This is a genomic window from Amycolatopsis sulphurea, assembly GCF_002564045.1.
Lineage (GTDB): Bacteria > Actinomycetota > Actinomycetes > Mycobacteriales > Pseudonocardiaceae > Amycolatopsis > Amycolatopsis sulphurea.
The window spans coordinates 461,374-514,033 of the sequence record NZ_PDJK01000001.1 but is presented as its reverse complement, the minus strand read 5'-3'; the positions used below and the strand labels follow the sequence as shown (position 1 = coordinate 514,033).

Sequence of the window (52,660 nt, the reverse complement as noted above, 5' to 3'; positions counted from 1 at the left end):
CCGCCACCGGGCGTGGCTGCCCGCGCTGACCGGGGACAAGGACAAAGGATGGTCACCACTCAACACCGAGATGCACTTCCATGACCTGCGCCACACCCACGAGACCTGGCTGATCGAGGACGGAGTGCCACGCATCCTGCGCCTCGTGCGGTTCGGACACAAACGAAAAGACGTCGACGACCTCTACTCCCACATCACCCAACACATGATCGAAACCATGCTCCACGCCCTCCACCAGCGATGGGAGCACGACGGCGGCTGGACCTGGCACGAAAACCCCGCCATAGCGCCAGAAGCAGCATGACCTCTTCGGATCACGGCTTGTGGTCAGGAGACCGTGCTCCCCAGCTGCTCCCACACAACACAGAAGGCCCGCCGACAAAGATCATCGACAGGCCGTCTGAGCTGGGAAAACACGCTGTGGGCGATACTGGGATCGAACCAGTGACCTCTTCGGTGTGAACGAAGCGCTCTCCCCCTGAGCTAATCGCCCCTTGCGGTGTTGTGCAGAACTCTACAACACGACTTTCGGGGGCCTGCAAACGGGTGGCCGCTTCCGACCACAGCGCGTCTACCAGCGAATACGGAGCGAACAACCCCGAGCTAGCCAAGGCCCTGCCAGGGAGGGGCCGCGCGCGGGCCCGCTCGACATCCGTGCGACGGTGCTATCGCACGGCGGCCGAACCGCGCAGTATGTACGTGAGCGCCGACAGCAGGCTGCGCGGCGCGGGCGGCGAAGGAGCAGCGAGGCGACCGGACCTCGAACGGGTGATCTCGAGCGCACTCGCGAAAGATCCGGTGCCCCGGGGCGTCCCACCGCCGTCCTCGGTCGCCCGGGCCGGGAAGGGAGACGAAGGGTAGGACGATGCGCAACGATCACGTGACGCTCCGCTCGACGGCGGTCTTCGACCTGCTGGCGCCGCGCTCGCCGGCGGTTCCGGTCAAGGTTGAGCTGCGCTACGACACGCGGGACCCGTACGCGGTCGTCGCCGCCTTCCGCACCGGACGCGCCGGCTGGGTCGAATGGGTGTACGCCCGCGATCTGCTCGCAGACGGCCTGCTTGCCGACGCGGGCGACGGGGACGTTCGGATCCGGCCTTCGGTGGAGGACCCGGAGTCGGTGCTCATCGAGCTGAACTCGCCGTCCGGGCACGCCATGTTCGAGGCCGCCGCCCAGGAGCTGGCCGACTTCCTCGACCGCACCTACGACGTGGTGCTGCCGGGTAACGAGCACCTGTGGGTCGACGTGGACGACGCCCTCACCCACCTCATCCCGAACGATCGGACCTGATCACGAGCCCGTCACCGGTTGCGGACCCCCCGGTGACGGGGCGGTTTCGGGAGTCCGATATGGTTCTCTCACACCACGGCGACGGGGTGCGGAAAGTCGGCCGACAAGGCAGGCGGAACCGCTTCGGCACCATGGTAGTGCGGACGTAGCGCAGCTGGTAGCGCATCACCTTGCCAAGGTGAGGGTCGCGGGTTCGAATCCCGTCGTCCGCTCGGAAGGCCCTCGGGGCCTGTAACCGGTGGAGTGGCCGAGAGGCGAGGCAACGGCCTGCAAAGCCGTGTACACGGGTTCGAATCCCGTCTCCACCTCGCGCGATTAGCTCAGCGGGAGAGCGCTTCCCTGACACGGAAGAGGTCACTGGTTCAATCCCAGTATCGCGCACCAGGTCAGCCCCCGTCCAAAGTAGACAGGACGGGGGCTGATTTGCGCCTGGCGGACTAACTGAGTGACTATCGCACCGAATCAGCCCCCTCCGGAATCTGGCCGTCGGCGGGTGGGTACCCCGAGAAGATCCGGTCCATCGCCGTGGCGCCCTCCTCAAGGACGGGCCGGAGCTGGTGCCGGTAGATCAGCTCCGTGACCTTGCTGCCGCCCTTGTGCCCGACCAGCCGAGCGATCTCCTCGATCGGCATCTTCGCGTCGGAGAGCAGCGACACGAAGCTGTGCCGCAAGTCCCGCGGCGTCCAGTCCTCCGGCACGAGGCCGGCCGCTTTCGCGACGCTCCGGAACGCGCGTCGGACATTGCCCGCATCCAGCTCGGTGCCGTAGCGGGTTGCGAAGACCAGGTCGGTCTCCTTCCACCTCTCCCCCGCACGGTTCCGCGCCTTGACTTGTGCCGCCTCCACATGCCGCAGCACATCCACACAGCGCTGCGGTATCGCCAGAGTCCGACGGGAACTGTGCGTCTTCGTGTCACCACCGACACGGACCGAACGCCACAACTCGACGTACGGCAGTACCGGAGACTTCGCGGTGAGATCACCGGCAAGGTGGACATGCTCCCATCTCAGCGCGCGCATCTCCTCGGTCCGCGCACCGGTCAGCACCGATACAACGATGTAGGCGCGGATCGTCGCAGACTGCGATTCAAGTGCAGCATTAAGCAACGCCTCAGCCTGAATCAGAGTGAGCGCCTTCGATTTCCGGCCTGCGCGCTTCCCTGACGGGCACTCACAGAGAAAAACCACGTTGCGCTTCACCTTGCCTCGTTTCTGGGCACGCTTGATCGCAGACGCAAGAATTGCCCGCACCCTTTGCAGCGTGGACGTAGCGAGCAACTTCGACTCTAGCTCAAGCCACTCATCTACCTCCTCAGCAGTCAAGTCACGCAGCTTCCGCGCCCCGAGTTGCGGAATGATGTGACCTTCGGCAAGAAGCCGACGGTTCTCCCGAGTCTTCTCCGAACGATCAGTTAGACCATATTTCAACCAATCATCCACCGCATCGGCCACAGTAGAGCCGGTATGCGCTATGAGCACACCGTCCCGGAGGTCGCTCTTCAGGTCGTCTAGCTTGGATTTCGCCTCGGTCTTTGTTCTTGCGCTCGCCGTGCGCGTCTTCCTTCTGCCTGACGGACTTGTCCCGATCGTGACCTCGGCAATCCAACGCTGGCGAGAGTCCGACCAATAGAGCCCGCCGTCTCCGCGACTACGCCGCTTCGCCAAAGAGCGCCTCCGCCTCTTGTTCCAACAAGGTGATGTAGTCCTGAATCGCTGCCACTGATATTCGTCGAGTGCGGCCAACTTTGACCGAACGCAGCCGTGGCTGACCATCCGGCTGAGGTGCACTCATCTGCTGATAGATTTTCGAGCGAGATATACGCAGGATCACCTTTGCCTCATCAACCGAGTACAATTGCTGCTCAATTACCGGGGCGTCACCATTGGAATTCTCCATAAATATTTCACTCCAAAATCCACTAGCCTGGAACTGCACTTCACGAATGGCACACTGCTCAGACATGGTGATTCGTTCGCCAGGGCGACGTATTGCGCTGGCGAGTGTCGTGGAGGTGTCGGGCGGGGCCGCGTTCGTCGCGGGTTTGTCCGCCCCAGATGCCGTCGTTTTCGTTGCGGGTGGCCCATTCCCCGCAGGCGGTGCGAACGGGGCAGGTGCTGCAGATTTGTTTCGCGGTGTGGATGGTGTCGTGGTCGTGTGTGGAGATGGGCCAGAACAGTTCGGGGTCGGCGTTGTGGCAGGCGGGGGTGGCGTCGCCGAAGGCGGCGTGCAGCTCGATCAGGCTGCTGGTCATGGTGGTGAGGTGCCGTGGCGGGTTGGTGGGTCGTCGGGTTCTCACGTGCGTAACTCCTCTTCCCGGGGCCGGGCCGACGTCGCCCGGAATGTCACGGTGGGTAGTGGTCTGGGTGGGGGTTGCTGGCAGGTGGGGGGTGCGGGTTGGCGGGTGTGGTGCGTGGGGGGCGGGAAGTGATCCGCAAACCCGCAAACCCGCAAAGTGGGCCTTGAGCTGGGTGTATGCCTGCGGGTTTATATACGGGCGGGGTGGGAGAAACCCGCAAACCCGCGGGTTTGCGGGTTTGGCGCTGGTCGTGATCGAACAAACCCGCAACCCTGATCTCTCCTGTTTGTGCTGGTAGAGACCTTGGGGGGTGGTCGTTTGCGGGTTTGCGGGTTTGCGGGTTTCTTATGGCGTTCGGTCCTGGGAGGGTGCTCGGGCGACCCAGTAGGTTTTGCAGTTGCGGTGACTGTCGGTTTCGCTGCGTAACACGATGTCGGTGTGCCAGCGGTCTACCTGCCCTGCCAGCCTCCTGCCCAGGCTCCGGGTGGTGAGTGGCTTGCCCGAGGGAGTCGTGGGGAACGTCCCGGCCCAGGGGTCGGTGCCGAAGGTGGGTTCCCCGGAGACCCGTAGTTCCTGGGCGGACATGTGCCGGTCTCCGTGCAGCTCGTCCCAGGCGTGGAAGAACGAGCGCCATTCCGCGTCCTCGTCGTCCAGGCCGCGGGCGGCGTCGGCGTTGCCGAGAAACCCGGTGATGCCGTGGTGTTCGAGGAACCCCCCGAGGTGTTTCGCCCAGGGCGTGAACTGCCGCATCTGCGGTGTGGCCGCCGCGGGTGGGGCGCCGTGGCTGGTCCAGTCGAGCACCAGCATCAGCACGTGCCGCAGCACGGTGGCGCGGTGGGCGGGATCGAGGATCCAGGTGTCGAGGTTGGGGATGGTGAACCCGGTGCGGGCTTCGGGGCGGGGGCAGTTCGGGTCGAGCCGCACCCACACCGACCGGGATGCCATGTCCCCGCCGGTGCGCAGGTTGTTCCCGGTCGCGAGCCATAACCTGTCGTTGGCGAAGGTGGCCGCGGCGTTGGTGCCCAGGCGCCGGTCCGACCAGGTGCGTTCGGTGACCAGCCGGGCCAGGACCGCGGAGTCGACCACCGCGCCCTCGGCGAGGTTGTCGAACACGACCACCCCGACCGAGTCGGCCAGCACGGTGGTGATGCTTTTGCGCAGCTCGTCCTCGGACTCGGTCCAGGTCAGCACCCGCTGCCCGACCAGCAGTCCCACGCATCCGGCGAGGATGGTTTTCCCGGAGCCGGGCATGGAGGCCTCGATCATCCCGAACGGCGAGAGTGCCCGGGTGAACGGCCGGATCAGCGGTGTCACCAGCAGCGCCAGGTAGTTGGCGCGGTCGGCCGGCGAGCGCCACGGGAAGTCGCGCAGGAACCGTTCCAGCAGGAACTCTTTCGCCTCGGCGACCTCGGCCGGGGATGGATGGTCCGGTATCGGCTGCAGGTGGGTGTTGCCCGCGAGGTAGAACCCGGTGGCGGGGTCGTAGCCGGGGGTTTGCAGCAGGGTGCCGTCCGGGCGCAGGACCGGGGTGGAGATGATCCGCCGCAGCACCGGCAGCCCCGACCACGACCGCCGCGCCAGCACCGCGGAGAGGACCGGCCCGGCCGGGGTCACCTCCACGTCCGGTTTCCCGTTGCGGGCCATGACCACTTCGGCGTGTTCGGCCAGGAGGCCGGCCAGGAGGGCGGGCTTCAAGGTGGAGGTGGCGATCGGCAGTGCGACGTCGTCTTCGGCGGTGGCGGGGTCGGCGGCCCCGGAGACTTCTTCCACGATGACGGGTGTCCCTTCGGAGACGTAGGTTTCGGGGATGATGCGGCGCTTGACCGCGTCGGTGAGGACCCGGATCGCCTCGGGGTCCTCACCGATGCGGACCAGGGGGCGCCCGCCGTCGCCGACCGGCCACAGCTGGCGCGTCTGATTCGGTTGGCTGGACATGGAAAACTCCGATCAGGCAGACCGCCCCGGCCCCCGTGATGCACCGTGGCCCACCCCTCGGATGTCCGGGGTGGGCCACGGCTGCGTGGACGGGGTCAGGCGGTGGTGGGTGCGGGGGTGGTGGCGGTGCGTTCCAGGGCGGCGACGGCGGCGGAGACGAGCCACTCGGCGGCCGGCGGGGTGACACCGTTGCCGAGCTGGCGAACGCGCTCGCGTTTGTTCCCGGTGACCACGTAGTCGGGGCGGAACGCCATCGCGGCCTGGATCTCCGGGATCGACAGCATCCGGAACGTGCAGTCCTCCACCGCGGGCGGCGCGGTCTGGTGGACGAGCATGTGGTGGTTGCCCGACGCGCACACCGTCGCGAGGGGCTCCCGGACGTGGCGGGCATCGGAGCCCCCGCCGCGGAGTTCGGCGATGAACGCCAGCCCCGCCGTGTCCACAGTGGTCATGGTCGGCATCGGCGCCCCGGCGCCGCGGGCGACCCCGGTCCCGTAGTAGGGCACGACCAGCGCGGTCTCGTGCCGCGCGGTCTGGGTCCGCAGCGGCACCCCGGCCGGGGCGGCGTGCTTGCCCTCGCGGCCCTCCATCGGCACGATCAGCGCGTTCGCCTCCCGCGTGGTCAGCGTCCGCAACGGCGCCGCGGCCGGGTGGGCGGCGTCGTTCCACGATCCGCCCGCGGTGATGACCTGCGGGACACCCGCGAATTTCCGCAGCCCCGCCTCGATCCGGTCCATCGTCTTGTCCGACAGCGGCCTGGCCCGGTCGCCGATCCGCTCGCCGAGGTTCGACCAGTCGATCACCGCGGCCGCGGGCAGCGTGTAGGGCTCGACGATGTGGTGGCGGCAGCGGGTGTTCGGGCAGCGGTAGAGGTACTGCTGCCGGTACCGCCCGACCGTGCGGCCGGGCTTGAACACCTGCCGCGCCCGCACATCGGTCGCGCAGCCCGGACACCACGCGGCCGGCCGGATGTCGAGATCCGGGCGCGGGTTTCCCTTGCGCCAGAACACCACATACATCCGGTCCCGGGACTGCGGTGCCCGCGGCGCGGTCACCGCCGGGGCATGCATGCTGTTGAGCGACACGATGTGGTGGTCGTAGCCGTAGGAGTCCATCGCCATCAGCCACGCCCGAAACGGCGTCCACTTCACCGCGTCGACGACGTTCTCCACGATCACCGTGTCGTAGGCGTGTACCTCGGCGAACCGGACCACGTCCCACATCGTCGCCCGCGACCGCTCCGCCACATGATCGGGCACGACCTCACCGAACAGCCCCGGCTGGTTCGCACCATCCCTCCGCCGTCCCTTCGCGATGGAATGGTTCGTGCACTCCGGGGACGCCCACAGGATGTTCGTCCGCGCGTAGCGGCGCGGCTCGACCTGCGAGATGTCCGCGCAATCATGGTCGCAGCCGGGGAAGTTCGCCTGATGCGTCTCGATCGCGCGCGGGCTGTGGTTCGCCGCCATCCGCAGCTGCACCCCCGACACCCCGGTCGCGCCGAGCCCGGACCCACCGGCCCCGCAGAACAAGTCCGTCACCGTGTACATCAGGCAGCCACCCCGGTTTCCCGGTGGTAGAGCGCCCAGCAGTCCGCGCAGTCGCACAGCCGGGGCAACGGCCGGCGGTGGCTGCCGGGTTCGGCGAGGACCGGATCGGGCACGGCGGCGCCGATGGGGCGGGTGGCGATCCAGGTCGGGATCACCTCGGGCGGGCCGAACGTGTGCGGACCGGCGGTGCGGCAGCCGTAACTGCATCCCCCGGTGCTGCCGTCCTCGCGGTCGTCGTGGAACAGATCGGGGTGGGTGCAGGTGGTGCAGCGGTGAATGATGATCGCCATGAGGGTTTCCTCCTGCAGGGGTCCTGACCGCGCGACGGTCGCCGCGCGGTAGTCCGAGGTAGGCGGGCACGGGCTGGGCCGGGCACACGGTGTGGTGCCCGGCCCGTCGTTCCTCGCCGGGTGAAATGGCCGGCCGGTGGTGGCCGGTGGGGTCAGCGGTGGCGCAGATCGGGCGGGAGCACACCGAAGTGGAGGGTGTTCCAGCCTTCGGTGTGCAGGCCCGGCAGCGCGGCGGTGACCGCGTGGTGCATCTCCCGCACCCGCGCCTCGGGCACGCGGCGGGCGTACCCGCAATCGGGGCACGGGGTGTTGTCGCGGCGGCCGTTGCGAGCCAGGACGGTCGCCAGGGGCGGGAGCAGCACGACCGCTTCGGTGCGGGCACCGGCCTCGGCGGCCAGGTCCAGCAGCCGCGTGCGGAACCGGCGAAGGTAGCTGGTCACGTCCCACACGACCGTGCCGCCCGCGGCCAGCACCGCCGCCGTGGCAGCGAACCCGTGCTCAACCGCGGCGGCGTTGACGTCCTGGTTGGCCGAGCACCCACACGGCGCGAGCCGGGCGCGGGTCTCGTCCAGCGACACGACCGTCGCGCCAGGCGGGACGTGGCGGTGCCGCCAGGTGGTTTTCCCGGCCCCGGCCGGGCCGATCGTCGCGATCAGCGTCGGGGTCATCGGACCTCCGTGAGGTAGTGGTGGTCGGGGGGCTACCTGAGCAGGTTCCGCCAGGCGGCGGCGCGGCCTTCGGCCCTGGCTGCCGCCTGGAAGTAGGAGCCGGCCTCACGGAACCTGCCCGCGGCTTCCAGCGCGTTGGCTTTGTCGGAGAGCGCGGTGGCGGCCACTGCCTCATCGGCGGCGTTGCGCCGGTACTCGTTCTTCAGCCGTTTGTCCATGCCACGGTGTCCTTCCTCGGTGAGGCCGCGCTGTGGCGGCGGGTTCCAGCGGTGCGGGTGCTGTGAGGCGTGATGCGGCGGGGGTTGTGACGACCGGCGCGCAGGCTGGTCTCGATCACGGCGTAGTCCTTGGCGATCGAGGCGACGTCACCCCACGAGTCGACGGCGGCCCGCAGCTCGGTGCGGGCGACGTCTTCGGCCAGCACGTCCGCGCCGACCAGCTGGCCGAGCGCGTAGGCGGCGCGGGAGAGCGCCTTGTTGCGCCCCTGCTTGTACGGCGTGGCGGCGACCTTGCCACACTCGCCGCGCACCGCCGTCGCGGCGAACGCGCCGGGGACCGCCACGGCCCTGTCCCCGCGCCCGGACCCAGCGGTGACGCAGTGTTCGACGTTGGCCTGCACCAGCCACCCCGGCAGCTCCACCGGGTCGGTGTCGTCGAGCAGCTCATACGCCCCGTCCGCGCGCACCGAGCCGGGCGCGACCGCGTAGCCACCCCATCCGCGGGTGTCGACCGCAGCGGCGAGGTGGCCTTGCGTTGACCGCAACGCACATCCCGCCGGTGCCCGGTAGTACAGGTGCCGGCCACCGCGCGGGGTGGTCACGGTGAACGTGTCCGGCAGCGGCCCGCCCCGCTGCTCGGCCAACACCTGCAGCGCGGTCCAGCCGTCCAGCTCGTCCGGGCCGGGTTTGGCCGGGTCGCAGTCGATGATCAGCAGACCCGCGGGGCCGGGGAACACCCCGACGTTCCACGGTGCCCGGCTCCATGCCGCGGTGATCAGGTCCGGGTCGGTGGTGGCGATCTGTTCCGGGGTCCGGTGCCCGCCCCGGCACTGCCCCGTCCCGGGGCAGCGGTCGCCGCGGTGCCAGTCCGGGAACTTCGCCCCGGGACGCAGCGGCAACACCGGCCACCCCCTCCCTGCCAGCTCCAACGCCCACCGCCCCAGCGCGGCGTCCATGGTGGAGTCCATTGTGGATGGTCCTTTCGGTAGTGGGTGAGCACAGCGGTGACCACGGCGGGATCCAGAGCGCGCAGCGATGTGGGGCAGGGCCACCCCGCGGCAGTACGGGGTGGCCCTGCCCCGGGATGGGTCGGCGTTACCGCCCGGCGGCCAGGTCGAGCAGCGCGGGCAGGCATCCGCAGTCGTCGGGGCCGTCGTGGTGGAAACCGATGCAGCGGGAGTCGGGGCAGCCGCAGGCATCCCCGCCCCACCGTCCATCGGCGTAGTGGTTGCGGCGTGCCCACCAGCCCGGGGTGATCCCGGCCGCCTGCAACTGGGCGCGCGCTGTGCGGTTCAGGCGCAAGGTTGTCCTTTCCGGCTCTTTCGGTTGCCAGACGCGACGCGCCCCGGCCAACGGGGTATGCCAGCCGGGGCGCGTCGCGGGCAGGTGAGGTTTGTTCCGGCGAACGCGGTGCCCGCCGGATCGGTCGGTGTTACTTCCAACCCTCGGGCAGGCCGACGGCGTGCTGGTTGGCTGAGCATCCGCACGGCGCGAGGCGGGCGCGGTTCTCGTCCAGCGATACGACCGTCGCGCCGCGCGGATTCAGACAGTGAGGGGCGGGTTTCAGCGCGGCGGGACCGCGAGCAGATCGAGGAACCGGCTCGCCGCGGCGTCGAGCGCCCCGGCTTTGCGTAGTTCCCGCTTGACTTCGGCGATGGTGGCGCGGCTGTCCTTGCCGTTCTCGATCTGCGTGACGGCCTTGTAGACCAGCGCGCGAGCGGGTTTGAGGGCGAACAGGGTGTCGGCCGTGGTGCGCATCTGTCGTCCGTTCAGGGACTTGGCCATGGGGTGGCCCCTTTCTGTTGTGGTGTGGTGGGTGGTGCAACCCGGCCCCGGGACGCCGTGCGTCCCGGGGCCGGGGGTACAGGTGAGGTGACTGCCGCCGCGGGGGGTCAGCCGCGGTTGAGCTGGTCGGCGATCCGGCGCGCCTCGGACTGGGTGAGAGCGAAGAACCGCCGGTCGCCGGGCTTGTCGATGTCGGCCCAGTCGCCCCGGTCGGTCAGGGCGGCGAGCTGGGCAGACCTGCGGTCGACCACGATGAAACCCGCGCCGAACTTCGCGTAGTCGTAACGGTTGTTCTTCACGTCGCTTGTCTCCTCATCGGTTCGTCCCCACAGCAGCGAGCCCCGGCCAGCGGGGTGCTGGCCGGGGCTCGCTGCGGACTGGTCGGGGGTGTGGTCAGCGGTGGTTGTGCATGCGCCGTGTCAGGACGGCGGCGAAGTCGTGCTCGGTGACGGTGATCTCGGTCTGGCCGACGGTGATCCAGAGTGGTTCGTAGAGCCGCCGCCGGTAGCGGTGGCGGACATCCTGATACGCGGCGTGCCACGCGGCGTGCTCACTGCGGCGGGTCCCGCCGTGGTCGAAGTCCTCGCCTTCCACACGCCACCGCCACGTCCCGGGAAGCTCGGTGGGCTGGAGCCGGTCGGCGGGCATGTCCAGCGCGGCGGCCTGGCCCAGCACCATGCACCGCAGATCCACGTCCTGATCCAGGACCGGGGCGGTGAGCAGCAGCACCGCCCCGACCGCGACCAGGAACACCCGGACCGTGGCGTCGGACCCTTTTTTCATGGCGGGGCCTTGCACCAGCAGGAACCGGGCGTGCTGCCACATCCGCAGCCGCTCGTGCGGTGGCCGGGTGAACGCGGTCGCCAGCAGATCGAACGCGGCGGCCCGCAACCGGGCACCGTCGCGCGGGTCGGCGGTCACCGCGTAGACCGGGTCGCCGCCGGACTCGATCCCCGTGGTGTCCAGGCCCCGCGCCCGGATCCGCTCGACCAGCTGCTCGGCCACCACCCGCGCGGCCGCCCCGCGCACCAACCGGTTACCGCGGATCCGCACACCCGTATGCGGCACCGTGACCATGGTGGTCAGCACATCCGGCTGCCCCGGGTCGGCTCCCTCGGCGTCGAACCGCGCCTGCGCGGCGGCACCGTAGTGCTGCATCAGCACCGACGCCGGCGTCTCCCGCCCACCCCGGTACGTCCGCGACACTGGGTCCCACACCGACCCCTCACGCAGGAACCCGATGACACCGAGCCGGTCGAAGTTCGCGCCACCGGCGGCCAACGTCGTCCGGAACCGGTCCGCATCGTGCGCCAGGCCCCGTGTGCCGGGCAGCCCGGCCGAGGTGACCGCCAGGTCATACCGCCACTGCAGCGCATCCCGGTAGAGACGGCGCAACAGCATCCGCAACGCCCGAGGGCCAGGATCCTGAAGCAACGCGGCAGCGAGGCGGTGCTGCAGCCGCCGCGCGCAGTCGGCCTGCGGGTCCGCGAACCCTTGCACCCGCGCCACGTCCGCAGGGTCGGTGGTGCGCAGGGCCAGGTGCGGGGTCGGGAAACACTCCGCCGTGATCACGTGATGATCTCCTTCGCTCACAACAAAATTCAGCAGAGTCAGCAGGGTCAGCAGGTGCGGAACAGGTCCAGGAGCGCGTGGTACACGGCGCGCTTGCACGGGTCCCGCTCGCTCTTGTCGATCTCGCGCTGGGTCAGCGAGATCAGGTGACGTGGCGGCCCGGCACAATGCCGGGCCGCCACGAACAAGGGGCGGGCGTGTGGATCAGCCCGGGTCGCGGGCACCCCCGCCGCAGACGCGGCGGACGTGCTCCTCCAGCAAGGCCGGGAGGCAGCTCGCGGGTGGAGACCCGCGCGTCAGCCGCAGTGGGTCACCGTGCGGTGCGCCGGCGCCACCGATGGACGATCGTGCCCGCAAGGTCGGCAGCACCGTGGAGTCCACTGTGTCCGGCGGGCCTTGTGCAGGACCATCGGATCCCCTGCCCCGAGGTCGTCATCGAGCGGCAGGTCCGCCCCCCGCGCTTGGTCTCGGTCATGCCGTCCGCCCTCCTTGGACCGTCCGAAAAATGCCCCAGGGCAACTTTCCGAACAGCGAATATCGGTCAGGGTTTATCGGCTTTTGCTGTGGGGTTGAGCCGGACAAACAACCGGTGCGGGGACGTGCAGCCGCTGGGCCGGAGGGTCAGGTGAACAGGTGTCCGGGCAGCCGCCCGTCGGCGACCAGGCGGTGGGTGAGCCGGTCGATCCGGCCCCAGTTCGCCGCGACGACGGCGCGGGCACGGTGGCGCAGCCAGGCCGGGGAACGGTCCGAATAGCGGCTCATCCGGCGGACGTAGGCGTGGTCGTCCTCGCAGCCGTGGGCGGCCATCCGCATCGCAGACCCGCGCCAATACCCGGCGTGGCGTTGCGCCCACCGGGCCGCGCCCTCCTGCCCGGCCAAAGCCACAACCACCGCGGTGTTCACCTGGTCCTGGTTGCCCGGGTCGACCTCGGAATGCTCGACGAACGACCGGCCCGGTTCCACGACCACCTGCACCACCGTCAACCGCCCGGCCCGGGTCGTCGCCGCGGCCGTGCAGGCCACAGCGTGGGCGAGTTCGTGCGCGGCCAGCGCCAGCCACCCGGCCTCCTCCGCGGTGTAGCGGGTCATCCCCGCCACCGCGTCCGTCGTGGCAGGCGGGTTCCTTCGGTCGGTGCGGGCATGAACAACCTCCAGTTAGTTACGTCGAGTAGTTTTGTGGGGGTTTGCGGGGCTGGGTCCAGCAGTGGATGAGGTAGTGGTGACCCAGTGGATTGCGGGATTTTCAGTGGTTTTCCACTTGCCGCCCACTTTCGGCGATCCACCGGCTGTGATCAGCGAAAAGTGGATCCAGTGGGGAAGTGGGCGGCGGCACGGCCCGCCCGGATCGGGGGCTGTGGGCGGGCCGTGCGGGCTGCGGTGGTCACTCACTCACTGGCGTCGCGGGCACCACGAACGGTGAACACGCTGTGTGATGACACGTACCAGTAGCCGTTGCGTCGTTTGATCTCGATCTCCAGCTCGGAGCACAGGTCACGCAGCCGCGTGCCGGTGAACCTCTTGCCATACGACGCGTAGTTCGGGCCTGCCAGCTTGCGCAACCGGGAGACCAGGTCGGTGTCCTTGACCTGGTCTTCGCCGATCTCGAACACGGCGGCCAGGTCGTCGAGCAGATCCCGCTCGTCTGCGACCACCGCGCGCTGTGCCACGTTCTGGCGGAACGCTGTGGCGCGTTCGGCGACGTCGTAGGCCTGTTCGGTGCTGATGAAGTGGGTTCGGACGGTGGTGTGGGTGGCGCCGTTGGGCAGGTCCATCGATTCACCCGGGGCCAGCACGACGGTGCCGCGGTCCAGCCCGGCCCGCAGGGCGTGAGGTGCGGCACCGGTGTCCACGGCCGCCTCCCCGAGTGCCATCCGGGCGATGGACTCGGTGCCCACGTAGAGCGAGGCCCGGATCATCGCGCCTTCCCGCACGATGGCGGGCAGGTTGGCGTTGGTCGGGTTCTGCGAGAACTCCAGGAAATGGACGTTCACTGCGCGGGCCTGGTCATGCAAGGCCTGAGCGGCCCGGGCGGCCCGGGACTTCTTGCCGTTCCCGCCGATGTCACCGCCGTCGGGGTGCTCGACAGCGCAGCCGAAGAGTTTCTGCACCTCGTCCACCACGACGAACAGCGGCTCGAACCCGCTGCCGGGCAGCGAATCCTCCCGCCCGATGTCGCCCTTGCGGCCCATCGCCCGCCACCGCTCGTAGCGGGCGGCCATCTCCGCGACCGCGGCCTCCAGCATGTCCGAGGTAGCGATGAAGTTCTCCGCCCCGGCACCCTCGATCAGGATCTCGGCCAGTCCCTCGAACATGGACCAGTCCCCGAACCCCTTCAGGTCGGCCAGCCACAACCGGCTGGAGGGGTCCAGCATCAGCCACAGCACCAGCGAGCGGGCCGCCGCGGTCTTGCCCTGTTTGGACAGTCCGCACAACAGCAAGTGCTGCTGCAGCAGGTTCAGTCCCACCGGGTCGCCCTTGACGTCCACACCCCAGGGCATGGTGTCGCGGTAGATGTCCACCGGCCCGAAGTCCGGGTCCAGCAGCGGCGAGTCCGGCAGCTTGCGATCCAGCGCTCCCGAGTCCGCGACCCACAGCGTGACCTGCCGCTCGGAGTCCGGGCTGCGTTCGAACTGGACCTCGTGGGCCTTGCGGTCCAGATTCCCCGCGAGGGTTTCCCGCAGGTTCATCACCTGCGACGCGGTGACCTGCGGGGGAAGAGTGATCTCGACCTGGGAACCCGGCCCGTAGCGGGTGATCATCGACAGCATCCGCGCACCGAAGTCCGCGTCCGATTTGATCGCGTCCCGCAGCACCCGGATCCCCAGGTCACGCAGCGCGGCCACCACGATCGAGGGCGTCAGGTTCACCACCTCGCCCACCACCTCGGGCGGCGCGAACCAGCCGGTGCTCTGCGGACGGGTACGGCCCAGGTTCCACAGATAAGCCAGCATCGCCACAGACCCGCCGACCAGCAGAAACGCGCCGTAGGCCATGACGAACCAGATGCAGAACGCGATCGCGTCCACGATCGCCTCGATCGGGCCGAGCATGCTGCCCTTCCCGGCGATCCACAGGATGAACCCCAACGTGAGCAGCAGCACCACCGCGCCGACGCTGTAGAGCAGCGCGGCTTTCGCCAGCACGATCGGCGAGCGCACCCAATCCATCACCCGCTCATGGCGGCGCTGTTTCTCCGCCACGTCGCGGGCCTCCCACTCCAGCAACCGATCATGATTGCCGTCGCGCTCGGCCTGGCGCATCATCCGCTCGTACCGCGACGCGCCATGCATATCGCGCCACCGCTTCGCCACCACCCCCGCTCCCGCGAACGGATACGCAACCGAATTGCGCAGCAGAAACTTCCCGGCACGTTTGGTCCGGTCATGGGTGACCGCGGTCCGGGTCACCCGGGCCAGGGCGACCGCGTTCTCCCGGTACTGCTGATACCGCCACGCGGCCTGCGCGCGCTGGGAGGTGAGCAGCCGCCATTCCTCCTCCGAGACCAGTTCACCCTCGATCGCCGGACCCGAGGTGACCGGCAGGGGGTGGACCGTCGCCAGCTCCGTGGTGGACTCGGTGGTGGACTCACCGGGCTGGACTCGGCTGGACTCGTGCAGGTCAGCACCGGTGGGGGTGGTGGGTTCGTCGTCGTGGTCGGTGGGTGCCATCGCGGTGCCTCCTGCATGGACTCAGGGCGGGTCGCGGGCAGGGGGCAGTCCATGCCGTCCGGGCGGGACGGAGTGGACTGCCCCTGCCCGGACTCCAAGGGGGGTGGGTTCAGTCGGTGCCGGGCTCACCCCGGCGGGTCAGATAGCCGTTGCGAAGCTCGGAGGCGGGTTTCTTGCCGCACTCCAATGTCCGGCGGATGGACTCGGCGTTGGTCGGGTCGAACCCGGCCGGACGGTTCCGCACGGCCTGCTCGAACTCGGCCTGCAGCTGCGTGAAGCTGCGCCGCTTCGGTTCCGGGATCGTGGTCCGCTTCGGCGCGGGCCGCCGCCGGGTCTTGCCCGTCCCGCCGGCCGGAGTGTCGTCCCCGCCCACGGCGGGGACGTCGGTCTCCGGGCCGGGTGCGGGTGGCTCGACGGTGGCGACCGTGCCCCGGTGCAGCGGCTCCCCCGCCTCCGCAGCGGTGCCGCCGGGGGTGGCGAGGTCGAGCAGGGCCTGAATTTCTGCGTCGAGCGCGTCCGGCACCCCGGGCACGTCGGGGTCCGGTGCCAGCGCGATCAGCCGTGCCCGTCCGAGCCCGCCGAAGCGGCGCAGCCGGTAGGTGCCGGGGGTGTAGGTCAGGCGGGCGTGCCCGTCACGGTCGATCAGGGCGTCGGCGTGGCGGACCGCGGCCCGCGCCGCGGCGGCGGCCTTCACCGACGCCGTGCGCTGGATCCGGGCGGCGTCGCGTTCGGTGCGGGAGCGGGGCGGGGACGCGATCGCGAGCTGGTGCGCGATGACCCCGGCCACCGACACCACACCCATCACCACCCCGGCGGCCCAGCCCCGGGCCAGGCCGTGGACGGCGTTCGCGGCGAACGCGACCACCCCGAACACCCACACCCCCACCTGCAAACCCCACACCGGCCGGGCCGGTGTCCGGACCCGGGAGAGCAGGACCGCGACCGCGAACGCCCACATCCCGAGTTCGGTGATCAGCGGCAGCAGCCCGCCCAGCGCAGACGCGTAGACCTCGGCGCCGTAGCCGGCCATCGCGGGGGCCGCCATCGCGAACGACACCAGCGCGATCGCGTAGATCAGCACATCCACCACATGCGCGGCAGCGGCGCCGCGGACCTTCGCCCACCACTGCGCCCGCTTCGTGCGGCGCTTCTCGCGCTCGGCGAGCCGGGTGGCTTTCGCGGTGGCGGCCAGGGTCGCCGCGGCTTCGCGGTCCTTGCGGGCCTCCTCACCCGCCGCGTGCATGCGGGCGATGTCGTCACCCGTGGCCGCGGCCTGGTCCAAGCGTTTCTGCTCGGCTTTCGCGGCCTTGTTCTCCCGGATCTCCTGATTCCAGCTCATGCCTGGGCCTCCTTCCGGCCGGTGGCCCCGGGCTCGGCCGGGGCAGGGGCGCTGCTCAGCTGCCGCGGCGGCGGGGTGCCGGCGGCGAGGGACGCGCGAGTGGTGCGGGTGCTGCGATGCAGGCGGGCCTCGTGCCAGCCCCACACCGCCGCGATCACCGCGGACAGCACGCTCAGCCACGGCGTGGTCGCCGCGCCGAGCACGCTCGGGGCGGCGACCGCGGCCAGCTCACCGAAATGCCCGACCGTCCAGCCGCACACCTTCTCCGTCCGCGTCCGGCAACCGGCGTGGGCGGTGTTCGGGTGGATCATCACCGGGCCTCCTCCCTGCATCCGCTGCGGCAGCGGACCTGCCCGCATCCACGGACGATCCGGCCCCCGCTGGTCTCGACGTGGAACACGACCCGGTGCGCAGCGAGCAGGACCAGGTCCCGCACCGCGCGGGCCGCGTCGGGCAGGGTCGCGCCCAGCGTCAGCGCGATCCACCACGGCGGGGACCACTGACCGGTCCACCGCACCGTGAGCCCCACACCGACCACTACGGCGAACACCGTCCACGCGAGGGTGAGCACCGCCGTGGCGCGGGTCTGGACGAACTGTTCCCGCACCAGCCGGGCACCGGCCTGCGCATCCACCTCGGGCACGTCGATGCCGGTGGGGGTGTGAGTGTTGGGTTCATGCATGAGTGGCCTCCCGGACTGGCTGATGTGGCGGGAAAAAGTGGTTCACCGGGCCGCGGGCGGGTTCGGTGGCGTGGCGCACGATCGCGCGGTCCAACCGGGACATCACCCCGGCCAGCACCGCCGCGACCAGCACCAGCGGGATCCGCACCAGATGCAGCACCACGAACGCGACCAGCTCGACCAGAAACCCCAGCAACGCCAGCGTTCCCTTGCGCTGCAACACCTCGAACGCCGACATCACACACCCCGATCCGTGCTGGTGTGGGTGCACTTCGGGCAGCCGAACACGCCCCGCGGGAGCGTGAGCGTGCGCTCCGGCCATCCACACCCGGGACAATCGGCGTCAATGCACAGCACGACCTCGGCCCCGGTGCCCCGGCTACCTGCCGGGTGATCTCCGGTGGTGTCCATGCTCATGCCTCCTCGTCATCGAGCGGGATGTAGACCACCGGTGGGGCCGGCAGGTCCGCCATCAGGGCGGCGTCGGCTTGCACGCTGACTTCGACCGGCCCGAACCGGGCGACCACCCGGCAGAAATCCGGTTCGTTCTCCACCCTCACCTCGGCCCCGGCCGCGGTGGCGGCGCGGCGGAACGAGGTGAGGATCGCCCGTGCGTCGGCGTTGGCGGACACGACGTAGGCGCACATCGCGCGCAGCGGGAGGTTCAGCACGACGGCCTGGTCCGGGTCGTGCTCGATCATGCGAGCCACGCTGCGCAGCCCCTCGGCCTGCTCCCGGGCCAGGGCCAGCCGCCACCCGGGGGTCATGTGGGTGCTCATGCCGACCACCGCCGGTTGCTGGTGCGACCGGACACGCTGCGGGTGGAGGCGTCGATCTCCACCCCGCGCGGCGCGGACAGATCAATGTCGCCGGACACGGTCTGCGCGGTCACGGCCGAGTCCGCGACCGCGGTCACTGTCGCCGCACCCGAGGTGGTCTTCACCGTGGCGGTCCCGGCGAGTTCACGGATCCGGACCGCTCCGGACACGCTCCTCGCCCGGACCTCACCGCATGCGCCGATCCGGATCGCGCCGGACGTGGTGCGCGCGGACACCACCTCCGCCGCGGCGATGTCCACCCGGCCGGAGATCGTGTCCGACTCGACCCGGGCCAGCGGGCCGGTGGTGGTCAGGGCAGGGGCCTGGCCGGTGAGGGTGACCCGCGACCCGGGCGGGACCGTCGCGACCACCCGCACCCCGCCGTCGGCGGAGCCGATGACGGTGGTGCCGGAGCCGGTGATGACCTGCCCGTTCACGATGGTCGCCCCGTCCTGGGCGCCGCCGAGGACCAGCCCGACGACCTCCCCGGTCAGCACGCCGCCGGAGATGACGACGTTCCCGGATCCGCGGACCACCGTGGTCGAGCCCCCACCGCCGGGGGTGCGGGGAATGGTCACGGTGAGCCGGTCGCCGCGGGACTCGATCGAGGTGGCCTCGATCAACCGGGCGGCCCCGGCGTCACCCGGCACCGCCGGGGCCAGCACCACCCGGGCAGTGCGGTGGTCCTCGGCCGCGTGGACCTCCACGGTGGCGACGTCGGCCGACACCGCCAGCTCGATCGGGCCGGGGGCAGGGTGGGTTTCGGTGCGTTCGTTGATGCTCATGCTCAGCACTCCTTCGTGGTCGGGTCGATCGGGGTGGGGTCGGGGGTGGGGATGTCGGCGCGCAGCCCGACCGGGCGGCCACGGGACCCGCCGCGGCCGGCCAGCTCGCCGTAGGCGGCACAGGTCTGCCACCCGCCCCCGCTGTGCGGGGCCACCACATGCAAGTCCAAAAAGGACACCCACGCGGTGAACAGGGCGCGGACCTCGCCCGGCGTGCCGGACGAGCCGATCCGCGCGGACAGGGCACCGCGGTCGGTCACCGTCCAGGTCACCGGCGGCAGACCGGCCTCGTGCGCCCGGAACAACACCGACGCCAGCGCGGCGTGGGCCTGGATCTGCCACCGCCGCCGGTCGGTGTCGCTGACCGGGCCGAACAACGACCCCACCGGGCGGGGATGGTCCCCGCTGCCCTTGTCGTTCACTGCCACGTGCCCGCCCCGTTCCGCAGGCGGCAACCCCGCCGCGCCGGGGCCACACAGGCGCTGGTGCAGCGGCAGTCCCCCGGCCGCGGCGGCGGAGAGGAGGCGGCCAGGTGGAACGCCAACGGCGAATCGTCCGCCGGGTCACTCGGCCGGCCGGTGTGCGGCCGGTCCGGGCCGGGGTGTGGAAGCGCGGGCGCTACCATGATGGTTCCCTTATCGCTCGGGTGTTCTCGGGTGGTGCGGGGTCAGACCCGGCCCGGCAGCGCGGGCTTTCCACGGCAAGGGCTGCCGGGCCGGGTCGCTATTTGCTCGCCGCGGTCCGCGGCATCGGCTCCGACCAGCTCCGGCCGCAGTCACGGCACGTCTTGTCCAACCGGCCCCGCCGCATCCGCGTCAGAACCAGGCCACGACAGCAGGTCCGCGGCGTCACCGGCGCGGTCATTCCATCGCCGCCGCAACCGCGCGGGAGCAAGCCGGTTTACCGCAGAGGTTCGCGCCCCGGGTCTTCTTCCGGCACCCCAAGCACCGGAACGTCTTGTCCCACGTATCCAGCTCGGGATCGAGCATCTTGTACTTCCTCTTCGTGTCTTCACGCCGCGCGTCACGCCGCTTCTCCGAACCGAACATCAACAGTCCTTTCCTTGATGGGCACCACATCGCGCAGAAACACCGGGGCACCGGGCAGGCCGTGTCACCGGCCCGCCCGGTGCCCCGGCGCAGGTGAAAAGGGGGTTACCGGCCGGAACGCCTCAGGGCGTGGACGACGGCGGTGCCGTAGTCGAAAGCCGCCGCGCTGATCAGATCCGCGGCCCGGCGGGCACCGTGCTTGTCCCGCAAGGACTCCGCCGCATCAAGCACGGCCACAGCGTGCTCCCGCAGCGACACCAGACGCGCCCGCTCCGCCCGGCTCAAGTGCCGCTCGGCTTCCCGATCGGACTTCGCCACCGCCTTACGCCAATACATCACGGCACTGCGCACAACATCCACCAGCACAACTCCTTCACTCGGTTTCCCCCGGTATCGCAGGACCGCCCTCTCGCTCAGGTCAGCGTCCGGGCTTGCCCTTCTCCGCGGCCTTCACCATCTTCAGCACCGTCCGGACCCTGTCCTCCACATCGGGCATGCACGCGGCCTCGCCCGCCCTGCGAGCCTCGAGGAGTTTGTATTCCGCCCGGTCCCATGCATCGCGAAAATCCTGCTCGTAACGGAGGTCGAGCTTCTCCGCACGCTTGACCGCACCCCGCAGAAGACGGTCCTGCTGATCAATAAGCCGGTAAATACTCATACCTGTGTTCCTCTCGATCGGTTGTGCTGTACAGGAATCTCCACGCACTCGGACAGGCCCGCGCCCCGTGCTCAGCACGACTGCAGGACCCGCCGCGGTGGTGCACCAGGACACCGGCACCGGACGACCGGCACCGGCGCCCCGGCAGACAAAGGCCCTCAGCGGGCGTTCTTGACGTACTGCGCGAACCGCCGCGCCTCACCCCGCGGCCGCCAGCGCCGGCCTGCGCGGCCCGCGGCAGCACCGGGGTCAGAACCAGCGGCGCGTGGTCAGACGGGCAGCGTTTTTCCGGGCTTCCCGGGCGTTTTTCCTACACGCGAGCCGGTCATCCTCGGCCCTCCGAACGAGCTGGCGGGTGGCCTCAGGGTCCTTGTAGAGCCCTACCCGCTCCCTCTTCCGGAGGCTCTTGATCTCCTTGCTGTACTTCTCCGCCTCCGCCGACTCCTCGTCAGCAAACCTGGTCAACCGGGCCGCGCATGCGGCATCCTCGGCGGCGCGCTCTCGACGACTCGGGCCAAACAGGCTCATCAGGCACCCTCTTTCCCAGTGATAGCGCGGACTTTCGTGACGAGCGAAACCAAGGACCGACACCCCACTGGGGTCAGGCCGCGTCGCGGCCGAGGTACCGCACCTCGCGGTCCCAATCGAAGTGGGACCCCTCGGTCCCGGCCGGGACCACCGCCTCGGTGTCATCCACCGCGTGCTCCAGATCGCCGCGGCCGAAAACCAGCACCGCCGACCCGTCCGGGGAGCACAGGCTGAGTTCCACCGTGTCGCCCTCGGCGACAATCCGGACGTCACCCTCCCCCGCCGCACCCAGCGTCAGCGCCTCCACCAGCAGATCCCGCGCCAGCAGCCACGACACCCACACCGCGCCACCCCGGAAATCCAGCGCCACCGCCCAGGGATCAGCCGCCCGGTACCGCAACCGCACCGGCACCGCCGCAGCCACCGACCCCGACTCCCGATCCCACGCACCGGACCGGAGTTGAGCAGTCATCATCCGCGTCACCATCACGCCACCCCCCGCCCCGGCGCCGCCAACTCCATCTCGCGCCGGTGCACCACCACCGCCGAGGCCGCGGCCAGGCCGCTGCCCTCCTCGGCCAAGTGATCCAGCACCACCGCATGCCGGGCCTGCCACACCGCCACCACCGCATCTGCCGGCTTCACACCCACCGGACGCGACAACTGCAACCGCTGCAACTCGATCAACGTGCCTACCATGAGGGTTCTCCTGTTCAGTGTTCTCGTCGTGACAGGGGTTGTCGCCCGGCCCGGCAGGGGCGTTCTTGGCGGGACTGGTCCCCCGCCGGGCCGGTCACCGCTGTTTCGGCGGCGTGACCGTGACCTGGGTGACCTGCGGATCGATGAATGGCAGGTCCTCACACCGGCGCGCCTTCTCCGCCGTGGTGTGCAACTCCGTCTTCGCGCCGTCAGTGGTCCAGATCTCAACCTTGTGGTCCTTTTTGGACATAGCTCTCCTGCTCGTCGTTTACCGAAAATCGGAACCAGGGCGATTTCCCCGCCCCGGCAAAAACACTTCGCCGCGGACCACACCACCCGGCACGGCCCCCGCGGCCAGGCTCAGGCCGCCGCGGCCACCGGAGAACCCGGCAGCAGACGCACGAGGAAAGAGACAAACGAACGGTCCGCGCACGGGTGCAACCCCGGCATCTGCGGATCCCGCAACACCGTGCGCAGCCACAAGGCCAACCGGGCGACCGACCAGCCCCGCCGCCGCCGCGCCGTGACCGCCGCCACCAGCGGCTCCGTGAACACCGGCCGGACCGACGGCACCCGCGCCGCCACTGCCAGCGCCACCCGGCTCGGCTCCGGCACCGGAACCCGCACCGCAGACACCGGCGGAGTCGGGCGATCATGCTGCAGCCGCTCGTCCTCGGCCAGCAGCCGCAACTGGGTCGCCACCTCCCGATACACCCGCGCACGCCCCGCCATCACCGGGTCCGCGGTGAACCCGGCCAGCGTCCGGGAATTAGCCCGCAAGACCGCGGCCAGCGCCTCGAACCGGCCCGCCACCCGCCGCCCCGCCTCGGCCCCGGTCACCGGCACCACCAGCGCGATCCCCTCCACCCGCGCCAGCTCCGCATCCGCCAGCACCCGCACCTGGGTCGCCACATCCGCATACACCTCAACCCGCGGATGCTTCACCACATCCGGCACCACAGGGTTCGCGGCCAACCTGTTCGCGTTACCGACCAGCAGATCCGCCAGATCATGCAGACGGTCCACCAGCAGCAGATCAGTCGAGATGCGGGTCATCGGACAGTCCTTTCACTGATCAACCACAGAAGCGGGGGGAAGGAAGGGGGGTTAGAGACGGGCAAGGACGAACCGGACCAGCGCCGCCGACATCACGCAGCCTTCCCTTCGGCCGGGACCGACCCCAGTCGCGCCGGCGCGGCTGCGGCCTGCCGAGCCCCCAGCACCACCACCGGACACGGCACGACCTGCTCCTGCTCCGGCTCACTCGCCAGAAACGCCTCCGCCTCCGCCAGCTCCTCCGGCGTCAGCGCCAGCTCCACGTCCCCCGACGCATTGACCAGCACCTCATCCCACAACAGCTCCCACCGCTCCGCAGCAGTCGAAGCAACCTCGTGAACAACAGAAACATCATCAAAATCAGTGCCACCCAACAGCGCCTCAGCGGAGCGGCGGGTGATATGTGCGGACCTCATCGGGAAGTTCTCCGTTCTTTGTGGTCGGCGCTTGCGCGCCGCAACCGCTTGCGTTCTTTGCGCTCTGTGCGACACCAGAAACGTTAGGCACCTTCGATAGTCTAAGCAACCTAGGTCGCATAGGTTCACTCGAACAGAGCAGTTGACTAGGTCGCGTAGGCTGTCCGACATGGACAAGCTCAATCCGAACGATCCGAGGCCGCATTACGCGCAGATCGCTGAAGTGCTGGCCGGCGAGGTCCGCGAGGGCAGCCATGAGGGGCAAAAGCTGCCGACACATCAGGAAGTCGCCGAACGATTTAGCGTTTCCGTCGGAACCGTGAAGAGGGCATATGCCCAGCTACAGGACGACGGACTCATTGTCACCAGGCAAGGGCAGGGCGCGTATGTCGTTACGCCGCTTCCCGAACAGCCAGCCGGGGATCCTGCGCCGGACCTGGCTCGCATCTACGATCAGATTGCCGGTGTTCGTCGCGTACTCGACGGCATCGAGCGTGAGTTGCGAACTCACGGCTAGTCTCCAATGCTGCGGAAGAACGTCACGATGCCGTCGATCCCATCGGCCACGGTGCTGCCGACACCCTTTGCCCACGAGGCTGCATCCCCGGGGTACTTCACCACCAGGACCAGCAGTGCGAGCACTACCGCGCCGAGGATGAGCTTCGAGAGACGCCCACTGCCGACCTTCAATCCAGGGAACTGCTGCTTCGCCATTGCTACCTCCGTGAGCCGTTGTCGCTGGCGTGGCTCTAGAGAAACGCAGATCACGGGACGTGGGCACCACACCTCCGAAGATCCTTCAAGACGTCCTACAGGGGTAGGGCGTCCCGAAGAAACGTCCCGAACGTCCCGGCTTGTATGGGGGTGTGACCATGGCGAATGACCGGCTGCGCACGGCAATCCTTGCGGCCAACCTGGACGTTGACCGTCTCGCCGCAGCGGTGGGGGTCGATCCGAAGACCGCGGACCGCTGGATCAGCAAAGAGCGTGTGCCGCACCGTAGGACTCGACACAAGATCCTTGAGGTGCTTGGCGGCCGAGAGGAAGACCTTTGGCCAACCTTGACGGCAGACCTCCGTGCCGCGCCGACAGAATCAGAACTTGTACACCTGTACGAGTCGCGTTCTGCAATCACTCGGGCAGGCTGGGAGGCGCTCCTAAACAGGGTCGAGGACAGCATGGACATGCTGGTGTTTTCGGGCGCATTCCTGGTCGAGCAGTACAACTTTGTTCCATTTATCCGAATAAAGGCCGAGGCCGGTGTAAAGTTTCGACTTCTGGTCGGCGACGAATCGTCGCCTGCGGTTGCACAGAGAGCAGTGGAGGAGGGCACGCCCGGCGGACTTGAGGGCCGCATTCAGTTGATGCGACGCTATCTGTCGGATGTAGCAGACATGAATGGCGTCGAGATTCGTACCCACGGCGAGATTCTCTATAACTCGCTATATAGATTCGATGACGACCTACTTGTTAACGGACACGCCTTCGGCGCTTTAGCCGGGCAGAGTCCGGTCATGCATCTAAAGAGGCAACCGAATGGTCCGATGTGGAAGCATTTTATGCGATCGTTCGACCGAACCTGGAATCTAGGAATTCCCGAAAAGGAGTGATAATCATGGCACGCATTGACTATTTTGATGACCCGGAAGCCCCAGCGGCCAATAGCGTTGTGCCTTCCGTGACGGCAGTTGTCCGCGACGACAAGGGGCGAGTTCTACTTATTCATAAGATCGATAACGATCTGTGGGCTCTTCCTGGTGGCGGCCACGACGTCGGCGAGCGGATCACGGACACTGTTGTCCGCGAGGTTCGCGAGGAAACTGGGCTGAATGTCGAAGTTGTCCGCCTAGTCGGCACTTACACGGATCCTCGGCACGTTATGGCGTACGACGACGGAGAGGTGCGCCAGCAATTTTCCCTATGCTTCGAAGGCCGATGGGTTTATGGGGAACCGCGCGAGGATGGCACTGAAACTAAGGCTGTACGGTGGGTTTCTCCCGATGAACTTGACGTTCTCAATATCCATCCATCAATGCGACTCAGGATCGATCACGCCTTGGACGAAACTCGAACCGGACCCTATTTGGGCTGATCAGACAGGCGGGAATTGGTTCGAGCTACTGACTCTTTGAGAATTGGCGATGCCTTTATCCATGTTCGGCGGACTGGACTGCCAGCGGGGTAGCGATGAAGGATTTCCGCGATACGTTCATCGTAGGTTAGAGGTTCACCAGCCGGGCCAGTGGTGAGGTCCGCCGTAACAAGGGCATCCAGAACCGGTGAATTGCTAAATGGAAAATAGGCCAGTTCTGATGATAGTCCGCGTTCCGCTGCCTCAAACCGCGCCCCGGAGTGATGTGCGACAAGATTCACGACATCGGCAGGCCAGCCATGCTTGTGCAAATATCGAGCACCATCCAATGGATGGAAACGTGTGTGCCCAATCTCAGGGGCGTAACCGATGTCGTGAAGCCACGCAGCGGACAGCAGAAGGTCACCGTCTCCTGCAGGAACAGCCGGGAGGAGAGTCCGGGCACGTGACGCAACGCCTTTGACATGCGACCAGCGCCGGCCAAGAGGGGCCACGAGCTCCTCGGCAACCCGGGCCGCATCTTCAACGGTGAACATGGTGTTCCACGCTACCTCTCTTGTTGCTCGCGATGGGAAGAGCGCACGGGGTGCTGCCTCTAGCGTCGTCGGGGTCTCTGTTGTCCTGGGGGCCGCCGAGGTAGGTTGTGCGGTTCTCGCGGCTAGGGTCGAGACAGGGCATCAGCTCGGGCCGAGGTCTGACTAAGTGAGTGACATCCACCGTGGACACTGGTGGACACTGGTGGACGGTCAGACACGAACATGCAGGTCACCAGCCGGAAGATGGCAGGACGAACGTACGGCGTAGTTCCCTGACACGGAAGAGGTCACTGGTTCAATCCCAGTATCGCGCACCAGATGACATCGCAGGTCAGAAGCCCTGTTCCTCTTCGGAGGGGCAGGGCTTTACTGTCGACAAGGAGACGGCAGGCTGGGCGGGCTCGATCTGCCGCTGCACATAGGTCAGGCGCAGGCGCGGGAGCCACTCCCCCATCACCGCCCGCTCGTCCGACGTCAACGTCGGCAGCGACGCCGCCCAGCGAGCCTCCAACCCCAGGATGACCGGTCGCCGCATCTCCGGCGTCACGTGGTCGTAGACAGGGTCGCGGCAAAGTTGGCCGAGGACCCGTGATCAGCAGAGTGAGCCGTGGCTGCCGCGTCATCATCGACGACACCTGCCCTCTCGATCGATTACGCCCGGCAACGGACGATGCGGAGGCGTTCGAGACTCGCGACCACCTCGCGCTGTGCGCCAGACCTGTCCCGGGTCTGTGAAGGGGCCCTTCACAGACTCAGACTCCGTGAAGGGCCCCTTCACGGACCTCCACAGTCTGCGCCGGTGAATCAAGGCCCCACCTCCGTCCTATGTGGATCTACGATTGAGCGCACGGTGCAGGGAACTTGGCAGCTCGTGGCCGACGGCGTTCTCCGCAATCGTGGCCGCACGATGCAGTCCGGAGAGATTGAGTCCGGTGTGGACACCGGACTCTCCGAGCCAGTACACCAGCTCCTCGGTCGCGATATTGCCGCTGGCGCCTGGGGCGAACGGGCATCCGCCGAGTCCTCCCACCGAGGCATCCAGCTGCCGAACGCCGGCCAGTACGGCCGCGAGGGCATTGGCCTGCCCGGCCCCCCGTGTGTCGTGCAGGTGGATGCCGATCTCGATGCCGGGACAGGCGCGTCCGACCTCAGCGAGCAGACTCAGCAAGCGCGCCGGAGTCGTGGTGCCGATCGTGTCGGCGAGGCAGAGCCGGTCCGCGCCGGCGCGGACCGCGGCCTTCACCACCTGGAGGATTCGATCGGGTGGGGTTCGCCCCGCGAAGGGGCAGTCCCACGCGACGCCCACGATGACCTCGACGTCCCCACCGGCTTTGTGCGCGCGCGTGGCGATCTGGCCGATCGCGTCCGTGGCTTCCGCGGTCGTTTTACCCGTGTTGGCCTTGCTGTGGGCGTCCGAGGCCGAGATGACATATTCGAGGTTGACGACCCCGGCGTCCACGGCGCGGTCCGCACCGCGCGTGTTGGCCACGAGCGCCGAGAACCGTACCCCCGGCCAACGCCCGAGCTCGGCCGCGACCTGATCCGCGTCCGCGAGGGCAGGAACCGCCTTCGGGGATACGAAGGAGGTGACTTCCACTCGCCGCGCGCCGGCATCGACGATCGCGTCCAGGAGTTCGAGCTTGGTCGAGGTCGGGATGGGGTCTTCGAGCTGGAGGCCATCACGCATACCGACCTCGCGGATGTCCACTTCGTCCGGCAAAACGAGCGACATGGTCTTCATCTCCGGGTCAAATCGTTGCTGTCTCACGAAGTGAGGCGATCTCGGCGGTGCTGAGGCCGAGCTCGGTGAGGATCTGGTCGGTGTGCTCGCCCAGGTCCGGTCCGGCCCAGCGGACGCTGCCCGGAGTACCGGACAGGCGCGGAGCGACGTTCTGCATGGCGAATTCTTCGCCTCGCCTGTTGCGCGCGTGGGTGATCGCCGAGCGAGCCGCGAAATGCTCGTCGGCGAACATGTCCTCCGCCCGGTAGACCTTTCCGGCCGGTACACCGGCCTCGTGCAGCACCTCGAGCACGGTGTCGGCGTCCAGCTGGCGCGACCAGTCAGCGATGAGGTGGTCGAGCTCTGCCTGGTGCTCGCCTCGGGCATCGTGGGTCGCATACCGAGGATCGGCTGCCAGCTGGGCGCGTCCCATCGCCGCGGCGAGCCGGCGGAACACCGTGTCCTGGTTCGCCGCGATGAGTACTTCGGCCCCCTTCGCTGTGGGGTACACGTTGCTGGGAGCGACCTTCGACAGGATCGCGCCAGTCCGCTCTCGCTGATGGCCGACCGCCTCCCACTCCGTGAGCTGTGCCTCCGACATCGCCAGGACAGCCTCGTAGATCGCCGAGTCCACCACCTGGCCGCGCCCGGTGGTCTGCCGGGTATGCAGTGCGGCCAGTGCACCGAGGGCGGCGTAGGTGCCGGCCAGCGAGTCGCCGATGCTGACTCCGGCCCGTGCGGGGGGCCGGTCCGGTTCACCGATCAAATAGCGCAGGCCGCCCATGGCCTCCCCGATCGACCCGTAACCGGCACGACCGGCATACGGACCGGATTGACCGAATCCACTGACCCGGACGACAATGAGGGCAGGGTTCGCACGCCAGAGCCGTTCTGGGGCCAGGTTCCAGCGCTCCAGCGTTCCGGGCCGGAAATTCTCGATCAGAATATCCGCGGTGGCCAGCAGCTTCCGGGTTACCTCCTGGCCTCGTGCGCCGCGCAGGTCGCTGGTGATCGACTTCTTGTTCCTGGCGATCACCGGCCAGGTCAGCGAGTCGCCGTTGCCGTTCTTCGCGCCCCAGTGTCTCATCGGGTCCCCGGCGCCCGGCTGCTCGATTTTGATCACCTCGGCACCGAGGTCACCGAGCAGCTGACCGCAGAATGGGCCGGCAATGAGCTGTCCCATCTCGATCACCCGAATGTCACTGAGTGGACCGGGTGGGTTCGTCATGCTGTCCGTCCTTTCACGCCCATCGCCACGATTCGTGTGACGGAGCGGCCGCGGGCAGCGACCATCATCGGTCGGGCCGCGTGGGCCGACTCTCATTCCCACGCGTACTGCCACGTTTGTCGGAGCTTTCGTACGTGCCACGACCGCCGGTGCTCGCCCAACCCGCCCCTTCGGCTGCCATCGTCTGCGGAGGCAGCCCGGACTCGCCGACGCGCTGCAGGCCGGCTGCATCCAGTACCTCGATCCAGCCGCGGTGCAGCGCGATCGTGCCCGCGTTCTCGAGCCGTTTCATGGCGTAACTGACCGAAACCCGGGTACGGCCGGTAGCGCTGGCGATCTCCTGGTGGGTCAAATGCAGCAATCGGTTGACTTCGGGCGGAGCGTCGGCGCGCCCACTTTCCGCCCACAGTGCGTGCAGAAGTCCGGCGGTCTGCGTCGTGGTGTCCGAGAACGCGGCGAGCCCGACCTGCTCGATCAGGTTGGCGATCTTGCGGTGGGCACGCTGCAGCAACGCGTAGACCAGGTTCGGCTCGGACATGCACATACGCTCGAACTCGCGACGCGGCATCACCCGGACGGCCACTTCGGTGATCGCCACCGCACGCGCGCTCGCCGGCAAGTTGCCCGGTTCACCGAAAATCACCGTGTCGCCGAGCACGCACCCCGTTCCTTTGTAGAACAGCAGCCGCTCAGCGCCTCCCGGATGGCAGGTGGTGACCCGGGTGACGCCGTGTTCGATGAGGAGGGTTTCGTGTTGCGCCCGTTCGACGTCGAACACCACCGACCTCGGCTGGTAGGTCGCGGTCGGACAGTGTGCGAAGTAGGGTGCGATGTCGGGTCCACGTGAATCGACGAACGGCTTCACACGTACCTCCTGCAGACATCCCCGCGAAATGGCCCCACTCAGATCCCGTCGCTTCATTGTGCGCCGCGCGCGCGGCTGGTGCCGCGCCGCTTGTCTCAGCTCGGGTATCCGGCTTGTTCGAGCGCGGCTGTCGCGATCTTCATGTCATCGGTGTAGTGGCCCCCGGACACACCGATGCCGCCGACGACCGCTCCGTTGACCTTCACCGGGTACCCACCACCGAAAACGACGAGTCGCGGCGTGTGCACGATGCCGTCGGCCAGCGGCGCGTCGTCCTTGATGAAGTCGTGCCATTCATGGGAGGCGAGGCCGAACGCGGCAGCGGTATAGGCCTTGTCCTGCGCGATCTGCACGGTCAAGAGTGCGGCCCCGTCCATTCGGACGAAGGCCTTGAGGGTTCCCGCCGGGTCGACGACGGCGATCGTGCTCGCCTGACCGTGTTCCCCGGACGCCGCCGCAGCGGCGTTGACGATTCGTTGAGCGAGTTCGGCGCTGATGGCCGGCTGGTCGAACGTCGGGTTAGCGAGCATGGTCCCCACCTCCGGAGGATCGGCGCCGCGGTGCGGACAGGCTGAGAATCCGGTCGACCGCCGCTTCGGATACGTTGACGTTGGGAGCGCTCACCGAACGCACGCCGGGAACAGCGCGGACGATCGGTGCCACTTTGCTGTAAAAAGTGGCCGCGACAGCGGGACAGGCTTGGCAGGCGCCATCGAAGCGCAGGGTCACATCGCCTTCCGGAGTGATCGACGCACTGGCGACCGCGCCGCCGTGCGAGTCGAGAAACCGGCTGACGTGAGCCTCCAGCGCGGCGTCCACCTTGTGCTGGAGGCCGGGCGGTAACGCACTCATGGCTGCCGCTCGTCGCTGCCGTAGATGGTTTTGAGGGTCTGGCCGACATCGATACCCAGCAGCCGCGCATAGTTCTCGCCGAAGATCTTCCGCTTCGCGTCGCGGGTGATCCGCGGGAAGCCGTAGTCCTCCTGCAGGTTCTGCGGCATGTCCAGCTCGGCGAACAAGTCGATGTAGCCCTGGACATTCGGCCACACGAAAGCCTCGGAACCCCACAGCAGACGGTCGGGGCCGACATACATCAGCGCCTTGCCCAGCCGCTTGAGCGCCTCCCTCGGCATGATCGGGTAAATGTTGATCCACGCCGACAACGCGAGCCATACGTTCTGGTTACGCGATGCGATGCTGATCGACTCGTCGATGTAGGGATCCCCGAGATGGTGAATGACGAAGGTCAACTCCGGGAAGTCGATCGCCGCCTGCTGCAGATCGGTCGGGTTCATGTGTTCCATGCGCTCGGTACCGAAAGGAACGCCCTTATGGAACTGGACGTTGGTGATTCCCAGTTCCAGCGCCTTCTCCCACAACGGGTAGGCGATCTGCCGGTCGTCGATCCGCCAGCTCAGCGAGTTGTCGTGCGCCTGATAGAACTTGAAACTGACCGCACCCCACTCCTCGGCCTGCCTGGTCATCTCCTTCATCGCACCCTCGACGCCCTGGTACAACGGGTCGACTCCGCCGCAGAACAGCACGCGATGGGGAAACGCCTCCTTCAACGCGTACTGCCGATGCGCCGGCGAAAAACCGTCCTTCCACCAGCCGAACAGCGGAACCGTCTGCGCCATCGCGAGGTCGGTCTGCGACTCCTCGAACAGAATCCGCCCCGCCTCTTCGACACTGAGCTCCTCGTCGAGGAAATGATCATTGGCCGGGTACTGCTCATTGGACAGAACCACGCCGAAACCGTGCAGGTTCCGCGCGACCTGTTCCCCCCGGGGGCCGATATTGCTCGGCTTGTTGTCATACATATGCACGACATTATCGAACACGAACATTCCGTCACGCATATAAGAGCGCCTCTCTGAGTTCTTCGCGTGTCGGCCGCCCGCCGAGTCATCAGATCACCGGTGCGGCACTGAAGGACAAGACTGTCGTGACTGCCGGGGGCTGACGTAATTACGCACCGCGCCGACCACTCGCTCGGTGATTGTACACTATCCGAGCCTTCTGCTCCGATGTCAATACTCCCGTCGAACTGGTTTCCGGCCCGCGCCGGCGATCTCGTCCCGGCCCCACTGGTCGCGAACCCGCGGACTCGAGCCACCCGCGTGCGGCTGCGGCTATCGCCTCCACGATCCGCACCCGTAACACTGAAACCCGTTCTTGAACTGCACATAACCTGCAATGTCAAGCATTAGACCGACACGCGGGGGGACCCGGGACACAATGAGCAGAGCTCCTGGCCGACGTTGCGGCCCAGCCTGATCCGTCTGGCTGATCCGTCGCGAAGAGCCAGGGCCCACGGCAGGCGGAAGCTTGCCGCTTTTCACTGATTGTATACGATTTGGATTTTCACTTCTTCGCATCGACGGGAGGAAGATCATCAACGCTGGCTTCACGCGCTCGTTCGGCGCGCATCTGCACGTCGCGCATCTCGCGCATCGATCACAGGCCGCGCAGTCACCTGCCATCCCGGCCCAGCACCGTGACACCGCGGGAACGGCCGCCGTCACCAACGTCTACCTGCTGACGGACGCGGCGCGTTCGCTGCTGGTCGATACCGGGCCCGTGGCCGCTCAGGACCTGGTCCTGAGCTGGCTCGCGGACACGCTGCCCGACTCCAGTGCCTTGTGCGTTGCCGCGCTGCGCATGGGTGAATTCGACTCGATCGCGAACATGCTCGCGGTTGCCGCCAGGTTTCCGATCAAGACCATTTTCGGCGCGCAGGTCGACGGGCTCGAGTGGTTCGACGTACACCCGGAACCAACCTCGCCCGGCGCGCTGCAGGATGCCGTTTACCAGCGAATGTCGTCCCAGGCAGGCATTTCCCTCAGCGACGGCCGGACGGTGGAAGCCGTCCAGCCATTACTTCGGCTGCTCACCACCCACTGGCTCTACGACCCGCTGACCGGCTCCGTGTTCACCTCCGACGCGTTCTCCTACGCCGGCGACGTGGGCTCCGATGGTGATGCGTGGACGGTCAGTGCAGGGTCCGACGCGATAACGGTCGACGATGTGTGCCGGCATCTCGTCCGGACCCGCTATTGGTGGCTTCCCGGTGCCGATACCCGGCCGATCAGCGAATGGCTCGAACAGTTCTTCGCCTGTCACGACGTCGAGCGCATATGCCCTGCCCACGGCGCTGTGCTCGACGGGGCAGGCGTCGTCCAACGCCATGTCGAGCTGCTCCTGGCGGCCCTTCACCGCTTCCGTGCCGAACCGCGTGCTTATCCCTTCGCTCGAGCGGCCACCGCGGCCGGCGGAAAGGTGGCACGATGACCGCCCTGCCACGCCGGCTCGGTCCCGGCCTGTACTGGCTCGGTGACTGCATCAAGACGCAGCACGGAGGCCGCCTCTACCATGCCTACAACTCGGTGTACATCGTGTCGGGTGTGGATCGCTCCGTGCTCGTCGAGACCGGGTTCCCCGCCGACCTGCCGATGCTCGGGCGACAGATCGACGAGCTGCTCGCCTCGGGTGCGGTCGCTCCCGTGGAGTACCTGTTCGTCACCCACCAGGAGACTCCGCACGCCGGTGGGCTCGGGCGTTTCCTCGAGAAGTTCCCGGACGCGGTCGCGGTCGGCGGCGTCGAAGACCTCGACCAGATCTTTCCCCAGCATGCCGAGCGTTTGCGCCTCGTCGGGACGAACGCCGAATTCGATCTCGGTGGGAGATCGTTCCGCATCGCGCCCGGCGTCATCCGGGACCTGATCACCACGTATTGGGGCTTCGACACCCTTACCCGCGCGCTGTTTCCCGGTGACGGGTTCGCTTACAGCCACTTCCACGAGGATGGCCACTGCGGGCTCGTCGCCGAGGAGGCGGCAACCCTCGACGTCCCGGCGATGACCGCGCTGTTCGCCGAATTCGCACTCCACTGGACCAGATTCACCGACGTCGAGCCCTATCTGGTGGAACTCGACCGGCTCATCGCCGACCTCGGCGTCTCCCTCGTGGGCCCCACACATGGCCTGCCCATTACCTCGCTGCCTCAGACCCTTCCGTTGGTAAAGCGAGGATTCCGAGCCGGTGCCGACGTCTGAGCCAGCCCCGTGCAGCTACCCTTTCACCGATACCCGAAGGCTGGAGCCATGGACGTACACCGTCGTACGCGTACGATCGTCAACCGACGCCTCCTCACGGTGCTGTTCGGCATCGCGCTCATCTCGCATATCGACCGATCCAACGTCAGTTTCGCCGCGCTGGACATGAACAGGCAGCTCGGCATCTCCAGCACGGTCTTCGGGTTGGCGGCCGGAATCTTCTTCATCGGCTACGCAGCGTGCGGCCTGCCGCACGCTCACATCCTCGAGCGATTCCGTTCGCACCGCTGGCTCGCCGCTATGGTCGGACTGTGGGGCCTATCGTGCATGACCCTCGCGTTCGTCCCCAACCCCGCCCTGTTCATCCTCTTCAGGTTCCTGCTCGGCGCTGCGGAGGCGGCGTTCATTCCGGCCGCGTACACGTGTATGGCGCGGTTCTACTCGCGCAGTGATCTCGCGGGTGCGACCGCGAAGATCGCCGCTGCCTCGGCGATGGCCTCCGTCGTAGGGGCGCCCCTGGCTGCCGGGATGCTGCAGATCGACTGGGTGGGCCTTGTCGGCTGGCAGTGGCTGTTCGTCCTGCAGGGTGCCCCTGCTGTGATCATCGCACCCTTCGTAGCGCGACTCGTGCCGTATGGCCCCGAGCACGCTCGCTGGCTGCCCGACGCGAACCGCCGCTGGCTGCTCGACCGCAGCGAGCAGGACGACGCGACCGTCGACCTCGCGGGCAGGGGTACTTCTTCGACGGTCTTCGCCAGCGTCATCCGCATGCGACGGGTATGGATCCTGGGCGGCGTCTACTTCTCGGTCAACCTCGGCTTCTGGGGACTGATCTTCTTCCTGCCCCAGATCATCAAATCGGGCTTCTCCCACCTGAGTTCCGCGCAGGTCGCGCTGGTGTCCGGGCTGCCGTATCTCGTCGCCCTCATCACGATGATCTTCTTCGGCCGCACCTCGGTCATGACCGGCGATCGTCGGTGGCATCTGTTCGGACTCCTGCTCGGCTCCGGCGTGGCCCTTTTCGTCGCACTCGAGGTCGGCTCCGCAACCGCGCGCATCGTCGCCCTGGCCGCGGGGATCGCACTGTCCTACTCCGCGATCGGCCTCTACCACGCCGTCACGGCCTCCACGCTCGCACCGAATGTGCGCGCCATGGGCCTTTCGTTGGTGAACGGCCTCGGCCTGCTCGGTGGATTCGTCGGCCCATACCTGTTCGGCTGGCTGCGCGGAATCACCGTCTCGAACACGATCGGCTTCTATTTGTTCAGCGCCGCATTCCTCGTGGGTGCTTTCGTGGTCCTTATTGCTGCTCGGCATTTCCCGGCAGCGTCGCGCGATCAGGCCACAGCGCTGGCGACCCCCGAGCCCAAGGCAACCGCTCTCTGAAGTAACTCCGGCCTTCCACTCGGCAGGGGAAAGCAGCCCGGCCGAGCGGAACGACAATGCGCGGTGCCAGACTCCAGACCGGATCACGCAACACGATCTGGGCCTGACCCGTTCTGACGGACAGGGTCGGTGAGGCGGTGTCAGGCTACCTGACGGTCGGTGGTGTCGTCGTCGGTCGCGCGGTGTCCGGTTTCGTAGGTGCTGGTACGTCGCGGAGAACGTCGGCTGCAAGGTCGCCAAACGCACCCGCGACGCCGCGCCCGGCATGCGCGAACGTTACGAGGCCTGCGCCGAAGCGATGTTTCCTTCAGAACTCCGCGACGGCGACGTAACCGTGTCCGGCGAGGACCTGCTGACCCTGACCATGCGCCGGAACTTCGCGGTGACCATGGTACGGGCGAAGCGGAGGTGCTCGAGATGCGCGACCACCTCGTGGTGTGCGCCAGACCTGTCCCGGGTCTGTGAAGGGGCCCTTCACGGACCTTCACGGACCTACGCCGTCTGCGCAAGGCCCTCACACCGACTTTGCCGACACCCTGGACTCTGAGTCCGTGAAGGTGGCCTTCACGGACGGGCGGCAGAACAGGACCGCAGCACCCGCCGAAACAACCGCACCGGAACGCCGCAGCACCCGCCACCGACGCACGTCCGTCACGAACCGAAGTCCTCCCGCTCGGTCTAACCCGGCCCGGCCAGCAACGCCGACCCCAGCGGCGTGATCCGGTGCACGACCGCCGGCCCACGGCGGCTGCTGCGGATCAGGCCCGCTTCACACAGCACCGCGGCCTGCCTGCTCGCGACGCCGACCGTGGTGGCCATCCGGGCGGCCAGCACGGTCGTCGTGCACGGCGTGCCGAGCTGGCGGAGGCATTCCGCGCGGGTGCGCCCCAGCAGCGCGACCAGGTGATCGGCCGGAGCCGCCTGCTCCGGGGCCGGCTCCGTCCAGGTGACCGGATCGCCCCCGCCGCAGGCCGCGGGCAGCAGCGTCAGGCCTCGCCCGTTCAGGTGCACGGTCCGGTCCCCGGGATACTCGACCAGCAGCGCGTCCCCCTCCCAGCCGAGCACGCCCGGCACCCTGGCGAGCGCGGCGACGGCCCCGCGACGCCCCACCGGCTCGACCGCCCGGATCTGATCCGGGACCAGCAGGACCCCATACGCCGCAAGCAGTTCCCCGGCCGCACCGAGCTCCGCCGCCGGCCCGCACATCCAGCCGGGCACGCAGTCCGGGAACGCCCCGCGCCGGCCGGGGCACACCGGCGCCGCGCATCCGGCCCGGGCCGCCATGTCGACATCCGGAACCCGCCCGGCCCCCGGCAGCACCGAGTGCAGCTGTTCGATCGCGTGCTGCACCACCGCACTCCACCCCCGGCGCTCGCGCTGCCCGCCGGCGCCCGGCCGTCCCACCGCCGAACGCGCCAGGAACAGGCTGAACACCAGCTCCCACATGGGGTCCGCGGCATCGGCGAACCGGACCCGCCGCAGGTCCTCCCGAGTGAACTCCACACGCAGTGTCATCGACGTCCCTCCCCGGCCGTCTCATGAACCTCCAGAGTCGACTGAAAACCGGGCGAGCGCAGCAAGATCGTCCGGTACCACTCGATCGGGCGATTCATGATCACCCGTCGCGACGCGGGCGGGGCGGAAAATCCGAGGCGAGCCCCGGGGCGCGCGCAGTAGGGTCCCACCCATGGGCCATCTCGAAGCCGCGCACCTCGGCTACTGCCTGCCCGACGGCCGGACCCTGCTCGACGACGTCTCGTTCCGGGTCGGGGAGGGCTCGATCGTCGCGCTGGCCGGGCCGAACGGCGCCGGGAAGACCACGCTGCTCCGGTTGCTCTCCGGTGAGTTGCGGCCGGATGGTGGAGCGGTCACGGTGTCCGGCGGCCTCGGCGTGATGGCGCAGTTCGTCGGTTCCGTGCGAGACGAGCGCACGGTGCATGACCTGCTGGTTTCCGTTGCGCCCCAGCGCGTCCGACAGGCCGCCGAGGCGGTGGAGACCGCCGAAGAGGCGATCTTGACCGTCGACGGCGAAGCCGCCCAGATGAAGTACGCGCAAGCCCTGGCCGATTGGAGCGAGGCACGCGGGTACGAGTTCGAGACGCTCTGGGACGTCTGCACCACAGCCGCGCTCGGCATCCCGTACGACCGCGCCCGCGGCCGTCTCGTCCGGACGCTCAGCGGCGGCGAGCAGAAACGGCTGGTCCTCGAAGCCCTGCTGCGCGGCCCGGACGAAGTCCTGCTGCTCGACGAGCCGGACAACTACCTCGACGTGCCCGGGAAACGCTGGCTGGAAGAGCGCTTGCGGGAGACCCGCAAGACGGTCCTGTTCGTCTCCCACGACCGTGAGCTGCTCGCGCGGACCGCGGAGAAGATCGTGAGCGTGGAACCCGGCCCGGCGGGCAGCGACGCCTGGGTGCACGGCGGCGGTTTCGCCACCTACCACGAAGCGCGCCGCGAGCGGTTCGCCCGCTACGAGGAGGTCAAACGGCGCTGGGACGAGAAGTACGCCCAGCTCAAACGCCTCGTGCGGGACATGCAGCAGTACGCCGCGCGCAGCGACGAGATGGCCTCCCGGTACAAGGCCGCGAAGACCCGGCTGCGGAAGTTCGAGGAGGCCGGTCCGCCGCCGGAACCGCCGCGGCGCCAGGACATCCGCATGCGGCTGCGCGGCGGCCGGACCGGCGTGCGGGCGTTCACCTGCACGGATCTGGAGCTCACCGGGCTGATGAAGCCGTTCTCGCTGGAGATCTTCTTCGGCGAACGGGTCGCGGTGCTCGGGTCGAACGGCTCCGGCAAATCGCATTTCCTCCGGCTGCTGGCCGGGGCGGAGGTGGCGCACACCGGGCGGTGGCAGGCCGGGGCGCGGGTGGTGCCCGGCCATTTCGCGCAGACCCACGCCCATCCCGAGCTGTCCGGCCGTCCGCTCATCGACATCCTGTGGACCGAACACGCGAAGGACCGCGGCGCGGCGATGGCCGCGCTCCGCCGCTACGAGCTGGAACGTCAGGGCGAGCAGCACTTCGACCAGCTCTCCGGCGGTCAGCAGGCCCGGTTCCAGATCCTGCGGCTGGAGCTGGCCGGCAGCACCGCGCTGCTGCTGGACGAGCCGACCGACAACCTGGACCTGGAATCCGCGGAAGCCTTGCAGGACAGCCTGGAGTCCTACGAGGGGACGGTCCTCGCGGTCACGCACGACCGCTGGTTCGCCCGCACCTTCGACCGCTACCTGGTCTTCGGCGCCGACGGCGTCGTCCGCGAAACCCCGGACCCGGTGTGGGACGAGGCGCGGGTGGCGCGGGCGCGGTGAGAAGCGGTGTCCTGGGCCGGAACGGCACAGACCCCCAGCGGTCTCTGCCGGCTGGACGGACCACGACGACACCGGCGGCGCTGTGAAGGGGCCCTTCACGGACTCAGAGTCCGTGAAGGGCCCCTTCACCGCCCTTCACAGCCCGGCGCCGGCGAACCACGGCACCCACGACCGTCCACATCAGAGGCACCACTGTCCACAAAGGATACAGTCCGGGTACGGCCGGGATCAGCCGAGCGCGCGCAGTTTCGGCAGCACGTCCTCGGCGAACTGGGCCAGGTAGCGTTCCTGGTCGCCGCCCGGCCCGTGGAAGACCAGGTGGTTCAGCCCCGCGTCCAGGTACGGCTTGATCTGCGCGACCGCCTCGTCCGGGTCCGAGGTCACGATCCAGCGCTTCGCGACCTGCTCCAGCGGCAGCTCGTCGGCGAGGCGTTCCATCTCCTCGGCCGAGGAGACCGTGTGCTTCTGCTCCGCGGTCAGGGAGAGCGGCGCCCAGAAGCGGGTGTTCTCCAGTGCCTGCCGGGGATCGCGGTCATAGGACATCTTGATCTCGATCATCCGGTCCACCCCGGCCGCGTCGCGCTTCGCGGCGGCGGCGCCCTCGGCCATGGCCGGCATCAGTTTCCCGGTGTAGAGGTCCATCCCCTTGCCGGAGGTGCAGATCATCCCGTCACCCGCCCGGCCGGCGTACTTGGCGACGACTGGGCCGCCCGCCGCGACGTAGACCGGCACCGGGCGCTCCGGGCGGTCGTAGATCCGCGCGTTGACCAGCTGGTAGTAGTCGCCCTGGAAGTCGACGCTCTCCTGAGTCCACAGCGCGCGCATGAGCCGGATCGACTCGCGCAGCCGCGCGAACCGCTCCCTGAACTCGGGCCATTCCCGGCCGGACACGGCGATCTCGTTCAGTGCCTCGCCGGTGCCCGCGCCGAGGACCACCCGGTCCCCGGACAGCAGCGCCATGGTGGCGAACGCCTGCGCGATCACCGCCGGGTTGTACCGGAAGGTGGGCGTGAGCACGCTGGTGCCGATCTGCACCCGGCTGGTCCGCTCGGCCACCGCGGGCATCCAGGCCAGCGCCCACGGCGCGTGCCCGCCGTCGTGCCGCCACGGCAGAAAATGGTCCGAGACCCACACCGAGTCCAGCCCCAGCTCCTCGGCCCGGACCGCGAACTCCACCAGCGCTCGCGGCCCGAACTGCTCCGCCGACGCCTTGTACCCGACCTTCAGCTCCACGATCGTCCTTCCCGTCCGCACCGAGTCCACGCGGGATTTCCGTTGCCCGGCCAACCGTACTACCCGCAGATCGCCGCCGGAAAGCTCGCCGGGCATGGTCACGACCTGCCCCGGAGGTCAGCCACCGACTTGCGGGAACCCGGCACGGAAGCCGTCGACGCACCCCCGGCGGGAACCGGTATTTCCGCAACGACACCCGTTCAGCCGGGCAGGAGCACCCCGGCAACGCATCCCGCATGGATCAACGGCCCACCCCGCGACCCGGTCCCCGTATCACCACGACCGTCCGCGAAGCTCGGAGAACTGTTCCCGCACAAGGAAACCCGCTCCACCGGACCAGGAATCCGTCTTCACCGGCCGGAAACCCTCGTTGCCCGGCAATACCGGAATCTCCGGCACCGCGCCGAACCCGCCACGCCCACCGCCGTGCCCCGCACTCGCCCGGGGTTCAGGCCGAGACCGGCGCCGTCCACATCCCGGCGATCACGTCGATCAGCCCGTCCGCCGCGTCCTGCCAGGTGGCGCGCGGGGTCGGGGTACCCTCGGCGAGCGCGCGCTCGCGTTCGGCGGGCACGTGGATCATCAGGTGCCGGGACATCTCGCCGCGTTCCACCCGGATCGGCGCGGGCAGTGCGGGCAGGCACCGGTTGAGCCCCTCGATCACCCGGATCATCACCTGCGAGGTCATCGATTCCCCGACCAGGATCTCCCGCAGCGCCGGATCGGTGGTCACCTGCGCGATGAACCGCGCGTACCAGGTGGGGCTGCCCAGCTCGTCGAGGTGCGCGGTGGAGGGGCGGACCAGGCAGGCGACCCAGTCGCGGATCTCGCCGGAGCCCTCGGCGCGGACCAGCAGATCGGCCCGCAGCCGCTCCATCGGCGCCGCATGCTTGCGGACGATCGCCCGGACCAGATCGGTCTTCGTGCCGAAATGATAGCCGACCGCGGTATTGTTGCCCTGTCCCGCCGCGTCGCTGATCTGCCGGTTGGACACCGCGTGCACACCGTGCTCGGCGTACAACCGCTCGGCGGTCACGAGAATGGCCTCTCGGGTCGCGCTCGCCCGATCCGCCCGAACGCTCTTCCCGCTCATACCCGCCACCTCACTCTCCCGCCGCCCCGCACGGCACCTTCCCCGGTACGGAAATCTACCGCCCCCGACCACATCGGACACGCGTGCGTCCACTTCGGACACCCTGACCGGCGATGCCCACCGGCGCGATACCCCGTCGCACCCCCTGCGTGCTCCGGCCGGGCATCCAGGCAACCAACCCACCCGGATTAAGTCAAGCGCCTGATTCCACCCTGGTTGACTCATGCAGCCGGATACCTGCATAGTGAATGAAGTGGACGTCGAGGATGCGGTGTTCAAGGCGCTGGCCGACCCGACGCGCCGCGCCCTGCTGGACCGGCTGCGCGAGCGCACCGGGCAGACCCTGGGCGAACTGTGCGAACCACTGCGGATGACCCGGCAGTCGGCGACCCAGCATCTGGGCGTGCTCGAAGCCGCCACCCTGATCAGCACCGTCCGCCGGGGCCGGGAGAAGCTGCACTACCTGAATCCCGTGCCACTGTGGGACATCCAGGAACGCTGGATCCACCGATTCGAACGCCCCCGGCTGCGCGCCCTCGGCACGATCAAGGAGCGCGCCGAACGCCCCCGCCCCGTCTACCGGTATGTCACCTATCTGGAAACCAGCCCGCACCAAGTCTGGCACGCCCTGACCGATGCCGACCTGACCGCCCGTTTCTGGGGCCACCGCAACGTTTCCGACTGGCGGCCAGGCTCCCCGTGGCACCACCTCCCCACCGACGGCCACCCCGGCATCACCGGCACCGTCCTGGACGCACTCCCGCCGCACCGCCTCGCACTGACCCTCCCCCGGCCCGGCCCGCTCCCCCCGGCCGGAGCACCGGAAGTCACCTTCGAGATCAAGCCGTACCACGAGATCGTCGAACTGACCGTCACCCACACGAACCTCCCCGAGCACGACCTGGCGACCGCCACGGCCGCCTGGCCCGGGGTGTGCGCGAACCTGAAGTCACTCCTGGAGACCGGGCACGCACTGTCCCGCCCACCGTGGGAAATGCACTCCGGCTCACCAGCCACCGAAGCCCCGGACACGGGGGGCTCCTAACGCCCCCGGCGGGAATCCGCGCCCTTCGCGCGCCTCGATCACAGCCGCCCACCTGCTGGCCAGGCCCAGCAATGTGGCTTCCGTACCTCGAACTCCCAACCCACGCCCCGTGCCCGAATCCCCCACGTCGACACGGGCACGCCGACCCACCTCAACCGCACCACACCCGGCTCACCCACGAGGCGGCCTATCGCCGGCCTCGACGTCCGCGCAGCCGGGCCGGGGCACGAGGTTTTCACCCCGTGCCCCGGCCCTCGGCAGGTCAGTAGCGGTGGGAGGAAGTCCGCCGCGGGCGGATCGCGACGGCGCCAACCAGGCTGGCGATCGCGACGAACGTGCCCACCGCGACGCCGATCTGCGGGCTCGCCACCAGCGCGACCCCGGCAAGCACGGTGCCGCCGACAACGAGCAGCAGGCACACCCGCAGGGTCGGCGCCCACGCCGAGATCACCCCGGCGAGCAACTGCGGCCACGATTCCCGGGTGTCCGGTTTGCGGTGCCGTCCCCGGCCACGCCGGGCCAGCACCCGGGCGCCGGCCTCGATCATCTCCTCGCGGCTGGCGATCCGCCGCTCCGGCACGGCGGGCAACCGGTCCACGACCACACTGACGCGGCGGCTGCGGTCTGGCTTCTCCAGGATCGGCGACGGTACACTCATGAGGTCCATTTCCTCGTCTTCCAGGCAGGTTCAAGGACTCCGTGGCCCCCTGTGTCCGCAGGGGGCCACGCCTTTCGGTACTCCGGCGATGCCGGTAGCCACATCCTGGCCGGAACGCTGCGTTACGAAGAGGGCGTACCCGCAGTGTCGCGCCGAGCGGTATTTCACCGTCGCCCAGCGGTTCGAGTGACGCGCCCCACTACTCCCCGCAATCACTCGGACGAGGGACCTCAGGCGCCCGGATCACCGATCACCGCGTTCTGCATTCACTCCGGCACCTGCACAATCCCGGGAATCTGCACGTTCATCCGCACGTACGGCCGCTATTGCCGGCCCTGCCCCCGCGGGACGGCCGGACCGGAACAACCACGAGACGTCACCACCCGGGAGCCGGCGCGACTTCCCGCTGTTCACCCATCAGAGCGACCACGCAGAGTGAAGTCCGCACCGGACACGGCCGTCCTCGCTACCCGGAACGCCACGAGCCCACGCCCCGGACCGCACCGGCCCCGCTCGAACCACCCCAAGCCCCGCACGGTCGCCACGGATCCACCACGAACGCCGAAGTCCGCGACCTGGGCTTCCCCGTGTTCGCGCGTGGCGTGATCCCGATCCCCGGCGCCAAGGCCGCCGCCACCGCATTGGGCGAACCCGTCCACTGCGCCGGGGTCACGGTATCCCCCGGCGACGTCGTCGTGGCCGACGAGGAAGGCGTGGTCGTCGTCCCCGCCGCCGGCTCGGACCAGGTGCTCGCCGACGCCCTCGCGAAGCTGGCAAAGGAAGCAGCGCAGACCCTCGGCCAATGGGAAGCCGACCACCGCGTCCGGATCGATGCCGCGCTCCGGGCCGCTGGGTTCACCGGCTGACTTCGGTATCCCGGGTATAGCCAGCCGACCGGCGTATCCGAGCACCTCGCACGGTCCCGCCCGGGCGGGACATGCCGGGCCAGACATTGCCTGGCCCGGTTGGGCGAGCGCCGGTGTTCTGCAGGCTGACAGGATCGGCCCGGTCCCGGTGCAGAGCGGGCATTCCGGTCTCCGGGACGCAAGCCGGGCGCGGCGGTGGCAAACCTCATCAAACCCCAACCGTGCAGCAGACGGCACGCCAGTTCGAGCCACGCACCCTCGCCACACGCTGTGACGCGATGGCTCGCTGGGACCCGTATCGCTCTCGGGCTCGGCCGTGGAACCCCTGGCCGGCCTCGGCAATGGCGCGGCCGGCATCGATCACGCGATGCGCCTCGTCCTTGTATTCGGCCGTGCACGACCGAGGTTTCCGAACAGGCATGATGGACACCGATCCAAGGGGAACCTCAAGGGGGCAGATGCCCCATCCACATCGCAAGATCGGGCGGTGAGGCGACCGAACGGAAATACCTGCCGCTCGGTCGCCTCGGGGTTTACCTGTTTAAGCCTTTTGCTTGGCGTAGTCGGTCATGCCTTGCCAGTCGATCACCACGCACGGCTCGTCGCCCACGACCCATCCGTCGTGTCCTGGCGGGATGAGCATGAAATCGCCGGCCCCGAACGTGGCTTCCTCCCCGTCGTTCATCCTGACGGTCATGGACCCAGAAATGACGTAGCCCCGGTGAGGCACCTCACAGCTCTCGGTTCCCGCGATCGGCTTCACATGTTTGGACCACTGCCAGCCGGGCCTGAACGTAGCGCGCGCCACCGCGCCTTCGTCGAGGTTGACCATCTCCAGCTGGCCTCGGTCATCCTGGAAAGGCCGCACCTCTTCCGGGCTGTCCAGGCTCATTCTGCGAATTCCCGCCATAACGACCTCCTTATCGCCTTCCCGCAAGGTTTCCGGTTGGAGAGTCCCCTGAGGTCATCGTCAGCAACCACAGCCGGTGCAGGCTAGGGTCTGAAGTCACCACTTCATCGGACGGGCACTGTGGACCTCGAGCAGTCTCGGCGCCGTCGAGGCGGTCGCTGCGCGGACAGCCTCAGGTCGATCCTTGCTGCTCAGTACTTCTCGCCACCAGCGTTGAGCAGTTGCCCTCGCAGGAAACAGTCACCGGTACCTGATCGCGCTTTCTCGGATCCCCGGGTCAACTGGTATCCAGCCGGCGTACATCTACGCCGATCCGACCCCAGCACAGCACCACGAGCCTCAAGCGTCCGGAGTTCTACAGCCTTGGCCTTGTTCTTGGCTACCGTTGTGCGAATTCGCCGACGGTGGCCGATTGCACGGAGAACCGGGCGACGATCGGCCCGCCGGACACCGTCACGTACACCCCGGCCCTCGCCGCCGGAAGCCGCCTGCCGCACGTATGGCTACCGGACGGGACCACCTCGGGCAAGGCTTTGCAGTCCTGGCGAAGGACGGCGAGAGCGCAGAACGCGTGCGGCGGGAAGTGTCCCGGGCCGAAGCCGCACGAGTGAACCTGCCGGCGCTGGTGAGCCCAGCCCACCAGCGAACATCTCGAGCCGCTCCGCCCGGAGGAGGGCACACCTTCCTACCGACCTGAGGGAGGAGGCCCGGGTCGATCCGTGCGGCTCGAGCACGGGACTGCCGCAATCGCTCTACCAGGCATTCCCGACTCGGGGACACCTCACTCCGGTCCGGGTTCCGAGTCAGGCGGCAGGGGCTCGGGTTCGGGCAACGGGCGGTCCGGGCCGGGCGAGGGCAGAATCGGGTCCGGGGTGCCGGGCGGGGCCGGAACCGGTTCCGGCGGGGCGGGTGGCGCGGTGAGGCAGGCACCGGACATCGGCAGCTCCTTCCGTGGGCCGGGAGGCCGGCTCCCGGCCGTCCCCTTCGGACTACCGCGGATCCGGCACCGTGAAACCTCCCGCAGGCCCGGCGCGGTCGAGTAGGGTCGGAGGCGGGACCGCGGACGAGAGACGGAGCGAGCACCATGAGCACGGACACACCCGGCGAGCAGCCCACCGACCCGGCGCTCGGGCAGGGCCCGGCCGTACCGGAGCCGGACTACAGCGAGGGCGGCGTACCCTCCTACGACTACGTGCGCGACCGGATCGAAAAGCGTTACACCACCTCGCTCGGCTCGCAGGACGTGGCGGGCATCGGCGGACCGGAGACGATCGAGTCACTGGACAAGAAGATCGCCGACCGGGACAAGGCGGCCAAGGACAAGCTCGCCGAGATCCGCCGCTCGCTGGGCAAGGAGTGACCCGTCAGTCCACAGAGGACTGTCCACAGTGGTGACTGCGCCGGGGTGGGCAACCGCGTGCGCGTCCCCGGCTGGGCCCACGCGGCAGGCAGATCGCCGATCAGGGCGGGCCCCGTTCTTCGAGGAGACCGTACGGCTCACTATGGCCGTGGTGGCCAGCGAGTTCGAGCGCCAGGGGTTGCTCGCCGGCGACGTGCTGGGCGAGTTGATCGATTGGGCCCACGGCACGATCTGGGCTGTCACCCGACCAGGGCGTGCACGGTTTGATAGGCGAAAGCGGCGCCGCCGACCCCGGCGGCGAGGCTGACCACCACGTTCGCCGCTGCGGCGAAGTAGGCCCGCCGCTCGGTCAGGCGGACCGTCTCGTAGCCGAAGGTGCTGTACGTGGTGAGCGCGCCGCAGAACCCGGTGCCGAGCAACGCGAACAGCGGCGCGGGCACCGCGCTCCCGGCTCCGGCGAGCCCGCCCAGCACGAGACAGCCGAACAGGTTGACGGTGAACGTGCCCCACGGGAACAGCGACTGATGCCGCGACTGCACCGCCTGGTCGGTGAGATACCGCAGCGGCGCACCGACTGTGGCGCCGAGGAAGATGAGCAGCACGGTCATCGGGCCGCCACCCCCGACACAGCTTTCCGGGTGACCGCGTGGCCGAGCAGCACCGCCAGCAGCGCCGCGACCAGCGTGCCGGCCAGATAACCGAAGGCGAGCGGAACCGTATCCGGAGCAAGCAGGCCACGAATCTCCACCGCGTAGGTGGAGAACGTGGTGAACCCGCCGAGGATGCCGACGCCGAGAAACGGCCGCACCAGCCGGTGCGCTTGCCAGGTCTCGGTGACCAGCACCATCAGCACGCCGATCAGGAAGCAGCCGGCGACGTTCGTCAGGAAGGTCGCCCACGGGAACCCGCCGGGTGCCGTCGGGAGCACCTCCGCCAGCCCGTAACGGGCCAGCCCACCGAGCCCGCCGCCGAGCGCGATCACGCCCAGCACCGGGCCGTGATGCCGGACGAGTTCGCTGCGCTGGGCCGGAACACGCAGGTCGACATCGGGGTCGATCGGCTCCACCAGCGGCGGCACCTCGGCGAAACGGGACTTTTCGGGCAATGCCTCATCCGATGCGGCCTGGTCGGGCACGGTCTTCTCCTACTCCACGGACGCAAGGGTCACGGTCGAGTAGGGACTGTTGGCGGCCATGACCGCAGTTGTCCTGGATCTCCAGGAGCGGCGAGCCCCACCGCCGCGCTCATGGAGTTTACCGGATCATTTCGCGGGCTCCCGCAGCGCGAGTCCGACAAGCCCACGCCTTCTTCCGCGACCACACCACCGAACAGATGCTCACCACCGCCGCACCATGGACCTCACCGTGGCTACCCGAGAATTACGGACAAGACTTCTGGTCAGGCGCTGAGCCTGGCCAACCCACTGCCCGAGGCGAGGCGGCGCGGCGGCGCGCGGCCCGAGGCGAGGCGGCGCGGCGGCGCGCGGCGAGGCGGCGCGGCGGCGCGCGGCCCGAGGCGAACTACCCCGGGTCCCGGGGTCAGTCCGCGACGAAGAGGCAGTCCGCTCCGTCGCGGGCCGCGACGTCCGGGTCGTCGAGCCAACGGCCACCTTCGGCGAGGTAGCGGAACCGCAGCCGCGCGCCCGGTACCACCTCGACCGCCGCGGAACGGGTGCCGTTGGAGCGCTTGCGCAGCTCGTGGCATCCGGGCTGCCAGTCGTTGAAGTCGCCGACGACGCTCACCGCGCCGGGCGGGGTGTCCGCCGGAAGGATGAACGTCACCCGCCGCACCTGCCCGCTGCCGTGGCCCCGGCTGGTCTTGATCACGCGAGATACCCCTTCCGTCGCGGTGGATTCGTGCGTTCTGAATCGTTCCACAACGGTGGTCGCGTACCCGGTCGCGAACGTCGCCGCGTCCGGGTGAACCGCCTGGAAAGCACGCTGTGAAGGGGCCCTTCACGGACTCTGAGTCCGTGAAGGGCCCCTTCACAGCTTTGGTGGTGCCGGGAGTGCGTGGCCGCGCTGGTCCGGTTGGGCGGTGTGCTAGTGGTGTTCGGTGGGGGTGTATGTGGTGGTGTATGTGGTGGTGGTGTCGCCGATGGTCATGGCGGATTCGGTGGGTGTCATGGCGATTTTGTCGAGTCGGTCGATGATGTCGCGGTGCTCGCCGTGGTCGTCGGGGAGGAAGGTTCCGGCGTTGCGGTGGGAGATGTAGGCGACGGTCGCGGCGGGGGTGTCGTAGAGGGTGAAGGGGCCGGACCGGCCGGGGTGCTCGTCGATGTCGTCGGGCACGATACGCACGGTCGTTCCGGTTGTGGGGACGATCAGCATGTCGAGCTGTCGGCGCATGATCTCCGGTGTGCCGACAATGTTGGTGAGGGCTGAGGCGCCGATGAACGCGGTGAGCGGGGTAGCGTCCGGGCCGTGGATGATGTTGCCGCTTTCGGTGCGCAGCGCCACCAGTTCCCGGCTGTCCTCGGCGTCGATGCCTTGCGCGTGGAGCGCGGCGAGGGTGTAGTCCGGGATTTGGAGCAGGTCCGGGATCTGCAGGGGATGCCAGGCGTGGATCTTGGTGGCGAGTGTTTCGCAGTCCCTCAGCGCGGCGTGGTGGTCGCGGTTGTTCAGGTTGCCGGGCAGGATCAGGCCGGGGCCGGTGAGGCGGGCCAGGTGCAGGATCCGCTGTTTTTCCTCACCGGTGACGCCCAGCGCGCCGAGGATCCCGGCCACGTCGTCTCGTTTGGGTGTGCGTTCCCCGAGTTCCCAGTTCGACAACAACGCGGGGTTCACCCCGACCCGCCGGGCCAGTTCCCGGACCCCGAAGTGCGCGTCCTTCCGGGCGGTGCGTAAGGCGATACCCAGCAACCGGTTCCGGAACGCACCTCTGACTGTGGTTCCCACGTGCCTTACCCTTCACATTCTCGGTGTCGTGGATGGAAATTACGAGACAGCAACGGGCGGTCCCACGCCTCAGCGCCCCGCTTTCGCTGTGAGCGTGGTGACCACGTGGCCGGCGATGATGGCTGCGATGTCGCAGGAGTCGACTTTGCCGACGTTGTAGCTGCCGAGGCCGAGCCCGATTTGGAAGTCGAGGGTGTCGGCGAGCCCGACCGTGAGATGGCAGCTCCGGGTTTTCGGTCCTGGCTGGGTGTCGTAGGCCACGGCGGGGAAGCCCTGGATGGGCGGGAGTACGTCGAACCGTTTCATCTGGGACTTGACCTGCTTGTAGATGATACTCAGGCCCTCGTGCTGCGTAGCCGTGAAATAGATCAACAGCACGGACCCGCCGTTGCCGTCCCAGCTGCATACCGGTCCGAGGGCACCGTCCTCGAATTTTCCGGGGATCCCGGGCCCGACGTCGTCGTGGATCTGTTCCGGGCTGAGTGCTTCACAGGGGCTGCCCGACAGCACGGAGTCCGGTAGTGGGTGCGCGACCTTGGGTGCGCGACCTTGGGTGCGCGACCTTGGGTGCGCCACCATAGGGCGGTATCTCCTTCAACAGCAGGGGATTTCTCGCCGGGGCCGGGACACCGGGAGCGACGCTCGAACAAGCCGTGAGCACCAACACCGAACACGCCAGAATCATCGGACGACGCAACATCAGCGCCTCCCTGGCCGAGTCCGAGGATGCAGCCCCGGATGGTCGGCACGAATCTCGTAACCGAGACGACGGCGCTCCTGCACATCGCAGTGCAGGCACTGCGCCGGTACACCGTCACGGCCCCGCTCGGACGACGGCACGAACACCACCGGACCCGCGGCCCCGCACGGCGTCGTGATCTCCTCACCCGGCGCCGGGACCACCGAGAGCCCGGCCAGATGCCAGACCCCGTCGATCACCGGACGCGCCACCGTCAGGTCGATGTAGATCAACGCGCTCACCGCCGAACCTCACTCACGCAGGCCGGATCCGGCTCAGCGTCGGCGAATCCAGCCACGTCGACCTCGCTCCGGTGATGCCGCTCCGGATACGCGACATCGCCCGAACACCACGGGATAAGCCACTGCACCGACGGATCAGCCAGATCCCGCTTCCAATAAAGGTGCGCGATCTCCCGGCCGCCGTCGGTCCGATCGACATGCACCCGCCACGCCAGATCCGAGGACGACGCACGACAGCACCGTGACTGCCGTCCCAAAGCGCTCGTTTCCATGACACCGAGCGTCGTAGGTCGGCAACTCCGTGTGCAGGGAAGATCGCCGGGAAGATCGGGGAAGCCGTAGACTTGACCGGTGCCCAGGCAGCCGAACGATCGCTTGCGCCTCGCTCGCGAGGCCATGCCGTCGCGCGTGTACCCAGGCACCGTGATGGGCCGGGACGAGCTGGCGGGCCTCGTGCGTGACTGGATCACGGCCAACGACCCCGATCGCCGGTTGTCGGCATTCGACGGGAACCACCTCGGCAAGCTCGAACGCGGTGCTGTCCGGCGTCCGTCCGCGATCGTGCGCGCGGCGCTGTGCGGTGTGCTCGACGCCAGTGAGCACGACCTGGGCTTGATCCCGCAGCACGACGAAGAACGCCTCGCGGCGGCGCTGTCCGGCCGCACGCATACCGACCACAAGACCCTCGACGCGATCGCCGAAGTGCTGGCGAGCGTCCGCCGGCTGGAGGACGCCACGAGCGCGGCCGAGGTGATCTCGACCGTGCATGCGCAGCGGTCGATAGTGACCAGGCTTGCCGAGAACTCGCGCGGGAAAACTCGTGCCGAGGCCGTCGGACTGCTGGCCGAACTCGAGCAATACCTGGGTTGGCTGAGTATCCCGATGGACCGGTGGGATGACTCCCGCAGGCACCTTGATCGGGCTGCGGTGTACGCCCTGGAAGCCGACGACCCGGAGCGGCTGGCGATGGCTCTGTCGTTCTCGGCGTACCGAAATCTGCGCCGGAACAGCCTCCGCAGCGCCGAGGCACTCAACGCAGCGGCCGGGCGGGACGAGCGGGTGAACATCGGCCTGCGTACATACACCGAGTTCCAGCGCGCCGAGGTGCTGGCCCGGAACGGGCTCAAAAGCGATGCACTGCAAGCGCTCGCGTCGGCCGACCGGTTGATGAGCCATCTGCCGGACAGCTCGGACGAGTTGCCCGCATCCGCGTACTGGTATGTGCCCTCGTTCTTCCACGGGCAACGGGCGTTCGTCCTGCACGCCCTCGGCGATGACAAGCACGCTGCCCGAGTCGCCAGAGAAGCCATCGCCGCGATGCCCGCAGCCTGGCGCGAGGCCGAATGGGCAGGCCGACGCACAAAACTGGCCCTGCTCGACGGGCGAGTTTGAAGGTGCCAGCGAAGCGATGGAAGCAGTTCTGGATCTGCCGACGGCTCAGCGCACACACGGAGTGGTTGTTGCCGTGCACCATGTCCAACGGCATCTCGGTCAGGTGGCTGCCCAAAGCCGGGCCGTCAACGAGCTGGGTGACTCAATGAAAACGTTCGCCTCGCAACGATTGGCGCTGCCGCAGTGACCACCCACCAGGCCGATGACGCTGGCACCTGCGTGACGCTCTCCGGTAGCCTGACCCGACTGCGGGAGTTCCGCTCGTCTGACGGGGACGACGCGTTCACGATCGTCGGAGACGACCGGGTCACGCGGTTTCTGTCGTTCGACAGCAGAACCAGGGATGCAGCGCAGACGATGATCGATGGCGCTGTGGAGCGGGCGCAGGTCAGGCCAAGGACCGAGTACTACTTGGGCATGACCAGGCTCGACGATGACCGGCTGATCGGCTTCTGCCGCCTCGGCTTAACCGGCGTCAAGGCTGCAAAACTGGGATACGCGGTCGTAGCCGAGCAATGGGGGAAGGGCTATGCCACCGACGCGGTACGCACGGCGCTCGGCTTCGCATTCGGGCCGCTGGACCTTCACCGGGTTACCGCCGCGATCGGCCCCGACAACGGAGCCTCCCAAACGGTGGTCGAACGCCTGGGATTCGTTCGCGAAGGCGTCCTCCGGGATCACGTGTTCACCAACAACGCATGGCGAGACTCGGTCCTGTACTCGGTTCTTGCTACCGAGTGGACAGAGAAAGTGTCCAAGTGAGCTTCCCGTCAATGATCAGCGCGGCCGTGAAGCTTCCTGGCGTGCCAGCAGGCGACCCAACGGACTTTGCAGTGCTAGCCGCAGACCCCACATGGTTTCGGACCCTAAGTTGCAAAGCCGCTAAGGACCCCTTCACAGCTTTGCGGGGCACGGGCGGGGGGTCGGCCACGGTCCACTCGGCGTGGCATCCACGAGCGGTGGATCATCCCCACCCGGCCGGACGCGCCGAACCACACCGCACTGCGCCGTTCACCCGCGTGCATTCCTCTCCGGTCGATGTCCCCGCCGTCCGACCCCGTCGCATCGCACCCCCGCGAGGCAAGACGCGGCGGCAGCCGGTTCACTGAAAAGTCGCTGAGAAGCCGGGCGGCCAGGACACTCTCCGGCCTTCCCGGACGTTGCACTGGACAGAAAGACCGTCCCCGCCGGGAGGTAGACGATGAACCTGATCGCAACACTGGCCGGGTGGGTGCTGACCCTGTTCATCCTGGTCCTGGTCGCGCGCATGGTGCTGGACTGGACGCGGCTGGTGACCACCGGCCCGGGCTGGCTCGGCCAGGCCCGCCGGATCAGCCATCGGATCACCGAGCCGGTGATCGCCCCCGTCCGCCGGGTCCTGCGCCCGGTCCGCACCGGTGGTGTGGCCATCGACCTGGCCTTCACCGTGGTGTTCTTCGCCGCAGTGATCGTACGGTCCATCCTGTTCGCACTCTGACGAGCCGCCACGCACCGGTCTCGCCCCAGACCCGGCACGGGACAAGGCACGCCTTGCGGTGTTTCGCCGCCGCGAACGCCTAGCCGCAGACCCAGTACGCAGCCGGCATGGTGCGCACCGATTCTGCGCCGGGGTGGACGTACTCAGTCCCCGAAGCGCACCTCCTCCGTGGTCACCGTGCCCGCGGTCCGGCCGGGCGCGGCCTGGAAACGCCAGTACAGGTTCGTGTGCGCGATGACCTGCTCTGCGGAGGGCA

Annotated in this window: 69 protein-coding genes, 4 tRNA genes and 2 pseudogenes (2 of these 75 running past the window's edge); 20 read left to right on the top strand and 55 right to left on the bottom strand. The window is 68.5% G+C overall.

Annotated features, from left to right (window positions below; translation table 11 throughout):
* Nucleotides 1-304, top strand: the 3' end of a protein-coding gene (locus ATK36_RS02460; protein ID WP_098509630.1) for a tyrosine-type recombinase/integrase. It extends 827 nt beyond the left edge of the window; only the last 304 of its 1,131 coding nucleotides appear in the window; its start codon lies beyond the left edge, outside the window; its stop codon occupies nucleotides 302-304.
* Nucleotides 305-421: 117 nt separating this feature from the next.
* On the opposite strand, the gene ATK36_RS02455 is transcribed toward ATK36_RS02460, so the two are convergent.
* Nucleotides 422-493 (bottom strand) — tRNA-Val (locus ATK36_RS02455).
* A 372-nt stretch (nucleotides 494-865) separates the two neighbouring features.
* On the opposite strand from ATK36_RS02455, the gene ATK36_RS02450 reads away from it, so the two are divergent.
* From ATK36_RS02450 to ATK36_RS02435, 4 genes are all read left to right on the top strand, one after another.
* Nucleotides 866-1,291 carry an SsgA family sporulation/cell division regulator gene (locus tag ATK36_RS02450; protein ID WP_098509629.1) on the top strand — a complete coding sequence of 142 codons (426 nt, stop codon included), beginning with the start codon at nucleotides 866-868 and terminating at the stop codon, nucleotides 1,289-1,291.
* A 139-nt stretch (nucleotides 1,292-1,430) separates the two neighbouring features.
* Nucleotides 1,431-1,503: transfer RNA gene (locus ATK36_RS02445), tRNA-Gly, on the top strand.
* 25 nt (nucleotides 1,504-1,528) lie between these two features.
* Nucleotides 1,529-1,599: transfer RNA gene (locus ATK36_RS02440), tRNA-Cys, on the top strand.
* Nucleotide 1,600: 1 nt separating this feature from the next.
* A tRNA-Val gene (locus ATK36_RS02435) sits at nucleotides 1,601-1,675 on the top strand.
* Between the two features lie 65 nt (nucleotides 1,676-1,740).
* Here the strand turns inward: ATK36_RS02435 and ATK36_RS02430 are convergent.
* The 32 genes from ATK36_RS02430 to ATK36_RS02285 form a co-directional block, all read right to left on the bottom strand.
* Nucleotides 1,741-2,742, bottom strand: a complete 1,002-nt coding sequence (locus ATK36_RS02430; protein WP_245914209.1) for a tyrosine-type recombinase/integrase — start codon at nucleotides 2,740-2,742, stop codon at nucleotides 1,741-1,743.
* A gap of 196 nt (nucleotides 2,743-2,938) precedes the next feature.
* Complete coding sequence (locus ATK36_RS02425) at nucleotides 2,939-3,253, bottom strand: helix-turn-helix domain-containing protein (protein ID WP_245914208.1); 315 nt, start codon at nucleotides 3,251-3,253, stop codon at nucleotides 2,939-2,941.
* Complete coding sequence (locus ATK36_RS02420) at nucleotides 3,246-3,542, bottom strand: WhiB family transcriptional regulator (protein WP_098509627.1); 297 nt, start codon at nucleotides 3,540-3,542, stop codon at nucleotides 3,246-3,248. Before ATK36_RS02420 ends, ATK36_RS02425 begins: the two co-directional genes overlap by 8 nt.
* A 390-nt stretch (nucleotides 3,543-3,932) precedes the next feature.
* A complete protein-coding gene (locus ATK36_RS02415; protein WP_098509626.1) occupies nucleotides 3,933-5,522 on the bottom strand; it encodes a hypothetical protein in 1,590 nt (529 codons plus the stop codon).
* A gap of 95 nt (nucleotides 5,523-5,617) precedes the next feature.
* Entirely contained in the window at nucleotides 5,618-7,072 is a 1,455-nt protein-coding gene (locus ATK36_RS02410; protein WP_098509625.1) for a DNA cytosine methyltransferase, read from the bottom strand.
* Entirely contained in the window at nucleotides 7,072-7,362 is a 291-nt protein-coding gene (locus tag ATK36_RS02405; protein ID WP_098509624.1) for a hypothetical protein, read from the bottom strand. Before ATK36_RS02405 ends, ATK36_RS02410 begins: the two co-directional genes overlap by 1 nt.
* Nucleotides 7,363-7,514: 152 nt before the next feature.
* Nucleotides 7,515-8,030 carry an ATP-binding protein gene (locus tag ATK36_RS02400; RefSeq protein ID WP_098509623.1) on the bottom strand — a complete coding sequence of 172 codons (516 nt, stop codon included), beginning with the start codon at nucleotides 8,028-8,030 and terminating at the stop codon, nucleotides 7,515-7,517.
* 32 nt (nucleotides 8,031-8,062) lie between these two features.
* Nucleotides 8,063-8,248 (bottom strand): hypothetical protein, encoded by a 186-nt coding sequence (locus ATK36_RS02395; RefSeq protein WP_098509622.1) that lies wholly within the window; start codon nucleotides 8,246-8,248, stop codon nucleotides 8,063-8,065.
* Entirely contained in the window at nucleotides 8,233-9,216 is a 984-nt protein-coding gene (locus ATK36_RS02390) for a bifunctional DNA primase/polymerase (protein WP_098509621.1), read from the bottom strand. Before ATK36_RS02390 ends, ATK36_RS02395 begins: the two co-directional genes overlap by 16 nt.
* A 127-nt stretch (nucleotides 9,217-9,343) precedes the next feature.
* On the bottom strand, nucleotides 9,344-9,550 hold the full coding sequence (locus ATK36_RS02385) for a hypothetical protein (RefSeq protein ID WP_098509620.1): 207 nt from the start codon (nucleotides 9,548-9,550) through the stop codon (nucleotides 9,344-9,346).
* Nucleotides 9,551-9,811: 261 nt separating this feature from the next.
* Nucleotides 9,812-10,033, bottom strand: coding sequence for a hypothetical protein (locus tag ATK36_RS02380; RefSeq protein ID WP_098509619.1), 222 nt, complete (start codon nucleotides 10,031-10,033; stop codon nucleotides 9,812-9,814).
* A gap of 107 nt (nucleotides 10,034-10,140) precedes the next feature.
* Nucleotides 10,141-10,332: a hypothetical protein gene (locus ATK36_RS02375; RefSeq protein WP_098509618.1), complete on the bottom strand. Its 192-nt coding sequence runs from the start codon at nucleotides 10,330-10,332 to the stop codon at nucleotides 10,141-10,143.
* A 94-nt stretch (nucleotides 10,333-10,426) separates the two neighbouring features.
* Nucleotides 10,427-11,605: a hypothetical protein gene (locus tag ATK36_RS02370; RefSeq protein ID WP_098509617.1), complete on the bottom strand. Its 1,179-nt coding sequence runs from the start codon at nucleotides 11,603-11,605 to the stop codon at nucleotides 10,427-10,429.
* Nucleotides 11,606-11,652: 47 nt separating this feature from the next.
* Complete coding sequence (locus ATK36_RS31930; RefSeq protein ID WP_170069555.1) at nucleotides 11,653-11,829, bottom strand: hypothetical protein; 177 nt, start codon at nucleotides 11,827-11,829, stop codon at nucleotides 11,653-11,655.
* A 397-nt stretch (nucleotides 11,830-12,226) separates the two neighbouring features.
* Nucleotides 12,227-12,694 carry a hypothetical protein gene (locus ATK36_RS02365; RefSeq protein WP_098509616.1) on the bottom strand — a complete coding sequence of 156 codons (468 nt, stop codon included), beginning with the start codon at nucleotides 12,692-12,694 and terminating at the stop codon, nucleotides 12,227-12,229.
* A 296-nt stretch (nucleotides 12,695-12,990) separates the two neighbouring features.
* On the bottom strand, nucleotides 12,991-15,273 hold the full coding sequence (locus ATK36_RS02360; RefSeq protein ID WP_098509615.1) for an FtsK/SpoIIIE domain-containing protein: 2,283 nt from the start codon (nucleotides 15,271-15,273) through the stop codon (nucleotides 12,991-12,993).
* A 109-nt stretch (nucleotides 15,274-15,382) separates the two neighbouring features.
* Entirely contained in the window at nucleotides 15,383-16,612 is a 1,230-nt protein-coding gene (locus ATK36_RS02355) for a hypothetical protein (RefSeq protein ID WP_098509614.1), read from the bottom strand.
* Nucleotides 16,609-16,923 carry a conjugal transfer protein TraH gene (locus ATK36_RS02350; protein ID WP_245914206.1) on the bottom strand — a complete coding sequence of 105 codons (315 nt, stop codon included), beginning with the start codon at nucleotides 16,921-16,923 and terminating at the stop codon, nucleotides 16,609-16,611. Before ATK36_RS02350 ends, ATK36_RS02355 begins: the two co-directional genes overlap by 4 nt.
* A complete protein-coding gene (locus tag ATK36_RS02345) occupies nucleotides 16,923-17,294 on the bottom strand; it encodes a hypothetical protein (protein ID WP_098509613.1) in 372 nt (123 codons plus the stop codon). The genes ATK36_RS02350 and ATK36_RS02345 overlap by 1 nt, the downstream gene beginning before the upstream one ends.
* On the bottom strand, nucleotides 17,287-17,532 hold the full coding sequence (locus tag ATK36_RS02340; protein ID WP_098509612.1) for a hypothetical protein: 246 nt from the start codon (nucleotides 17,530-17,532) through the stop codon (nucleotides 17,287-17,289). Before ATK36_RS02340 ends, ATK36_RS02345 begins: the two co-directional genes overlap by 8 nt.
* A 175-nt stretch (nucleotides 17,533-17,707) precedes the next feature.
* Nucleotides 17,708-18,073, bottom strand: a complete 366-nt coding sequence (locus ATK36_RS02335) for a hypothetical protein (RefSeq protein WP_098509611.1) — start codon at nucleotides 18,071-18,073, stop codon at nucleotides 17,708-17,710.
* Nucleotides 18,070-18,897: a DUF4097 family beta strand repeat-containing protein gene (locus ATK36_RS02330; RefSeq protein WP_098509610.1), complete on the bottom strand. Its 828-nt coding sequence runs from the start codon at nucleotides 18,895-18,897 to the stop codon at nucleotides 18,070-18,072. Before ATK36_RS02330 ends, ATK36_RS02335 begins: the two co-directional genes overlap by 4 nt.
* Before the next feature lie 2 nt (nucleotides 18,898-18,899).
* Nucleotides 18,900-19,325 (bottom strand): CBS domain-containing protein, encoded by a 426-nt coding sequence (locus tag ATK36_RS02325; RefSeq protein WP_098509609.1) that lies wholly within the window; start codon nucleotides 19,323-19,325, stop codon nucleotides 18,900-18,902.
* A 432-nt stretch (nucleotides 19,326-19,757) separates the two neighbouring features.
* A complete protein-coding gene (locus ATK36_RS02320) occupies nucleotides 19,758-19,946 on the bottom strand; it encodes a hypothetical protein (protein WP_098509608.1) in 189 nt (62 codons plus the stop codon).
* A gap of 105 nt (nucleotides 19,947-20,051) precedes the next feature.
* Nucleotides 20,052-20,306, bottom strand: coding sequence for a hypothetical protein (locus ATK36_RS02315; protein ID WP_141544343.1), 255 nt, complete (start codon nucleotides 20,304-20,306; stop codon nucleotides 20,052-20,054).
* 58 nt (nucleotides 20,307-20,364) lie between these two features.
* The gene (locus tag ATK36_RS02310) at nucleotides 20,365-20,604 is read right to left on the bottom strand and encodes a hypothetical protein (protein ID WP_098509606.1); all 240 of its coding nucleotides are present in this window, start codon (nucleotides 20,602-20,604) and stop codon (nucleotides 20,365-20,367) included.
* Between the two features lie 249 nt (nucleotides 20,605-20,853).
* Nucleotides 20,854-21,132, bottom strand: coding sequence for a hypothetical protein (locus ATK36_RS02305; protein WP_098509605.1), 279 nt, complete (start codon nucleotides 21,130-21,132; stop codon nucleotides 20,854-20,856).
* A gap of 73 nt (nucleotides 21,133-21,205) precedes the next feature.
* Nucleotides 21,206-21,604, bottom strand: a complete 399-nt coding sequence (locus ATK36_RS02300; protein WP_170069554.1) for an SsgA family sporulation/cell division regulator — start codon at nucleotides 21,602-21,604, stop codon at nucleotides 21,206-21,208.
* A 14-nt stretch (nucleotides 21,605-21,618) separates the two neighbouring features.
* Nucleotides 21,619-21,819: a hypothetical protein gene (locus ATK36_RS02295; RefSeq protein WP_141544342.1), complete on the bottom strand. Its 201-nt coding sequence runs from the start codon at nucleotides 21,817-21,819 to the stop codon at nucleotides 21,619-21,621.
* A gap of 106 nt (nucleotides 21,820-21,925) precedes the next feature.
* Nucleotides 21,926-22,081 carry a hypothetical protein gene (locus tag ATK36_RS31925; RefSeq protein ID WP_170069553.1) on the bottom strand — a complete coding sequence of 52 codons (156 nt, stop codon included), beginning with the start codon at nucleotides 22,079-22,081 and terminating at the stop codon, nucleotides 21,926-21,928.
* 110 nt (nucleotides 22,082-22,191) lie between these two features.
* Nucleotides 22,192-22,887, bottom strand: a complete 696-nt coding sequence (locus ATK36_RS02290; protein ID WP_098509602.1) for a hypothetical protein — start codon at nucleotides 22,885-22,887, stop codon at nucleotides 22,192-22,194.
* Between the two features lie 92 nt (nucleotides 22,888-22,979).
* Nucleotides 22,980-23,303, bottom strand: coding sequence for a hypothetical protein (locus tag ATK36_RS02285; RefSeq protein ID WP_098509601.1), 324 nt, complete (start codon nucleotides 23,301-23,303; stop codon nucleotides 22,980-22,982).
* 169 nt (nucleotides 23,304-23,472) lie between these two features.
* Between ATK36_RS02285 and ATK36_RS02280 the strand changes: the two genes are divergently transcribed.
* The gene (locus ATK36_RS02280) at nucleotides 23,473-23,820 is read left to right on the top strand and encodes a GntR family transcriptional regulator (RefSeq protein ID WP_098509600.1); all 348 of its coding nucleotides are present in this window, start codon (nucleotides 23,473-23,475) and stop codon (nucleotides 23,818-23,820) included.
* Here the strand turns inward: ATK36_RS02280 and ATK36_RS02275 are convergent.
* Complete coding sequence (locus ATK36_RS02275) at nucleotides 23,817-24,017, bottom strand: hypothetical protein (RefSeq protein WP_098509599.1); 201 nt, start codon at nucleotides 24,015-24,017, stop codon at nucleotides 23,817-23,819. The genes ATK36_RS02280 and ATK36_RS02275 overlap by 4 nt on opposite strands.
* 158 nt (nucleotides 24,018-24,175) lie before the next feature.
* Here ATK36_RS02275 and ATK36_RS02270 point away from each other — a divergent pair, with 158 nt between their 5' ends.
* Both ATK36_RS02270 and ATK36_RS02265 read left to right on the top strand, forming a co-directional pair.
* Complete coding sequence (locus ATK36_RS02270; RefSeq protein ID WP_098510284.1) at nucleotides 24,176-24,913, top strand: helix-turn-helix domain-containing protein; 738 nt, start codon at nucleotides 24,176-24,178, stop codon at nucleotides 24,911-24,913.
* Nucleotides 24,914-24,918: 5 nt separating this feature from the next.
* Complete coding sequence (locus ATK36_RS02265; RefSeq protein WP_098510283.1) at nucleotides 24,919-25,395, top strand: NUDIX domain-containing protein; 477 nt, start codon at nucleotides 24,919-24,921, stop codon at nucleotides 25,393-25,395.
* Here the strand turns inward: ATK36_RS02265 and ATK36_RS02260 are convergent.
* From ATK36_RS02260 to ATK36_RS02225, 8 genes are all read right to left on the bottom strand, one after another.
* On the bottom strand, nucleotides 25,383-25,931 hold the full coding sequence (locus ATK36_RS02260; RefSeq protein ID WP_098509598.1) for an HD domain-containing protein: 549 nt from the start codon (nucleotides 25,929-25,931) through the stop codon (nucleotides 25,383-25,385). The genes ATK36_RS02265 and ATK36_RS02260 overlap by 13 nt on opposite strands.
* Before the next feature lie 331 nt (nucleotides 25,932-26,262).
* Nucleotides 26,263-26,478, bottom strand: a complete 216-nt coding sequence (locus ATK36_RS02255) for a hypothetical protein (protein ID WP_141544341.1) — start codon at nucleotides 26,476-26,478, stop codon at nucleotides 26,263-26,265.
* Nucleotides 26,479-26,754: 276 nt separating this feature from the next.
* Nucleotides 26,755-27,639, bottom strand: coding sequence for a hydroxymethylglutaryl-CoA lyase (locus ATK36_RS02250; protein WP_211291761.1), 885 nt, complete (start codon nucleotides 27,637-27,639; stop codon nucleotides 26,755-26,757).
* Between the two features lie 40 nt (nucleotides 27,640-27,679).
* The gene (locus ATK36_RS02245) at nucleotides 27,680-28,879 is read right to left on the bottom strand and encodes a CaiB/BaiF CoA transferase family protein (RefSeq protein ID WP_098509596.1); all 1,200 of its coding nucleotides are present in this window, start codon (nucleotides 28,877-28,879) and stop codon (nucleotides 27,680-27,682) included.
* Nucleotides 28,880-28,943: 64 nt separating this feature from the next.
* Complete coding sequence (locus ATK36_RS02240) at nucleotides 28,944-29,744, bottom strand: Crp/Fnr family transcriptional regulator (protein WP_170069552.1); 801 nt, start codon at nucleotides 29,742-29,744, stop codon at nucleotides 28,944-28,946.
* 95 nt (nucleotides 29,745-29,839) lie between these two features.
* On the bottom strand, nucleotides 29,840-30,274 hold the full coding sequence (locus tag ATK36_RS02235; RefSeq protein ID WP_098509594.1) for a GlcG/HbpS family heme-binding protein: 435 nt from the start codon (nucleotides 30,272-30,274) through the stop codon (nucleotides 29,840-29,842).
* Complete coding sequence (locus ATK36_RS02230; RefSeq protein WP_098509593.1) at nucleotides 30,264-30,596, bottom strand: NifU family protein; 333 nt, start codon at nucleotides 30,594-30,596, stop codon at nucleotides 30,264-30,266. Before ATK36_RS02230 ends, ATK36_RS02235 begins: the two co-directional genes overlap by 11 nt.
* Nucleotides 30,593-31,591, bottom strand: coding sequence for an amidohydrolase family protein (locus ATK36_RS02225; RefSeq protein WP_211291760.1), 999 nt, complete (start codon nucleotides 31,589-31,591; stop codon nucleotides 30,593-30,595). The genes ATK36_RS02230 and ATK36_RS02225 overlap by 4 nt, the downstream gene beginning before the upstream one ends.
* Before the next feature lie 481 nt (nucleotides 31,592-32,072).
* Between ATK36_RS02225 and ATK36_RS31920 the strand changes: the two genes are divergently transcribed.
* Genes ATK36_RS31920 through ATK36_RS02215 form a run of 3 tightly spaced genes read left to right on the top strand, consistent with a single transcriptional unit; the run spans nucleotide 32,073 to nucleotide 35,185 of the window.
* Nucleotides 32,073-33,035, top strand: a complete 963-nt coding sequence (locus ATK36_RS31920) for an MBL fold metallo-hydrolase (protein WP_170069551.1) — start codon at nucleotides 32,073-32,075, stop codon at nucleotides 33,033-33,035.
* On the top strand, nucleotides 33,032-33,799 hold the full coding sequence (locus ATK36_RS02220; RefSeq protein WP_170069550.1) for an MBL fold metallo-hydrolase: 768 nt from the start codon (nucleotides 33,032-33,034) through the stop codon (nucleotides 33,797-33,799). Before ATK36_RS31920 ends, ATK36_RS02220 begins: the two co-directional genes overlap by 4 nt.
* 48 nt (nucleotides 33,800-33,847) lie before the next feature.
* Nucleotides 33,848-35,185 (top strand): MFS transporter, encoded by a 1,338-nt coding sequence (locus ATK36_RS02215; RefSeq protein ID WP_098509590.1) that lies wholly within the window; start codon nucleotides 33,848-33,850, stop codon nucleotides 35,183-35,185.
* A 678-nt stretch (nucleotides 35,186-35,863) separates the two neighbouring features.
* Here the strand turns inward: ATK36_RS02215 and ATK36_RS02205 are convergent.
* A complete protein-coding gene (locus ATK36_RS02205; RefSeq protein ID WP_098509589.1) occupies nucleotides 35,864-36,700 on the bottom strand; it encodes an ArsR/SmtB family transcription factor in 837 nt (278 codons plus the stop codon).
* A 172-nt stretch (nucleotides 36,701-36,872) separates the two neighbouring features.
* Between ATK36_RS02205 and ATK36_RS02200 the strand changes: the two genes are divergently transcribed.
* Nucleotides 36,873-38,492: an ABC-F family ATP-binding cassette domain-containing protein gene (locus tag ATK36_RS02200; protein WP_098509588.1), complete on the top strand. Its 1,620-nt coding sequence runs from the start codon at nucleotides 36,873-36,875 to the stop codon at nucleotides 38,490-38,492.
* A gap of 228 nt (nucleotides 38,493-38,720) precedes the next feature.
* On the opposite strand, the gene fgd is transcribed toward ATK36_RS02200, so the two are convergent.
* Nucleotides 38,721-39,725 (bottom strand): glucose-6-phosphate dehydrogenase (coenzyme-F420), encoded by a 1,005-nt coding sequence (gene fgd / locus ATK36_RS02195; RefSeq protein WP_098510281.1) that lies wholly within the window; start codon nucleotides 39,723-39,725, stop codon nucleotides 38,721-38,723.
* A 448-nt stretch (nucleotides 39,726-40,173) separates the two neighbouring features.
* Nucleotides 40,174-40,818: a TetR/AcrR family transcriptional regulator gene (locus ATK36_RS02190; protein ID WP_098509587.1), complete on the bottom strand. Its 645-nt coding sequence runs from the start codon at nucleotides 40,816-40,818 to the stop codon at nucleotides 40,174-40,176.
* Between the two features lie 253 nt (nucleotides 40,819-41,071).
* Between ATK36_RS02190 and ATK36_RS02185 the strand changes: the two genes are divergently transcribed.
* The gene (locus ATK36_RS02185; RefSeq protein WP_245914203.1) at nucleotides 41,072-41,863 is read left to right on the top strand and encodes an ArsR/SmtB family transcription factor; all 792 of its coding nucleotides are present in this window, start codon (nucleotides 41,072-41,074) and stop codon (nucleotides 41,861-41,863) included.
* 262 nt (nucleotides 41,864-42,125) lie between these two features.
* On the opposite strand, the gene ATK36_RS02180 is transcribed toward ATK36_RS02185, so the two are convergent.
* Nucleotides 42,126-42,521 (bottom strand): hypothetical protein, encoded by a 396-nt coding sequence (locus tag ATK36_RS02180; protein ID WP_141544340.1) that lies wholly within the window; start codon nucleotides 42,519-42,521, stop codon nucleotides 42,126-42,128.
* A gap of 326 nt (nucleotides 42,522-42,847) precedes the next feature.
* Between ATK36_RS02180 and ATK36_RS34140 the strand changes: the two genes are divergently transcribed.
* Nucleotides 42,848-43,387 carry an RraA family protein gene (locus tag ATK36_RS34140; RefSeq protein WP_281258990.1) on the top strand — a complete coding sequence of 180 codons (540 nt, stop codon included), beginning with the start codon at nucleotides 42,848-42,850 and terminating at the stop codon, nucleotides 43,385-43,387.
* A gap of 541 nt (nucleotides 43,388-43,928) precedes the next feature.
* Here the strand turns inward: ATK36_RS34140 and ATK36_RS02170 are convergent.
* Nucleotides 43,929-44,297: a cupin domain-containing protein gene (locus tag ATK36_RS02170; RefSeq protein ID WP_098509583.1), complete on the bottom strand. Its 369-nt coding sequence runs from the start codon at nucleotides 44,295-44,297 to the stop codon at nucleotides 43,929-43,931.
* A gap of 781 nt (nucleotides 44,298-45,078) precedes the next feature.
* Complete coding sequence (locus tag ATK36_RS31915; protein ID WP_170069549.1) at nucleotides 45,079-45,234, bottom strand: hypothetical protein; 156 nt, start codon at nucleotides 45,232-45,234, stop codon at nucleotides 45,079-45,081.
* A 147-nt stretch (nucleotides 45,235-45,381) separates the two neighbouring features.
* On the opposite strand from ATK36_RS31915, the gene ATK36_RS02165 reads away from it, so the two are divergent.
* Nucleotides 45,382-45,657 (top strand): hypothetical protein, encoded by a 276-nt coding sequence (locus ATK36_RS02165; protein ID WP_098509582.1) that lies wholly within the window; start codon nucleotides 45,382-45,384, stop codon nucleotides 45,655-45,657.
* A 239-nt stretch (nucleotides 45,658-45,896) separates the two neighbouring features.
* On the opposite strand, the gene crcB is transcribed toward ATK36_RS02165, so the two are convergent.
* The gene (crcB, locus tag ATK36_RS02160; RefSeq protein WP_098509581.1) at nucleotides 45,897-46,265 is read right to left on the bottom strand and encodes a fluoride efflux transporter CrcB; all 369 of its coding nucleotides are present in this window, start codon (nucleotides 46,263-46,265) and stop codon (nucleotides 45,897-45,899) included.
* Entirely contained in the window at nucleotides 46,262-46,792 is a 531-nt protein-coding gene (locus ATK36_RS02155) for a fluoride efflux transporter FluC (protein WP_342751982.1), read from the bottom strand. The genes crcB and ATK36_RS02155 overlap by 4 nt, the downstream gene beginning before the upstream one ends.
* Nucleotides 46,793-46,929: 137 nt before the next feature.
* Here ATK36_RS02155 and ATK36_RS34345 point away from each other — a divergent pair.
* Nucleotides 46,930-47,064 (top strand): annotated as a pseudogene (locus ATK36_RS34345) (IS630 family transposase); the annotation flags it as partial.
* A gap of 131 nt (nucleotides 47,065-47,195) precedes the next feature.
* Here the strand turns inward: ATK36_RS34345 and ATK36_RS02150 are convergent.
* The 4 genes from ATK36_RS02150 to ATK36_RS02135 form a co-directional block, all read right to left on the bottom strand.
* Nucleotides 47,196-47,483, bottom strand: coding sequence for an isoamylase early set domain-containing protein (locus ATK36_RS02150; RefSeq protein ID WP_098509580.1), 288 nt, complete (start codon nucleotides 47,481-47,483; stop codon nucleotides 47,196-47,198).
* A 216-nt stretch (nucleotides 47,484-47,699) separates the two neighbouring features.
* Entirely contained in the window at nucleotides 47,700-48,554 is an 855-nt protein-coding gene (locus ATK36_RS02145; RefSeq protein ID WP_098509579.1) for a helix-turn-helix domain-containing protein, read from the bottom strand.
* A gap of 69 nt (nucleotides 48,555-48,623) precedes the next feature.
* Nucleotides 48,624-49,133: a DUF3558 domain-containing protein gene (locus ATK36_RS02140; RefSeq protein WP_098509578.1), complete on the bottom strand. Its 510-nt coding sequence runs from the start codon at nucleotides 49,131-49,133 to the stop codon at nucleotides 48,624-48,626.
* 120 nt (nucleotides 49,134-49,253) lie between these two features.
* Complete coding sequence (locus tag ATK36_RS02135) at nucleotides 49,254-49,535, bottom strand: hypothetical protein (protein ID WP_098509577.1); 282 nt, start codon at nucleotides 49,533-49,535, stop codon at nucleotides 49,254-49,256.
* A 351-nt stretch (nucleotides 49,536-49,886) separates the two neighbouring features.
* Here ATK36_RS02135 and ATK36_RS02125 point away from each other — a divergent pair, with 351 nt between their 5' ends.
* The 4 genes from ATK36_RS02125 (at nucleotide 49,887) to ATK36_RS02115 (ending at nucleotide 52,404) form a co-directional block, all read left to right on the top strand.
* Nucleotides 49,887-50,927, top strand: a complete 1,041-nt coding sequence (locus tag ATK36_RS02125) for an NsdA family TPR-like regulatory protein (protein ID WP_245914200.1) — start codon at nucleotides 49,887-49,889, stop codon at nucleotides 50,925-50,927.
* A 16-nt stretch (nucleotides 50,928-50,943) separates the two neighbouring features.
* A complete protein-coding gene (locus tag ATK36_RS31910) occupies nucleotides 50,944-51,114 on the top strand; it encodes a hypothetical protein (protein ID WP_170069548.1) in 171 nt (56 codons plus the stop codon).
* Nucleotides 51,111-51,689: a GNAT family N-acetyltransferase gene (locus ATK36_RS02120; protein WP_245914198.1), complete on the top strand. Its 579-nt coding sequence runs from the start codon at nucleotides 51,111-51,113 to the stop codon at nucleotides 51,687-51,689. Before ATK36_RS31910 ends, ATK36_RS02120 begins: the two co-directional genes overlap by 4 nt.
* Nucleotides 51,690-52,128: 439 nt before the next feature.
* A complete protein-coding gene (locus ATK36_RS02115) occupies nucleotides 52,129-52,404 on the top strand; it encodes a YggT family protein (RefSeq protein ID WP_098509575.1) in 276 nt (91 codons plus the stop codon).
* 143 nt (nucleotides 52,405-52,547) lie between these two features.
* Here the strand turns inward: ATK36_RS02115 and ATK36_RS02110 are convergent.
* A pseudogene (locus ATK36_RS02110) lies at nucleotides 52,548-52,660 on the bottom strand (cysteine hydrolase); its annotated part runs 19 nt beyond the window's last position; the annotation flags it as partial.

Bases quoted from the DNA above. Each gene is read 5' to 3' on its own strand.
- ATK36_RS02450 (WP_098509629.1), top strand. From the start codon at position 866: ATGCGCAACGATCACGTGACGCTCCGCTCGACGGCGGTCTTCGACCTG.
- ATK36_RS02425 (WP_245914208.1), bottom strand. From the start codon at position 3,253: ATGTCTGAGCAGTGTGCCATTCGTGAAGTGCAGTTCCAGGCTAGTGGA.
- ATK36_RS02420 (WP_098509627.1), bottom strand. From the start codon at position 3,542: ATGACCAGCAGCCTGATCGAGCTGCACGCCGCCTTCGGCGACGCCACC.
- ATK36_RS02415 (WP_098509626.1), bottom strand. From the start codon at position 5,522: ATGTCCAGCCAACCGAATCAGACGCGCCAGCTGTGGCCGGTCGGCGAC.
- ATK36_RS02410 (WP_098509625.1), bottom strand. From the start codon at position 7,072: ATGTACACGGTGACGGACTTGTTCTGCGGGGCCGGTGGGTCCGGGCTC.
- ATK36_RS02405 (WP_098509624.1), bottom strand. From the start codon at position 7,362: ATGGCGATCATCATTCACCGCTGCACCACCTGCACCCACCCCGATCTG.
- ATK36_RS02400 (WP_098509623.1), bottom strand. From the start codon at position 8,030: ATGACCCCGACGCTGATCGCGACGATCGGCCCGGCCGGGGCCGGGAAA.
- ATK36_RS02395 (WP_098509622.1), bottom strand. From the start codon at position 8,248: ATGGACAAACGGCTGAAGAACGAGTACCGGCGCAACGCCGCCGATGAG.
- ATK36_RS02390 (WP_098509621.1), bottom strand. From the start codon at position 9,216: ATGGACTCCACCATGGACGCCGCGCTGGGGCGGTGGGCGTTGGAGCTG.
- ATK36_RS02380 (WP_098509619.1), bottom strand. From the start codon at position 10,033: ATGGCCAAGTCCCTGAACGGACGACAGATGCGCACCACGGCCGACACC.
- ATK36_RS02365 (WP_098509616.1), bottom strand. From the start codon at position 12,694: ATGACCCGCTACACCGCGGAGGAGGCCGGGTGGCTGGCGCTGGCCGCG.
- ATK36_RS02360 (WP_098509615.1), bottom strand. From the start codon at position 15,273: ATGGCACCCACCGACCACGACGACGAACCCACCACCCCCACCGGTGCT.
- ATK36_RS02355 (WP_098509614.1), bottom strand. From the start codon at position 16,612: ATGAGCTGGAATCAGGAGATCCGGGAGAACAAGGCCGCGAAAGCCGAG.
- ATK36_RS02350 (WP_245914206.1), bottom strand. From the start codon at position 16,923: ATGATCCACCCGAACACCGCCCACGCCGGTTGCCGGACGCGGACGGAG.
- ATK36_RS02345 (WP_098509613.1), bottom strand. From the start codon at position 17,294: ATGCATGAACCCAACACTCACACCCCCACCGGCATCGACGTGCCCGAG.
- ATK36_RS02340 (WP_098509612.1), bottom strand. From the start codon at position 17,532: ATGTCGGCGTTCGAGGTGTTGCAGCGCAAGGGAACGCTGGCGTTGCTG.
- ATK36_RS02335 (WP_098509611.1), bottom strand. From the start codon at position 18,073: ATGAGCACCCACATGACCCCCGGGTGGCGGCTGGCCCTGGCCCGGGAG.
- ATK36_RS02330 (WP_098509610.1), bottom strand. From the start codon at position 18,897: ATGAGCATCAACGAACGCACCGAAACCCACCCTGCCCCCGGCCCGATC.
- ATK36_RS02320 (WP_098509608.1), bottom strand. From the start codon at position 19,946: ATGTTCGGTTCGGAGAAGCGGCGTGACGCGCGGCGTGAAGACACGAAG.
- ATK36_RS02310 (WP_098509606.1), bottom strand. From the start codon at position 20,604: ATGAGTATTTACCGGCTTATTGATCAGCAGGACCGTCTTCTGCGGGGT.
- ATK36_RS02305 (WP_098509605.1), bottom strand. From the start codon at position 21,132: ATGAGCCTGTTTGGCCCGAGTCGTCGAGAGCGCGCCGCCGAGGATGCC.
- ATK36_RS02300 (WP_170069554.1), bottom strand. From the start codon at position 21,604: ATGACTGCTCAACTCCGGTCCGGTGCGTGGGATCGGGAGTCGGGGTCG.
- ATK36_RS31925 (WP_170069553.1), bottom strand. From the start codon at position 22,081: ATGTCCAAAAAGGACCACAAGGTTGAGATCTGGACCACTGACGGCGCG.
- ATK36_RS02290 (WP_098509602.1), bottom strand. From the start codon at position 22,887: ATGACCCGCATCTCGACTGATCTGCTGCTGGTGGACCGTCTGCATGAT.
- ATK36_RS02285 (WP_098509601.1), bottom strand. From the start codon at position 23,303: ATGAGGTCCGCACATATCACCCGCCGCTCCGCTGAGGCGCTGTTGGGT.
- ATK36_RS02280 (WP_098509600.1), top strand. From the start codon at position 23,473: ATGGACAAGCTCAATCCGAACGATCCGAGGCCGCATTACGCGCAGATC.
- ATK36_RS02275 (WP_098509599.1), bottom strand. From the start codon at position 24,017: ATGGCGAAGCAGCAGTTCCCTGGATTGAAGGTCGGCAGTGGGCGTCTC.
- ATK36_RS02270 (WP_098510284.1), top strand. From the start codon at position 24,176: ATGGCGAATGACCGGCTGCGCACGGCAATCCTTGCGGCCAACCTGGAC.
- ATK36_RS02265 (WP_098510283.1), top strand. From the start codon at position 24,919: ATGGCACGCATTGACTATTTTGATGACCCGGAAGCCCCAGCGGCCAAT.
- ATK36_RS02260 (WP_098509598.1), bottom strand. From the start codon at position 25,931: ATGTTCACCGTTGAAGATGCGGCCCGGGTTGCCGAGGAGCTCGTGGCC.
- ATK36_RS02245 (WP_098509596.1), bottom strand. From the start codon at position 28,879: ATGACGAACCCACCCGGTCCACTCAGTGACATTCGGGTGATCGAGATG.
- ATK36_RS02235 (WP_098509594.1), bottom strand. From the start codon at position 30,274: ATGCTCGCTAACCCGACGTTCGACCAGCCGGCCATCAGCGCCGAACTC.
- ATK36_RS02230 (WP_098509593.1), bottom strand. From the start codon at position 30,596: ATGAGTGCGTTACCGCCCGGCCTCCAGCACAAGGTGGACGCCGCGCTG.
- ATK36_RS02225 (WP_211291760.1), bottom strand. From the start codon at position 31,591: ATGTTCGTGTTCGATAATGTCGTGCATATGTATGACAACAAGCCGAGC.
- ATK36_RS02220 (WP_170069550.1), top strand. From the start codon at position 33,032: ATGACCGCCCTGCCACGCCGGCTCGGTCCCGGCCTGTACTGGCTCGGT.
- ATK36_RS02215 (WP_098509590.1), top strand. From the start codon at position 33,848: ATGGACGTACACCGTCGTACGCGTACGATCGTCAACCGACGCCTCCTC.
- ATK36_RS02205 (WP_098509589.1), bottom strand. From the start codon at position 36,700: ATGACACTGCGTGTGGAGTTCACTCGGGAGGACCTGCGGCGGGTCCGG.
- ATK36_RS02200 (WP_098509588.1), top strand. From the start codon at position 36,873: ATGGGCCATCTCGAAGCCGCGCACCTCGGCTACTGCCTGCCCGACGGC.
- ATK36_RS02190 (WP_098509587.1), bottom strand. From the start codon at position 40,818: ATGAGCGGGAAGAGCGTTCGGGCGGATCGGGCGAGCGCGACCCGAGAG.
- ATK36_RS02180 (WP_141544340.1), bottom strand. From the start codon at position 42,521: ATGAGTGTACCGTCGCCGATCCTGGAGAAGCCAGACCGCAGCCGCCGC.
- ATK36_RS02170 (WP_098509583.1), bottom strand. From the start codon at position 44,297: ATGGCGGGAATTCGCAGAATGAGCCTGGACAGCCCGGAAGAGGTGCGG.
- ATK36_RS31915 (WP_170069549.1), bottom strand. From the start codon at position 45,234: ATGTCCGGTGCCTGCCTCACCGCGCCACCCGCCCCGCCGGAACCGGTT.
- ATK36_RS02165 (WP_098509582.1), top strand. From the start codon at position 45,382: ATGAGCACGGACACACCCGGCGAGCAGCCCACCGACCCGGCGCTCGGG.
- crcB (WP_098509581.1), bottom strand. From the start codon at position 46,265: ATGACCGTGCTGCTCATCTTCCTCGGCGCCACAGTCGGTGCGCCGCTG.
- ATK36_RS02140 (WP_098509578.1), bottom strand. From the start codon at position 49,133: ATGGTGGCGCACCCAAGGTCGCGCACCCAAGGTCGCGCACCCAAGGTC.
- ATK36_RS31910 (WP_170069548.1), top strand. From the start codon at position 50,944: ATGGAAGCAGTTCTGGATCTGCCGACGGCTCAGCGCACACACGGAGTG.
- ATK36_RS02115 (WP_098509575.1), top strand. From the start codon at position 52,129: ATGAACCTGATCGCAACACTGGCCGGGTGGGTGCTGACCCTGTTCATC.